The sequence below is a fragment of the Pigmentiphaga litoralis genome (assembly GCF_014651835.1).
Lineage (GTDB): Bacteria > Pseudomonadota > Gammaproteobacteria > Burkholderiales > Burkholderiaceae_B > Pigmentiphaga > Pigmentiphaga litoralis.
In genome coordinates this window covers 2,330,963-2,388,633 of record NZ_BMXQ01000001.1, presented here as the reverse complement: position 1 = coordinate 2,388,633, position 57,671 = coordinate 2,330,963, and the positions used below count along the sequence as shown (strand labels likewise).

Genomic DNA, 57,671 nt, shown 5'->3' with positions numbered 1-57,671 from the left:
CGCTCCCCGCGAAGAGGCAGAACGCCGCCGCATGAAGCCCAGGAAATTCCTGCAAAACGCGTATGAATCGATGGAAAGCGACGTCAGCGTGCTCTATCAGACCGCCATGCGAGGGTTCTATCACGCTCAGCGCCGCCGGGATCGCGCGCAATCGTAATTTTGGACGGCGCATGTAATTTTTACGCCGGTCGCGGTAAGAAAGTTTTGCAGGACACGCTGGTCAGTCCGGACCCGAACCCCCGAAACCCCAGCAGTATCAACGTTTTAGCAAGTATTCGACAAGCTGGCACAGTAGTTGCATATAGGTCTGGGCAAGCCGGTTACGGCAATGAAATTCAGACGGTTCCAAGACCGTCATTGGCAAGACACTGCAAGAAGCAAGTCAAGTTGCTTCTTGGGTAGACAAGGAGAGAAACATGTTGCGCTGGGCTATTATCTTTTTCGCGATTCCCCTGCTCGTAGCCATCGTCGGCATGGGTGGAATTGCCGCGAGTGCTGCTGAGATCGCCATGGGCCTCTTTGTTGTTTCTCTCATCGCTTTTATCATGACGTTCTTTGTGACGACCCCGGACGAAGAAGAAGACCGCTACGAAGGCGAGTGGCAGAACTGAGGTTCCGGATTGAACGTGGTTTTGAAAGTGTGGCTACCTTGTGACCGACGTCAATGCAATGAGTGATGACCATGCGCCTTCATCACACCCCAATGATTTCGGCTTCCGTGACCTGGCTGACCAAGCGCCATGTGTCCTGTGGATGGCCGGGCTGGGTGGCGACTGGCAATACGTCAACCCTGCGTGGACGCGCCTGTCGGGTCAGGCAACGATGCGAGCCACCGGAAACGGGTGGATGGATGTCGTATCCGAAAAAAGCCGGGATGCCCTTGCCGCGGCTTTCGTGAAAGGCGCGGCCGACGCCGCTGCATTCGACGTTGAAGTGTGTCTGACCACGGCCGATGCGGCCGGCCGCAAGGTAACGCTTCGGGCGACGCCCGTGATGCAGAACGGCAAGGTCACCGGTTTTTCGGGCTCGATCGCCCCTGTCGATCACGCACCCAAGGCGGTGCTGTCGGACGACGAACAACGACAGCTTTTCCGCAACCGGCGTGAGCTGGAGACATTGGTCGAGAACTCTCCCGATGTCATCGCCCGCCTTGGCCGCGATCAGCGGCACCTGTATGTGAACCGCGCCACCCGCGATGCCTTTGGCATTGAAGCCAGTGATTTCATCGGCAAGAGCATCTCCGAGATGGGGTTTCCCGACTCGGTAGCGGCAGCTTACGACAAGGCTGCCCAGGAAGTCTTCCAGTGCGGCGAGGAACGCGCGTTCAACTTCACGTTGGAGGACAGCGAGTCCCGCACGCGCCACTTCACCACCCGCATCCTTCCCGAATTCGAACGTGATGGCAGCATCGATTCGGTACTGGCCGTCACTTATGACGTCACGCAGCGGACCGAAGCCCAGCTCGAGCGCGATGCACTGTTGATCCGTGAACAGGCGGCGCGCTTCCAGGCAGAAGCCGCTTCGCGCGCGCGCGACCAGTTCCTGGCGATTGTGTCGCACGAACTGCGCTCCCCGCTCAACGGCATTCAGAGCTGGACCCATGTGCTGGAAAACCGCGTGGATACCGGCACGCCGTCGGTCGCACGTGCGATTGCCGGCATCAAGACGGGTGTGCAGCAGCAAGTTCGCATGATCGAAGAGTTGCTCGACGCAACGCAGGTCATGACCGGACGCCTGCGCATGCCCAAACAACCCTTCACGCTTCAGCCCGCCATCGATGCCGCCATTTCTAGCGCGTCCAAGGCAGCGGCCGAACGCAATGTGTCGGTGACGACGGCGTACCCCGAATTGCCGGTCCGTATCGTGGGCAATGCCGAGCGGGTCGAGCAGATCATCTGGAACCTGTTGACCAACGCCATCAAGTTCAGCCCCCAGGGGTCGGACGTGAAGGTGACGATCGAAACCAGCGATATCGACGTGCGCATCTCGGTGGTCGACCAGGGCAAGGGGATCTCTGCCGAATTCATGCCTTTCCTGTTCGATCCTTTCCGCCAGGCCGACTCGTCCAACACGCGTCGCACCGAAGGCCTGGGTCTGGGCCTGACGCTCGTGCGCCAGCTGACCGAACTGCATGGCGGTCGTGCCGTTGCGTACAGCGATGGCGAAAACCAGGGATCGACCTTTTCGATCTACCTGCCGCTGCGCAATGAAGCGGATTCGGAAGATGAAGGCCCGCGCGCGGTGCAGACCGTGGCTGGAGACGACAAGCCGCTCAGTTCCCTGGAAAACGTGCGCGTGTTGCTGGTCGATGATCAGAAAGAAGCACGCGACTCGTTGTCGGAATTGCTGACCCATATCGGCGCGCAGGTTGCGCCAACCGCTTCCGGCCAGCACGCGCTCGATCACTTGCGCCAGTGCGGTCCCGACGATGCACCGCAGGTCATCATTTGCGATATTGCGATGCCGGACATGGACGGGTACGAGACCCTGAAGCAGGTGCGGCTGCTGGAGCGTCAGGTATCGACGCGGTTTCGCGGTCCGATTCCTGCCATTGCACTGACGGCGTTTGGTCAGCGTGAAGATCGTGTCAGGGCGTTGGCCAATGGTTTTCAGGTCTACCTGACCAAGCCCGCCAATCCGGCTGAGTTGATTGCCGTGATCACGTCGCTGACGCGTCCTGCCGCGCAGGCGACGCCGGGCCAGCGAGTGGCGAGCAGCGTGCACTGAACGTCGCTGCCCACTGAACGTCGCCATCAACGGTCAGGCCAATAAAAAGCGCCTCGATATTCTCGAGGCGCTTTTCTTTTGCCGCCACGCCAGAGGCATCAGCCTCTGGCGTCGATCAGGTCAGACCTGATCAGCTGGTGGCGCGCATCCGGTCACGCAGATCGCGGATCTGGTCGTGATTGCGCACGACGCCTTCGTACTGGGTCTGGACCAGTGCCAGGATTTCGGCAGGCAGATCCTGCTTCAGGGCGTCCTGATAGCGGGCCTTGGCGACGTCTTCGCCACGCTCGCACTCTTCCAGAATGGCGAGGTCGGTACGGCCGGCAACCGCTGCCTTCAGGCTGACCCAGCCGCGATGAACGGCGCCGCCCGCGGTGCCGCCTTCTTCAGGCTTGCCACCCAGGGCCGACACCTGTTGGCGCAGTTGCGCAGCACCCGACGCGCAGTCCGACGCACGGCGCAGCAGCAGGGCTTTCAGTTCGGGATTCTTTGCGTCTTCGGCGGCCTGGCGGAAGCCCTTGTCGCCGTCGTTGCTGATTTCAATCAGTTCATTGAGCACAGAGGTAATTTTCGTCATGGCTAGTCCTTTGATCGGTACGTCACAGGGACCGGATGGCACTGCAGGGCAGCGTTCCAGTTTCTGGAAGCTACTCAGCAGGAATCGCTCCTGCCGGTCGGCAGGCACTTGTGGCGATCGTCGGTGCCACCGATGCCGCCTCGAAGCATTGATCGGTGTGCTGAAAGTCCATAACGCCACCGTGTAAAAATGGGCATGGATATTGCATTCCGGGGATGACCCTTTTGTGATTGTGCCCCCATGCCGATGTTGAGCGCAGTACCGCAAGCCCCCGACCACGCTGCCGTCTGCGCCGAACGTGGCCGCTGGGCACTGGCTGGACTTCCTTCCATCGCACCCGCGTTGATGGTGCCCGAAGGGCGTCGTGCCGTTGTCGTGACGCCAGATCCCGATGACGAAGTCGTGTCCCTGGGCGGGCTTATCCACGGGCTGCATTTCCTTGGGCGGCCGCTTACCATCATTGCCGCGACCGGTGAACCGGGCGCGGCGTCAATTCATAACCCACCGGAATACCATGGCGAAGCCCAGGTGCAATACGCGCCTTATTCTGGGGCGCTGCATCGTCTTGGGGTGACTGGCCGTGCAGACAGCGACATGGCGCCGTGCCGGGTGATGCATGCAGGTTTGGAAAAAGGCACGCTCCATCGCAACGAAACGGCGCTGGCAGCCTTTCTGGCATGGCGGCTGCAGCCTGGGGACGTCATGTTTGCAAGCTGGCGCTTCGATGGCGATCCGGATCACGAAGCCGTCGGGCGTGCCGCGTTGGCCGCCGCTGCCATTGTCGGCGCCAAGTGCATTCCCGTTCCGGTGCATGCCTGGGCCTGGGCCGCGCCTGGGGATACTCGGATTCCGTGGCACCGCGCCCGCCGTATCGAGGTCGATCAATATGGCCTGTATGCCAAGCGCAAGGCATTGTCGGGCGACGGCGTGCCAGGCGATGCGCCACTGCGAGGCGCAACGGCGCACCAGCCCTGCGAGATCGTGCTGCTCTGATTCGGGACAGTCCTGGGCGTTGTCCCGACCGAGACGACAAAAAGGCTGGCGCGTGCCAGCCTTTCTTCATTCCGCGGAGTCACGCTCCGCGTGCCCCTTATTTGTTCGGGGCCTTTTGCGGTTTGAGTTCCCAATCCGCTTCGTTCTTTTCGGATTCGATCCGCTTTTCGGCATTTACCGCGGCGCCTGGGGAAATCGGGTCGCTTGCAGGAAATGTCTGGTCCAGGGACTCGTCCAGCAGTTCCTGATAGGTCGGGACTTTCTTGTCCTTATCGGCCGTGCCATCCAGACGCTTGTCTTCTTCGGTTTTCTTTTTGTCGGTGGTCATCGTTCACCTCCATGTGTCAACGGCAACAGTGCTCTGCGAGTGTTACAGCAAGCGGTGTGCCCGACAGGAGTATGGGACCATCGCAGCTTGCTCAACACACTCAACACTAAGCACTTCTGCTAAGGCGGCATGCATGGAAACGCTGAACGTAGGCAAGACGGTCGCTGCGGACGCACCGTTCTTTATCGTTCTGAACAGTGGCTCGGGTCGCAACGACGCCGACGAAACCAGCGGGATCGTGCGCCGGGTTATGGAAGACGCGGGTCGCCGGGTCGAAATCTTCAAGGTGGGGGATGCGTCGGACCTGGCAAATACCGCGCGTCGCGCGGTAGAACTTGCAAAGGCCCAGGGCGGGGTCGTGGTCGCGGCGGGCGGCGACGGCACCATCAATGCCGTTGCTCAAGTGGTGCTTGGACAGGGCTGCCCCTTCGGCGTGCTGCCGCAGGGCACTTTCAATTACTTTGGCCGTACGTGGGGCATTTCGCAGGACACGGAAGAGGCGGCACGCGCATTGCTCGATGCCACCATCTCTCCTGTACAGGTCGGCATGCTCAACGAACGCCTTTTTCTGGTCAACGCCAGCCTGGGTCTCTATCCCCAGTTGCTGGAGGATCGCGAGACCTACAAGCAGCAATATGGCCGCAGCCGCTTCGTGGCGTTGCTGTCGGGCATCATGACCGTGATGCGTTCGCATCGCCGCCTGCACATCGACATGGAGCAGGACGGGCAGACCCGCAGACTGCGCACGGTCACGCTGTTTGTCGGGAATAATCGGCTACAGCTGAAGCGCGTCGGGATCGAGGAGTCCGATGAGGTGCATGCCGGCCGCCTGGTCGCGATTGCATTGCGCGACATGAGCGGCCTGGCCATGCTGGGACTTTTGTTCCGCGGCGCGATGCGCAAGCTGGGCGGCGCCGACGACGTGATCGATTTTTCGTTCACCCGGCTGGTGGTCAAGCCGCGTTCCGGCAGCCGCTCGCGCCGCTTCAAAGTAGCGACCGATGGCGAGATCCTGTGGATGGAAGCCCCGCTGGTATTCAAGGTCGCGGCCGAGCGCCTCCCGCTGCTGGTTCCCGCGCCCGATCAACGCAAGGAGGAGGCGTGACGGTAGTTCTGCAAGTCTCGGATCCCCATTTTGGCACCGAAAGGCCGGACGTCGTGGAAGCACTGTTGCGCCTGGCGCGCACCCTTGACCCGGATGTGTTGCTGATGTCGGGCGACATCACGCAGCGCGCCAAACCATCGGAGTTCGCGGCCGCCAAGGCCTTCGTGGACCGGGTTGGGGCGCGGCAGGTTGTGGTGATACCGGGCAACCACGACATTCCCCTGTTCAATCTGTTTGCCCGCGCCGTGTCGCCTTACGGGCATTACCAGGAAGTATTTCCCGGGACGCTCGAGCCCGTGCTGTCGTCCCCCGACCTGCTGCTGATCGGCGTCAATTCGACGCGCAACTACCGTCACAAAGACGGCACGGTGTCGGCCGAGCAGATTGCGCGCGTGTCCGCTGCGTTGATGAAACGGCGGCCGGGTCAGCTGGGGATCGTGGTGGCGCATCACCCGGTGCATGTGCTGTCGCCGCAGGAAAGCAAGAACCTGCTGCATGGACATCGCGCGGCCCTGGGCACCTGGGTGCTGGCCGGCGCCGACCTGGTGCTGGGCGGTCATATCCACTTGCCGTTCGTGCGGCCGGTCAACGATGCATTGCCGGGACTGGGCAGAGATGCCTGGGTGGTGCAGGCCGGAACGGCCGTATCGACGCGCACGCGTGCCAACGCGCCGAACTCGGTGAATGTCATCCGGTATTCGTCATCGGTCGACGCGGGCCGTTGCGCCATCGAACGCTGGGATTGCGCCGATCCCGCGGAGGGCTTCACGCGGGTCGACCAGATCCTGGTCACGCCCAGCCGAGGAAGCCGTTCTTCATGACGCTGGAGTCCACTGCGCAATGGATAGGCACGCATCCGGTCGCATCCTATGTCGCCACCACGATCGGCACCTGGATGCTGGCCGGTCTGCTGGCCTGGGTGCTGCACTGGACGGTCCGGCGCGGGCGTGACCGATGGCGCGATCGCCTGCCACCACGCGCCTGGCTGGGCATTTATGCCGGCGCGGGCGCGGCGGGCTTGCTGGTGGCCATGGCGGCGTTCGCCGAACTGGCCGAGGCCCTGGAGGCCGACGAGACCCTGGGCCGGTTCGACGGCCTGCTGGCCGATGCGCTGCGCACCGATCCGTCGACCCGCATGCTGGAAATGCTGGCCTGGGTGACTCGGGCCGGCAATCTGGAAGCGCTGGTGATCGTTGGCCTGCTGGTCGGCATCGCGTTATTGATCGCGCGCCGCCGCCTGTTCTTCTGCGCCTGGGTCATCGCGGTGGCGGGCAACGGCGTATTGATCCGTGTACTGAAAGCCATCTTCCAGCGCGTGCGGCCGCTGCATGAACATGGCTTTGTCATCGAGCACGGCTGGAGCTTTCCCAGCGGTCACGCCTCCGGGTCGCTCGTGACCTACGGCATGCTGGCCTACCTGGCGCTGCGGCTGGCGCGCCCCCCGCTGTCGCTGGTGCTGGCGGGCGCTCTGGTGGCCTTGTTCCTGGCGATCGGCTTCAGCCGGGTGTTCCTGTATGTGCATTACTTCAGCGACGTGCTGGCGGGATTCGTCTCGGGCGGCGCGTGGCTGGTGCTCTGCATTGCCGCGTGTGAAGTGGTGCTGCGAACGACGCCCGCGCGCGATGTGGACCGGGCGGCGGGCGAGCCGGCGGGGCAGACGCGGTCGCTCTGAAGTTGGTCGGGCCTTGCGGGACCTGAATGTCCAGCCGCGCGGCCAGTTCACGCGCCACGTCGGTGGCGCGGATGCCGGCCATGCCGGCGCTGGCCGGCGATGCCTGTACGGGAATCAGGGCTTGCCCGGCACAGTGCCTTGCGGCGGCTGCGCCTCGCCCGCGGTGCCCTGCACCGAGTCAGGGGCCGACCCACCCCGTACCTCTGACACACCGTCTCCATTGGCCGGAGCCATGGGGTTGATGACAACCGTTTCCTGCGGGTTGGTCAATTGGATGCCCAGTTCACGGAACCGCCGCCAGATCCGTTGGTTGAAACTGCGTTGGACTGGCCAGCGACCGCGGTCGACCGTCCGGATGACGCCCGACAGTGCCACCGTCGCGCCGTCGACCTGATCGACACCCCACAGGTCGAGATCGGCGAGGATGAGATCTTTGAGCTTGGGGTCTTCTCGCATTTCCGCACCGACTTCCTTGATGGCGGCAATGACTTGATCGAGGTCGGAATCCGCCCGGACGCTGAGCTTGATCGACGCATTGCCGATGCCGCGATTGGTATTGGTGACGGTCGATACGGAACTGAATGGAATCACATGCAAGGCGCCGTCGCCCGCTCGAAGTCGGACGGTACGGATGGACAACGTTTCCACTGAACCGGATACGCCGGCAACCGTCACCCAGTCGCCGACCTGCATAGCGTTTTCCACCAGCAAGAAAATCCCGGTAATGAAGTCCTGCACCAATTTTTGCGAGCCGAAGCCCAGCGCGACGCCCACGATGCTTGCGCCGGCCAGCAAGGGCGCGATGTTGATGCCCAGCTGATTGAGGGCGGTCAGCACGACCACCAGCGCAATCACGATGAACAAGGTGGTGCGCATGATCGGCACCAGGGTGCGCAGGCGGGTGGCCCGGCCCACGTCGCCCGCCCCCGTCCACAGCGCAATGCGCCGGTTGATCCAGAAATTGCTGCCTTCCCATGCCACGATGGCCAGGATGCATGCGACGGCGATGGTGCTGACCGCCGACAACAGGCTGCGGCCGATGGTGCCGGGGGCGAACCAGTTCAGGACGCTGAAGCCCCACACCTGCAGCAGCGTAAGCAGGGCGACAATGACCACGATCGCAATCACCGCGCGTTGCGTGAAGCGTTGGTAGTGCTGGATGACGTGCACCGACTTGCCCTCTTCAATGGCGCTGCCAAAGAAGGTCTTGTCGAGCGCGCCAAGCGCCAGGTAGCCGGTCACCACGGCCGCGAACAACACCCCCGCGGTCAGCGCGAAGTAGTGAAGCAGCTGCTGGAAACCGTTATTGACGCCAAGGGCCCACACCACCCAAAGGCCGACCACGAACAGGGCCAGGGCAGGCGCCCAGATATCGGCCAGCAGGGCACGCAGCGCGACGATGCTGTCGCGGCCCTGGCCCGACCCGCGGATCCAGTGGCCGACACGCTGGCGGGATTGGAAAATCACGGTGATGACCATCAGATGCACGGCTAGCGCGATCAGCTTGGACATCGCGTTTTGCGCATCGGCTGTCGCGCCGACCGCCAGGGCCACGTCGGTCAAGGCAGCTCCGAACACGGCCACCACCACGATCCGGCGGAACCAGCGGCGCAGGTACCGCGCGGTGTCATTCGTGACAGGCGCCAGTCGCAGGCCGGCGCCGGCGGGGGTGATCAGCACGCCGATGGCGCTCATGGTGACCCGGGTCGCGGCGTAGGCGCCGACCAGCGGCAATATCGCGCGATAGAACGCCGAGTTGGGCCCGCCCGACAGCGCGATCAGCAGGCTGGTGGTGCCCAGGAATCCGAGCAGCGGCAGCCATTTGAGGATGCCGTAGGCGACCGCGTAAGGAATGCGCCGAAGAACGCCCCAGTGGCGGTCGTAGCGCTGGCGCGGTGGCGCGGCGGGCTCGGTCGCGGCATCGGCGGCGGTGGCCGCGGCCAGGGTGATCGGAGAGACCGGCGCGCCAGTGGGCGAGACCACGGGCGTCGTGGCGGATGTGGCCGCGGGGGTGGCGGTTGAAGCCGTCGGTCCGGACGGTGACGTCACTGCACCGGATGCTTCTGCTGCCGCCGCTGCCGGATCGACTGCCTGCGCTTCAACGACTACCGACTGCGCCGCCGTACGTTTCGCCTCTTCCGCCGCGAACCGCCGCGCGGCATGCGCGGCGACGATGTCGCGCGGGCGTTGCAACACCCGCCTGAGCAACCATTCCACCGCCAGGCCGGCTGCCAGGATCACCAGCACGGCGCCGATGGCGCGCAAGGCGTTGGCGCGGGCTTCATCGGTGCCGAAGCGGCTTTCCCACCAGACGCCAATGGTCCGGACTTCCAGAAAGGTGCGCACGGTGACCTTCAGTTCATTGCCGATGGCATCGAACCAGTTGCCCACCCGATCGAAGATCTGCGCCACCACCCCGGTTTCGACCAGGGCAATCGGCGCCGCTTCGGCTGGCGCTTCTTCAGTCGGCGCGTCGGCGCCGGGCGCGGCTGCCGTGGCTTGCGAAATCACCCGCAGCGTTTCTTCCAGCTCGGCCCGCCTTTTGTCGTCCTGGAGCGTGCCCAGCACGCGTTTGGCCTGCGACGCCGTGACAGGCGCATCGGCCGATGACGCCGCCGGCGCCGGGTCGGCAGCCACGGCAAGGTGCATCCACAGGCTGCTGAAACACAGCAGGACGATCAGAACAAGACGGGAAGGGGATAGCTGCATGGGACTCGTGGAACAAAAATGACTCCCAATTCTAACGATGCCGCCCTGCACTGGGGCAGGCAGGGGTGGGCGAAAGCGTCCTGGCCGGGCGTGGTTTTGTAAGAGGTTGCCACGAGATCGCCGGAAGTGGGGCGTGGATCGGTAAGTGTGCGCACGCACTCCTACCGATCCAGATCCCGAATTACCGCGGTGTTTCGGGCGCAGGCGCAGCCGCAGCCGCAGCCGGTTCAGGGTCGCGTATTCCCCGCAACCGCCGCACTGTCCGGCCTATCCAGTGCTCCACGTCGTCTACATACGTAAACACCGCCGGCACCACCAGCAGGCTCAGCACCGTCGAGGTGATCAGCCCGCCAATGACGGCAATGGCCATCGGCGACCGGAAGCTCGCGTCCGCTGCCCCGAACCCCACCGCGATCGGCAGCATGCCGGCGCCCATGGCGATGGTGGTCATGATGATGGGGCGCGCGCGCTTGTGGCAGGCGTCCCGAAGGGCATCCCACCGGCTCATGCCATGGTCCCGGCGCGCGACGATGGCGTACTCGACCAGCAGGATCGAGTTCTTGGTGGCGATGCCCATCAGCATGATCAGGCCGATCAGCGACGGCATCGACAATGCCTTCTGCCCGATGAGCAGACCCACGAACGCGCCGCCCAGCGCCAGCGGCAGGGCACACAGGATCGTGACCGGGTGCAGGAAGTCCTTGAACAGCAGCACCAGCACGACGTAAATGCACAGCACGCCTGTCAGCATGGCCAGCCCGAAGCTGGCGAAAAGTTCGGTCATGACTTCGGCGTCGCCCACTTCGGCGACCCGTACGCCCGGCGGCAAATTGCGGATCGATGGGAGTTCCATCACGGCCGTCTTGGCATCCCCCAGGCCGGTGCCCGACAGTTCGATCTCGAAGTTGATGTTGCGGGACCGGTCATAGCGGTCGATCACGGCCGGACCGCCTTCCATGGTCAGCGTGGCGACCTGGCCCAGCATGACCGGACCCCGCGCGCCCGGCACCGACAGGCGTTCGAGCAAGGACAGATCCTTGCGCGCCGAGTCTTCGAGCTTGACCACGATGGGCACCTGCCGCTGCGCCAGGTTCAGCTTAGGCAGCGACTGGTCGTAGTCGCCCAGCGTCGCCACCCGCAGCGTCTCGGCAATGGCAAAGCTGGTCACACCCAGGTCAGCCGCGCGTGCAAAGTCCGGGCGCACCGCGATTTCAGGCCGCACCAGGCTGGCCGTCGACGTGATGTTGCCCAGGCCGCGCACCGTGCGCAGATCGCGTTCCACCGCGCGTGCCGCCGTCGTCAGCGCCGCAGGATCTTCGCCGCTCAACACCAGAATGTACTTTTCGCCCGAGCCGCCCAGGCCCACCGTGCTGCGTATGCCCGGCAGGCTTTCCAGCGCCGCGCGAATCTGGTTTTCCACCACCTGTTTGCGTGGCCGTTCGCCGCGGGGGTCCAGCTTGACCGTCAGGGTAGCCTTGCGCGTTTCGGCCACGCCGAAGCCGGCAAACGGGTCGCCGCCCGCGCTGCCGCCGCCCACCGTCGTGTAGACGCTGCGCACGTGATCGATCTTCATCAGGCGCTGCCGGGTTTCTTCAGCGGTTGCCAGGGTCTGCTGCAGCGTGGCGCCCGGCGCCAGCGACAGGTAGACCTGCGTTTGCGAGTTGTCGTCGGGCGGAATGAAGCCGGTCTTGAGCAGCGGGATCATGGCGATCGACCCGATGAAGAACAGCGTGGCCAGCAGCATCGTGGTCAGCCGATGGGTCATGCACCATTCGGCCGCGCGCATGTACATCCTGAGCCAGCCAGGTTCCTTTTCCTCGGTCACGATGGGCTTGAGCATGTAGGCCGCCATCATCGGCGTCAGCACCCGCGCCACGACCAGCGACGCAAACACCGCCAGTGACGCCGTCCACCCGAACTGCTTGAAGAACTTGCCGGCCACGCCGCTCATGAAGGCAGTCGGCAGGAATACCGCGATCAATGTGAAGGTGGTCGCGATCACGGCCAGCCCGATCTCGTCAGCCGCCTCCATGGCGGCGTCGTAGGGGCTTTTGCCCATGCGCAGGTGGCGCACGATGTTTTCGACCTCGACGATCGCATCGTCCACCAAAATGCCGACCACCAATGACAGCGCCAGCAGCGAAATCACGTTGATGGAAAAACCCAGCACATACATGCCGATGAAGGCGGGAATCACCGACATCGGCAGTGCAATGGCCGACACGAAGGTTGCGCGCCAGTCGCGCAGGAACAGCCAAACCACCAGCACGGCCAGCAGCGCGCCTTCATACAACAGGTGCAGCGACCCGTCGTATTCCTCTTGCACCGGCTGCACGAAGTTGAAGGCCTCGGTCAGCGTGATGTCCGGGTGCTGCTCGCGCAGTTCGACCAGGGCTTTCTGGATCGCGGCGCCAACCGCGACCTCGCTCTGGCCGCGGCTGCGCGCCACCTCGAACCCGACCACCGGCTTGCCATCGAGCAAGGCCGCGGCGCGTGGCTGCGCGATGGTGTCGATCACATTGGCCACCTGATCGAGCCGGATACGCCGGCCATCGGACAGCGGAATCTGCATGTCGCGCAACTGGTCGGCCGATTGCACCGTGGCCAAGGTACGCACGGGTTGCTCGCTGCCACCCAGGTCGGTGCGTCCGCCGGCACTTTCCACCTGCACCTGCCGCAGCTGGCGCGAGATGTCAGCCGCCGTGGCGCCCAGGGCCTGCAGCTTGGCGGGGTCGAGGTCGACGTGCACCTGCCGGGTCACGCCGCCCACCCGGTTGACGGCGCCGATGCCGGGCAGGGCCAGCAGCTTCTTGGTGACGTCGTTGTCGACGAACCAGGACAGCGACGGCGCATCCAGCTTCGTGGACGCAATCGTGAACGCCAGGACCGGCTGGGCGGCCAGGTCCAGCTTGGTCACGACCGGGTCGCGCACGTCAGCGGGCAAATCGGCCCGCACGCGCTGGATGGCCGACCGCACGTCGTCCACGGCTTCCTGCACCGGTTTTTCCAGCCGGAATTCGACGATGAGGGTGGCGGTGCCGTCCTGGACCTTGGTGGTGATGTGCTTGAGGCCCTGGACCGTGGCGATGGAGTTTTCAAGCTTGCGCGCCACGTCGGTTTCGAGCTGCGACGGGGCAGCTCCCGGCAGCGATGCCGTCACGGTCACCGTGGGCAGGTCGATATCGGGAAAGTTCTGGATCTTCATGGCGTTGAACGCCAGCAGACCGCCAAAGGTCAGCAGGACGAACAACATGACCGCCGGAATCGGATTCCGGATGGACCAGGCGGAAACGTTCATGGCGTCACCCGGACGAGGTCGCCGTCATTCAGGAAACCCGCGCCCTGCACGACCACCTTGGCATCGGCGGGCAGCGGGGTGACCACTTCGACACGATCGCCCACGCGGCGGCCGGTTTCGATCTTGAGCTGGGCCACCCGGTTGTCGGGCTGCAGCAGCAGGACGTGATTGAACCCGTCACGCGGCACGATGGACGCCTGCGGCACCGTCACGGCCCGCGCCTGCCCAAGTTCGAAGTCGCCCCGCGCAAACATGCCGGCCTTCAGGCTGGTGGTCTGCGCCATGTTGACCGGCGACGCCTTGAGCTTGGCGACCGGCAGGCTGGCTGCGGCCGGCTTGGCCGACGTGGTGTTGGCCGCGCCCGGGCTGGCGGGTACCGACCCGGTCGCGGCGGCCGGTGCGACCGGCGTGGCGGGTGCCGGGGTATCGGGAGGCAAGACGCCCAGCACATCGACGTAGATCAACGCCGCGCGCGTTTGCGGATCGACCGTCGGAGCGATGCTGCGCACCTTGCCGTGGACCCGCGCGCCGCTGGCGCCGACGATGACCGCGGGCATGCCGACATTGATACGGCCCAGTTCGGCCGACGTAACCTCGGCCCGCCATTCGAGGCGGCCCTGGCGGATCAGCTTGAACAGTTCGGTGCCTGCACCCACCACGCTGCCGACGGTAGCGGTACGGGCCGAGATGACGCCGTCATCGGGCGCCAGCACCTGCGTATTGCGGCCACGCACCTGCTGGGCGGCCAGCACGGCTTCGGCCGCTTCGACCCGCGCCCGCGCTGTCTCGGCGCTGGTCGCGTACTGGTTGATCTGCTGCTGGCTGAGCGCGCCGGTCTCCTCCAGCGTGCGAGCGCGGGATGCGTTATTGGCCGCATCGGCCGCGTTCGCCTTGGCTTCGGCCAGCGACGCCCGGGCCTGGGCCACGTCGGCCTGCACCGTCTCGCCCGAGAAGGTCGCGAGCACCTGGCCTTTCCTGACGGTGTCGCCCACGTTCACGCGCACCTCGGACAGCTTGAGCCCGGCCGATTCCGATCCCACGCTGGCTTCCTGCCAGGCCGCGATATTGCCGTTCGCGGACAGGGTATTCGTCAACTGGGTGGACTGCGGCGCTTCGACCGAAACGGTGAGCGAGGGACGCGGCGCGGCCGCGGCTTGCTTGTCGACCGCGGCTGCGCCATCGGGCGAGGCAGGGCGCCGCGCCACGAACACGGCAATGCCGACGATGACCAGCAGGACGACAAGCGTCAGGACGAGGGTAGAGCGCTTCATGGTTTTCATGGCGACGGGGCCGAGGAAGAGGAGGTCAGCGAGGCGGCGCGGGTCCAGCCGCCGCCAGTGGTGCGATAGAGGGCCACCCAGGCATTGGCGCGTTCGCGCTGCAGGGCGACTCGCGCGGTCTGGGCGGCGTACAGGGTGCGGCGCACGTCTTCGAGTTCGATCAGGCTGGCCAGCCCGCTCTTGTAACGCGCCTGCATGGCGTCGAAGGCGGCCTGGTAATTCTTGACGGCGCTGTCGGCGTCGGACGCGCGCGCATCGGTGCTTTGCAGGTTGACCAGGGCTTCTTCGACTTCGCGCACGGCCTGGCGCACGCTGCCGCGGTATGCCGACACGGCTTCGGCGTACCGCGCCTTGGCCGATTCGACATTGGCGCGGCGGGTGCCGCCATCGAACAGCGGCACCGTCAGTGTGACCGGGCCAATGCTCCAGGTGTCGAGGGATTGCGCCTGGCCAGCAAGCCGGAACGTCGTGCGGCCGACCGAGCCCTGCAGGGTCAGGCGCGGGTAGCGGGCGGCTTCGGCCGACCCGACTTCGGCGCTGGCTGCAGCCACGCCCAGTTCGTTGGCGTAGACGTCAGGCCGCTGCACCAGCATCTCGGCCGGCACGCTTGCCACGGCCTGCACGTTGGGCAGGGCCTGTTGCACGGGCGACGCGGCCAGTTGGACGGCCAGTTCCGGTTCGTCGATGCCGGTCAGCGCGACCAGCGCCTTGCGCTGCACATCGCACTGCGCACGCTGCTGGCTGAGGCGGCCGGAGGCATCGGACGCGCTGGCGCGCGCCAGGGCCGCATCGGCAGGCGCCGTGAAACCGGCCTGAGACGACAGGTCGGACAGGCGCGCCGTCTCGCTGCGCGATCGGGTATCCGATTCGGATACCGTCAATTGCTGGATGCAGGCGCGCTCGGCGAAATAGGCATTGGCTGTCTCGGCCGCGACCGACACCCGCGCGTCATGCCACTTGGCGTCGGCGCTGACCAGCCGCGTCTGCGCGGCTTCGCGATCGGAGCGCAGGCGGCCGAACAGGTCGGCTTCCCAGCTCGATTGCAACGTGGCTTGCGTCGTCGTGATGGGCACGGCGATCAGGCCGCCCGTGGGCGACGCGCCAAACCGGGAGCCGGAATTGCCACGTGTCCCGGTCAGCGACGCATCCAGGCTGGGCAGCAGGGCCGCGCCGCTTTGCACCCGCGTTGCGCGGGCTTCGGCAATGCGCGCCGCGGCGCTGGCAATGGTGGGGCTTTCGGTCTGCGCCGCCGCGATCAGGCGGTCGAGCAGGGGATCGTTCAGCTGCCGCCACCAGTCGGTCAATGCCGGGATCGACCCGACCGGCAACGGCGGCGCGGCCGGTCCGGGTGGCGGTAGCGGCGCATTCCACTGGGCGGGAACAGGCGGGGGCACCGCGGCCGGCGGACGGGTCAGGCTGCAGCCGGCCAGCACAAGGCACAGGGGCAGCGTTACCGCCCCGGATAATCGGGAAAGTCTCATGGTCCTCGTCTTATTGCGGCGGGAGTCGAGCGCTCCGTCGACGACGGCGGCGCACCCCGGCAGGATCGCGGGCGAGGGTAGAGCATAGTCGAGGTGACGGGCCGAAAGGTTTAAGCAGGATGAATCTTTGGGCGACGCCCCTGCGCATGCGCCATGCCCGCTCAACCAAGGGAAAGTATGTAATAGCGGTTTATATCAAGCGGACTTATATTTTGCCCCGGCATCCGCGCAACGCCGCTCACGCTGGGTCAACACCCGCGTTCTGACCCCGTTGCCGCCCTTGCCGATCAAGGGACGTCTCGATCCCGAAGGAGGAGGCATGAAACAGGTTCGCCCGGCAATGTCGGACGCGGGCAGGGCGCGCCGTCGCGTCGGCGTGGCAGTCGCCGCAGCGGGGGCCGCGATAGCGTTGGGGTCGTTGTCCTTCACCGCCACCGCGCAGACCAGTGCCGGCCAGTCCCCTGGCCAGTCCCCTGGCCCCTATCCGGAACGCCTCATCAAGATCATCGTGCCCTATACACCGGGCGGCCTGGTCGACACGTTCACGCGCACGTTGGCGGACGACCTGGCGGCCCGCCTCAAGCAGCCGGTCGTGGTCGAGAACCGGTCGGGCGCCAACCAGGCCATCGGCATGGATGCCGCCGCGCGCGCCGCACCGGACGGCTACACGCTGCTGGTCACGTCCCAGACCGGGATGATCCTGAATCCCCTCACCACCAAGGATCTGCGCACGGATCCGACGCGCGACCTGACGCCGATCGCCACCTTGTTTTCCACCCCGTTCTACCTGGTGGTGAACAGCGCCGTGCCGGTCAAGTCCGTGCAGGACCTGGTCGCGCTGGCCAAGTCCAAGCCCGGCACGCTGACCTACGGCAGCCTGGGCCGCGGTGGCACGCACCATCTGGCGGGCGAACTCTTCAAGCTGCGCACCGGCACCGACCTGCTGCATGTGCCCTACAAGGGCAGCGCGCCCGCCATGAACGACCTGCTGGGCGGGCAGATCGACATCATGTTCGAAGGCGGCACGTCCACGCTTCCCTACGTGCAGTCCGGCCGCCTGCGCGCACTGGCGTCCACCGGTGAGACGCGCACCGAAATCATGCCCGACCTGCCGGCGCTGAACGAGATCGTGCCGGGCTTTTCGATGACGGTGTGGTTCGGCCTGGCGGCGCCCAAGGGCATTCCTCAAGCGGTGGCCGACACCCTCAATGCCGCCGTGCAAGCCATGCTGAAACGCCCGTCCACCCATGAAAAGTTCATGGCGGTGGGCATCGAAATGATGCCTGGCTCGCAGGCCGACTTTGCCGGACTGATCCAGTCCGATGTTCCCAAGTGGACCCGCATCGTGCGTGACGCCGGTGTCGGCGTCGAGTAAGCGCCACGGTCCTGCCGTTCGTTGTCCCCGCCATACCTTGCCCCGCCGTTCCCTGTTTCCCCTTCACGTTGGAAGTCGCCATGAGTCGCCATGACATCGCAAGAAAAGGATTGAGTCTGTCGGTCGTCCTTGCCGCCACGCTGGCGGTCGCTGCCTGTGGCGGCGATGACGATCCGGCGCCACCCGGTGCAGGGCAGGGACCGGGCGCGAGCGTCCCGACCGCCGCCTCGTGCGCCGCGCTTGCCAGCGCCACAGGCTTTCCCAACGCCACGACCCGCATCACCGGCGCGACCTTTACGCCCGCCACGGCCACCGTCGCCGAACACTGCCTGGTCAACGGCATGATCAACGAACGCACCGGCGTCGACGGCCAGCCCTACGCCATCAAGTTCCGCGTGCGGATGCCCACCACCTGGAGCGGCCGGCTGTACATGGGCGGCGGCGGGGGCATCAACGGCACCGTCGTCGATCCGGTCAATGCCACGGCGCAGGACGGCAAGACCCTGCTGTCGCTGGGCTATGTCACGCTGGGCACCGACAGCGGTCACGATAACGCCGTCAACACCGTGGCCGCGGCGGGCGGCACGGCGGCCTTCGGCCTGGACCCGCAGGCACGCATCGACTTCGGCTTCAACTCGCTGGACGAAACCGCGCGGGTCGGCAAGGCGCTGGTGTCGAAGTACTTTGGCAAGGGGCCCGACAAGTCCTACTTCATGGGCTGCTCGGAAGGCGGGCGCGAAGCCATGATCCTGTCGCAGCGCTTTCCCACCTATTTCGATGGCATCGTCGCGGGGGACCCGGGATATCACCTGCCCCTGGCAAGCGTCGACGGCATCAACGTGTCGCAGACCTTTGCTGCGCTGGCACGGTCGCAGAACCTGTTCGACACCACCGGCGCGCCCGCCATCAACAAGACCTTCACCGATCCCGACCTGATGCTGGTGCGCAATGGCGTGCTGGCCGCGTGTGACGGCCTGGATGGCTTGAAGGATGGCATCGTCGACAACATGCCGGCATGCACCAACGCCGTGGTCAAACCCGAAATGGACAAGTTGCAATGCACGGGCGCAAAAACCGACGCCTGCCTGTTGCCGGCGCAACTGACTGCCCTGAACAAGGCGCTGGCCGGCGCGCGCAACTCCCAAGGCCAGGTGCTGTACAACACATGGCCGTGGGACGCCGGCATCAGCGGCCAGTCCGGCACCACCTACAACCAGGGATGGCGTTCCTGGTGGCTGGGCTCGTATGCGTCGGCCGTCAACAACTCGACCAAGCTGGTGTTCGCGGTGTCCAACCCCTTGCTGTTCACGACCCCGCCCGTGCCGGTACCCACGTCCGGCGTCGTCAACTACGCGCTCAACTACAACTTCGATGTGGATGCGCCCAAGGTGTATGCACGTTCGGGCATCTACTCCCAGTCGGCGGCGCAATACATGTTCGCCGAATCGACTGCCTTGTCGCCTTTCAGCGAGCGCGGCGGCAAGCTGATCCTGTACCACGGCGGCAGCGACACATCGTTCTCGGTGCAGGACACGATCGACTACTACAACGCCCTGGGCGCCTCGAACCGTGACGTATCCAGCTTTGCGCGTCTGTTTGTCGTGCCCGGCATGAACCATTGTTCGGGCGGGCCGGCCACGGATGCGTTCGACGCGTTGACGCCGCTGGTCAACTGGGTGGAAAAGGGCACGGCGCCTGACAGCATCGTCGCAGCCGCCTCCAACCCGGGCTACTTCAACGTGGCGTCGCGCACCCGGCCGCTGTGCCCGTACCCAAAGCAGACCCGCTACAAGGGCACGGGCGACATCAATGATGCGGCGAGCTTCACGTGCCAGTGAGACTGCGCCAGGCAAGCGCCGCCGCGCCCAATTGTCTGCATCGGCAACGGTTCTTGTGAAGTGTGGATGAGCAGCCTACAGTGGGCCTACCGAATGGCCCTCAAACTCCGCTTCCCGCTGGTCACTCCCAGCGTCTGGTAGATCCTTTCTCGGCAAGTCTGCCGCGCCTCGCGCCCGGCAGACCCAGCATTCTTCGCATGCAAACGCACGTCGAGTCCAACCAGCAGGAACGCATCATGGCAGCCAAAGAACAAAAGCGCGGCAATAAAGAAACCAAGAAACCGAAGAAAGCACCGGCGCCCAAGCCGTCCGGGACGCCCCTGAAGCCGGGCGCCACCCCCATCAAGGTGCCAAAGAAAGACTGACGCGGCGCCGGCCCCGTCGTCCTGAACGAAACGGGCCGGGCCACGTTTGCGTGGTCTGCCTGCGCCTTGGCGCGGCAGACGAGTTGCCTCTGCCATCTCTAGACGTGTCCTGCCTGTCCGCACTTCCTATTTAACGGGTCGTTCGCAAGGCACGTGCGTGCGCTGAGCGTCCCGAAAGGCGCCCATGCACCCGGTCCTCCAATTCATTACCGGCCGCAAGGCCTCGAGTCCCTGGTCGGACGCAGCCCCTGTGCGCGACGAACTGTTCGGCGTCGAACGCCTCGAGCAGCACGCGCGCAGTCTGGCGGCCGCCCAGCAGGTCACCGCCCGGCCACCGGCCGTGGCATCGTTGCACAAACGGTTGCGTGGCAATGCCGGGCAATTGCTGTCTGCCTATCGCGCCAGCGCCGCTGAACTGGCCGCCGGACACCGCGTCGTGCCCGCGGCGGAATGGCTCCTCGACAACTACCATGTGGTCGAAGAGCAGATACGCGAGATCCACGTCGATCTGCCACCGGGTTATTACCGCCTTCTGCCCAAGCTTGCCGACGGCCCGTTCGCCGGTTACCCACGGGTGTTCGGCCTGGCCTGGGCGTACATTGCGCACACCGACAGCCATGTCGATCCGGTCGTGCTGCGCCGCTTCATCGCGGCGTACCAGGAAGTGCAGCCGCTCGACATCAGTGAACTGTGGGCCGTGGCCATCACGCTGCGCATCGTGCTGGTCGAAAACCTGCGCCGCCTGGCTGACCAGATCACCCACGGGCGCGCTGTGCGCGCCGACGCGCAGCGGCTCGCGCATGACCTGCTGGCGCCCGGGGGCGCGCAGACCGCCCTGGACAAGGACATTGCCACGCGGGCCAGCGGGCCGCTGTCGGAAGTCTTCGCAGCGGAGCTTGCCAAGCGGCTGCGCGACCAGGATCCCCGCACCACACCGACCCTGCAATGGCTGGACGATCGGTTGCGCGGGCAGGGCACGGACACCACGCAGGTGATTCAGCACGTGCAGCAGCGGCAGGGCGCATCCAACGTGTCGGTGCGCAATGTCATCACCAGCATGCGGCTGATGTCGGATATCGACTGGGCCGACCTGTTCGAAAGCGTCAGCCTGGTGGATGCGCGCTTGCGCGCGGGCAGCGATTTCGCGGCCATGGATTTTCCGACCCGCAATGTCTATCGCAGCGCCATCGAGCAACTCGCGCGCGGATCTTCGTGGTCTGAACTGGCCATTGCCGAACAGGCGCTGACGCTGACGTCTTCCCAGGCTGCGGACGCCGGCAACGCACGTGATCCCGGGTTCTACCTGATCGCCGGCGGCCGTGCCCTGCTCGAATCCACGATTGCCTTCAAGGCGCCCTTCAGGGTGCGCATCAACCGGTTCATTGTCCGCGTCGACGTGGGCGGCTACGCCACGGCGATCCTTGCGCTGTCGGCGCTTGTCGTCGCGGCCGCATTCTGGGCGCTTGCCGGCCCAGGGCTGGGGTCGGTGTCATTCGCCTTCCTGGCCGTGCTGGCGTTGGCGGCCTTCTTCCCGGCGTCCGAGTTGATCACCGGACTGGTCCACCGGGGCGTCACGTCCCGCTTCGGCGCCGTGGGCCTGCCTGCGCTCGCCCTGGCGGACGGCGTGCCGGAAAGCCTGCGCACCCTCGTTGTCATCCCGACCCTGCTGTCCACCGAAGAAGACCTGCTGGCCTGCATCGAGCAGCTTGAAGTGCACCACCTGGCCGGCGCGGGCGGCGATCTGTCGTTCGCCTTGCTGTCCGACGGGCTGGATGCCGATCGGGAAGTGGTCGAGGCAGACACGCCCTTGATCACGCTGGCACGCACGGCGATTGCTGCCTTGAACGCGCGGCATGGCCCGGCGCCCGGCGGCAAACGTTTCTACCTGCTGCACCGCCGCCGCCAGTTCAACGCCAGCGAAAACCGCTGGATGGGATGGGAAAGAAAACGCGGCAAGCTGCACGAACTGAACCGTCTGCTTCGGGGCGCGACCGACACCAGCTTCCTGCCGCTGGATACCGCGCCGGACGGCTCGGGACAGCCGGACATCCTGCCTGGCGTGCGCTACGTGATCACGCTCGACGCCGATACGCGGCTGCCCCGCGATGCCGCACTGCGCCTGATCGGCAAGATCGCCCATCCCTTGAACCAGGTGCGGTACAGCGAGGACGAACGCCGTGTCGTGGGCGGATACGCGATCCTGCAGCCGCGGGTCACACCGGCCCTGCCGCTGGGCCGCGAAGGATCGCTCTACCAGACCTTGTCATCCGGCCCCGGCGGGATGGATCCCTACGCGGCTGCCGTGTCCGACGTGTACCAGGACCTGTTTGGCGAAGGCTCGTACACGGGCAAAGGCATTTACGACGTCGATGCGTTCGAGAAGACCCTGGCCGGACGTATCCCCGACAACACGCTGCTCAGTCATGACCTGTTTGAAGGCGTTTTTGCGCGCGCCGGGCTGGCGTCCGATGTCGAAGTGGTGGAAGAGTTTCCGGCCCGTTACGACGTGGCCGCGCGGCGCCAGCATCGGTGGACCCGAGGCGATTGGCAGCTGCTGCCGTGGGTGATCGCGCGCCGCCATGCCGGCTCGGTCCTGCCCTCGTTGGGCCGCTGGAAAATGATCGACAACCTGCGGCGCTCGTTGCTGGCCCCGGCCAGTCTGCTCGCGCTGACCCTGTGCGCGTGGCTGCCGTGGCCGCATTCCCTCAAGGCCATGCTGCTGGTCGTATTGGCCATGGCCTTGCCGGCCTTCCTGCCTGGCCTGTCGATCCGCCTGCTGCCCAGTCCCAACATCCGCCCCGGCAGCCACTTCCGGCTGCTGGCCAGCGGCCTGCGCATGGCCGTCCTGCAAACGCTGTGGGTCGTGGCGCTGCTGCCCGACCAGGCTTTCCGCGCGCTGGATGCCATCGCCCGCACGCTGTCGCGGCTGTACGTCACGCACCGTCATCTGCTGGAATGGACCACGGCGGCGCAAGCGGCGGCGCGCCCGCGTCCGGGCATTGTCGGCTTCTATGCGCAGATGGCAGGCGGGGTCGTCCTGGCCCTGGCGGTTACGGGCGTGGTGGCCCTGGTGTCACCACGCGAAGGGCTCGCCATGCTGCCGCTGTTGCTGCTCTGGCTGGCTGCGCCCGCGATTGCATGGCGTGCCAGCCGAGCGCCGTCGGTGGCGCCGTTGGGCGCGATGGACACCGCCGAAGCCATCTCCTTGCGTCGCACGGCGCGCCGCACCTGGCGCTTTTTTGAAACCTTCGTCACCCCGGCAGACAACATGCTGCCGCCCGACAATTTCCAGGAAGATCCGAAACCCGTCGTGGCCCGCCGGACCTCGCCCACCAACATGGGGCTGTATCTGCTGTCGACCATTGCGGCACGCGATTTCGGCTGGGCCGGCGCCGCGCAGACCTGCGACCGGCTGGAAGCCACGCTGGGCAGCATGCAGAAGCTCGACCGGTTCCGTGGCCACTTCTACAACTGGTATGACACCGGAACCACGCAGGTATTGCTGCCTGCGTACGTGTCGGCGGTGGACAGCGGCAATCTGGCCGGGCACCTGATCGCCATGGCCAATGCCTGCGACGAATGGATAGGCGCGCCCGTCACGGACAACTGGACCGATGGCGCCGATGACATCCTCGCCCTGGCGCAGGATGCCGCCCGGTTGCTGCCTGCCGTGCAAAGCGGCCAGGGCAAACGGCTGCTGGCCGTGCTGGAAGACATCGACGTATCGCTGCAGGGCAATGCCGACACGGCCATGCCCGTGCTGCAACGGCTGGCCGACAAGGCGGTGACCGAAGCGCGCGCGGTGATTTCGGCCCCGTCGGCCCACGGCGCGGACCTGATTTTCTGGCTTGAAGCCTTGTGCCAGCGGCTGGCCGAGCAGCGGCGCGATGCGTCGGCGAACGGCGTGGCCGCGGTCATCGTTTCCTCGGCGCTGGACGCGCGCTGGCGCGCCCTGGCGCACGACGCCCGCGCCATGGCGTTGGGCATGGATTTCGCCTTCTTGCTGGACCCCGAACGCAAGCTGCTGTCGATCGGCTACAACGCGAGCGACAACACCCTCGACGCCAATTGTTATGACCTGCTGGCGTCCGAAGCGCGGCTGGCCAGCCTGTTCGCCATCGCCAAGGGCGACGTCGAAACCCGGCACTGGTTCCGCCTGGGCCGTACCGCCACTCCGGTCGGGCAGGGCGCTGCACTGGTGTCCTGGTCCGGCTCGATGTTCGAATACCTGATGCCGTCGTTGGTCATGCGCGCGCCGGCAGGCAGCCTCCTCGAGCAGACCAATCGCCTGGTCGTCCAGCATCAGATTGCGTATGGCGATCTGCTCGGCATCCCGTGGGGAATTTCGGAGTCGGCCTACAACGCCCGCGATCTGGCCTTCACGTATCAGTATTCGAACTTCGGCGTGCCGGGGCTGGGCCTGAAACGCGGCCTGGCTGAAAACACCGTGATCGCGCCGTATGCCAGCGGCCTGGCCACCATGGTCGATCCGGCCGCCGCGCAGCGCAATTTCGAGCGCATGCGCCAGATGGGCGCGCTCGGCCACTATGGCTTTTACGAGGCGCTCGACTTTACACGCTCGCGCCTGCCAGCCGACGCCACAGTGGCCATCGTGCGCAACTACATGGCGCATCACCAGGGCATGACGATCGTCGCCATCGCCAACACGCTGCAGGGCGCGCGCATGCGCGAGCGTTTCCACCGCGAACCCATGATCCAGGCCTGCGAACTGCTGCTGCAGGAACGTCTGCCGCGTCTGGTTGCGGTGGCGCAGGTGCGCGCCGACGACGTGCCATCGGGGCCGGTCAACATGCGGGGCGACCTGCAGTCCGTGCGCTACCTGGGCTCGGCCACCACCGCCGAACCCGCCGTGCACTTGCTGTCCAACGGACGGTACGCGGTCATGCTGACGGCCGCCGGTGGCGGGTACAGCCGCTGGCGCGACCGCGCAGTGACACGCTGGCGTGAAGACGTCACCTGCGATCACTGGGGCAGCTATGTGTACCTGCGCGAGATGCAGAGCGGCCGCGTCTGGTCCGCATCGTCGCAGCCCCTTGGCGAACCGGCAGAGGGCAGCGAAGTGGTGTTTGCCGAAGACCACGCCACCTTCACGTGCCGCGACGGCAACCTGACCACGACCATGGAAGTCATGGTGTCGGCCGAAGCCGATGGTGAAGTGCGCCGGGTCACGGTGGCCAACGTCGGCCGCCGGGTGAGCGATGTCGAGCTCACGTCCTACGCCGAGGTCGTGCTGGCGACGCCCAGCACCGATGATGCCCATCCGGCCTTCGCCAAGATGTTCGTGCAGACAGAATTCCTGCAGGAGTTTGGCGCGCTGATCGCCACCCGCCGTCCACGCACGCCCGACGAAGCGCCCATCTGGGCCGCGCATTTCGCGGTCGTCGAAGGGGTGGCCGTGGGGGATGTGCAATACGAGTCCGACCGCGGCGCCTTCCTGGGCCGGGGGCGCAACGCCAGTACGGCCGTGGCCATGACGGCAGGCAAGGCGCTGTCCGGCACCATGGGCACCGTGCTGGACCCGGTCTTTTCGGTGCGGCGCCGGGTGCGCATCGCGCCGGGCCAGGTCGCGCGGCTGGCCTTCTGGACCCTGGTAGCCCCGACGCGCGAAGCGCTGCTGGATCTGGTCGATCAACACCATGATCGCAGCGCCTTCGAGCGCGCGCGGACCCTGGCGTGGACACAGGCCCAGGTGCAGTTGCGCCACATCGGCATCGAGGCCGACGAGGCTGCGGACTTCCAGCGGCTGGCCGCTCCCATCCTCTTTGCCGAATCGCGCTTCCGTTCACCGGCGGATGTCATTGCACGCGGTGCGGGCCAGCAGTCCGGCCTGTGGCCGCTGTCGGTGTCGGGCGACCTGCCCATCGTGCTGCTGCGCATCGACGATATCGATGACATCGGTCAAGTGCGCCAGCTGTTGCGTGCGCATGAATACTGGCGCATGAAAGGCCTGAGCGTCGATCTGGTCATCGTCAATGAACGTGCATCTTCCTATGTGCAGGATCTGCAGGTGGCGATCGACACGGCGGTGCGCAGCAGCCAGTCGCGGCCCCGTCTCGACGGCGAAGCATTGGCGCGCGGCGTCGTGCATACCCTGCGTGTCGATCTGATGGGTATCGAAGCGCGGGCCTTGCTGCACTCGGTTGCCCGCGTGGTCCTGACCGCGCGGCTCGGCCCGATCGCGCAGCAGATGGCAGGCTTGCCGGCGGCAACGCTTGCGTCGCCGCCGCCGGTCGCCGCGCCCGCATCGGTGGCGCCGGCCGTGCCCGCGGCAGCAAAGGCCGCGGCGGCTGCCCAGACCGCGCTGACCACCGACCTGGAATGTTTCAACGGCCTTGGCGGCTTTGCCGACGATGGCCGCGAATACGTGACTGTGCTGTCCGACGGCCGCACCACCCCCGCGCCATGGATCAACGTCGTCAGCAATCCTGGCTTCGGCTTCCAGGTCTCGGCCGACGGCAGCAGCAGCACCTGGGCGGGTAACAGCCGCGAAAACCAGCTGACGCCGTGGTCCAACGATCCTGTCACCGATCCTTCGGGCGAAGCCTTCTATGTGCGCGATGATGCCAGCGGACAGGTATGGAGTCCGACCGCGCAACCCCTGCGTGGCAACGGCACCTACGTGGCGCGGCATGGCCATGGCTACAGCCGCTTCACGCATGAGTCGGACGGTATCGCGCTGGACCTGCTGCAGTTCGTCCCGCTCGATGATCCCATCAAGATCTCGCGCCTGACGATCCGCAACAGCGGCCGGCAAGCCCGCCGGCTGTCAGTCACGTCCTATGTCGAATGGGTGCTGGGCACGGCGCGCGGCGCATCGGCGCCCTTCATCCTGACGTCAGTGGATGAACCCACCGGTGTGCTGCTCGCCCGCAATCCCTGGAGCATGGCTTTTGCAGGCCGCGTGGCGTTTGCGGACCTTGGTGGACGCCCGACCACCCGCACCGCGGACCGCACCGAATTCCTTGGCCGGCATGGCCGCCTGTCGTCGCCCGCAGCCTTGCGTTCGCAAACGCCGCTGTCGGGCGCTGCAGGTGCGGGACTGGACCCCTGCGCCGCGCTGCAATGCAGCCTGGTGCTGCAACCCGGCGAAGCGGTCACGCTGTGCGCGCTGCTTGGTCAATGCCATTCCGAAGCCGACAGCCTGGCATTGGTCGCCCGCTACCGCACCGCCGATCTCGACGCCGTGCTGCAAACGGTCAAGGACCATTGGCGCGGCGTACTCGGCGCCGTCGTCGTGCATACACCCGACCGCGCCATGGACATCATGCTCAATGGCTGGCTGCTGTATCAGACGCTGGCCTGCCGGATCTGGGCGCGTTCCGCGTTCTACCAGTCCAGCGGCGCCTACGGCTTTCGCGACCAGTTGCAGGACGGCATGGCGCTGACCTTTGCGCGACCCGAAGAAACGCGCCGCCATCTGCTCAGGGCCGCCGGCCGGCAATTCGCCGAAGGCGATGTGCAGCACTGGTGGCTGCCGGACACGGGCCAGGGCGTGCGCACGCACATTTCCGACGACCGGGTGTGGCTGGCCTTTGCCACCGCGCGGTATGTGTCCGTGTCAGGTGACGCGGCGGTGCTGGAAGAAAGCATCCCCTTCCTGGAAGGCCCGCTGCTCAAGCCCGAGGAGCACGACGCCTTCTTCCAGCCCATGCAGGCCAGTCTGTCGGCCACCTTGTTCGAACATTGCGCCCGCGCCCTGGACCAAAGCATCGCGCTCACTGGCGACCTGGACTTGCCGCTGATGGGAACCGGCGACTGGAACGACGGCATGAACCGCGTCGGACAGCACGGCAAGGGCCAGAGCGTCTGGCTGGGCTGGCTGTTGATCCGCACGCTCGACATGTTCATGCCACTGGCCGAAGCCCGTGATCCCGAACGGGTCACACGCTGGCGCGCCCATCGCGAAGTCGTGCGCGCGGCACTGGAACACGAAGCGTGGGACGGCGCCTGGTATCGCCGCGCCACCTTCGACGACGGCAGCTGGCTGGGCAGCCGCGGCAGCGACGAATGCCGTATCGACTCGATTGCCCAGTCGTGGGCCGTGCTGTCCGGCGCCGCCGACCCCAGTCGTGCCGTCCTGGCAATGAACTCGCTCGACGACCACCTGATCCGCCGTGACGACGGCCTGGCGCTGCTGTTCACGCCACCCTTCGACCACCCGGTCCGCGATCCCGGCTACATCAAGGGCTACCCGCCCGGCCTGCGCGAAAACGGCGGCCAGTACAGCCATGCCGCCATGTGGGCCATCATGGCCTACGCCCAGTTGCGCGGCGACAGCGACAGCGGCCGCGCCCATGCATTGTTCGCATTGATCAACCCGATCAACCATGCCCGTACGCTGGAGGAGGCCGCGCAGTATCGGGTCGAACCCTATGTGGTCGCGGCGGATGTCTATTCCGTCGCCCCGAACGCTGGTCGCGGCGGGTGGACCTGGTACACCGGCGCGGCAGGGTGGATGCACCGTGCGGGTGTCGAAGGCATCCTTGGGATTCGTCGAGAGGGAAATGTGCTGATCGTCGATCCGTGCATTCCGTCGGACTGGCCGGGGTTCCGTGCAGACGTGACCTTGGGCGATGCGACGTATGCGATTCGGGTGGAGACCAATGGCAGCACAGGGTCGGGCGTGTCGGCGGCGGTGCTTGATGGTACCGGGCTGGCGTGCGATGGCACGGTGCTTCGGGTAACGGTCACGCCGGGGAACCATCAGCTGGTGGTCACGCTGTAAGCGGAGCACGTTAGCACCAGAAGCCCTGCATTGGCCTATGGCAATGCAGGGCTTCTTTTTTGCCCGGCGTCCCCTTGACACTGGCCGCGCGCTGCCCCGTTCCGACAGACCCCTCACCAAGCCTCACGGCGCGTGAAACCGGTTGACCCCGCCCCGGCCCGATGGCATCTTGAGCGCAGCCGCAGCCTTCCGGTATTCGCTGCGCGCCGTGTCGGCAATGATCGCTACAAGCGAAGTCCGCAAGACGTCCTGCACGACACGAATGCACGCAGCAGACTATGGAAAACCATAGCTCGCTCTTTGCATTTCATAAAACTAAAATGCAATCTGAAGACGCTGCGCCCGGCGCATGCAACCCCTGGAGACCAAACCGTGAACTTCATCAAGAAACCCTGCGCCGCCATCCTTACGGCGCTGGCATGTTTCGCTGTCGCCCCGACCACCCACGCGGCTGACGCGTCCGTACCTCGTCAAATCAAGCTGACCGCGCCGGCGGCGCCAGGGGGCGGATGGGACGGCGCATCGCGTGCGCTCCAGCAGGTCCTGATGTCCGAAAAGATCGTGCCGTCGGTCCAGGTCGTCAATGTGCCCGGCGCAGGCGGCACCATCGGCCTTGCCCAGTTTGCCGGCGCGGCGCAGAAGGACGGCAACCAGGCGTTGATGATGGGGATCACCCTGGTCGGCGCGGTGTTGATGAACAAGGCGCCGGTGGGCCTGGACGCCGTGACCCCGATCGCACGGATCACGGCCGATCCGCTGGTGGTGGTCGTGCCCGCGCAGTCGCCTTACCGCAACATGGCCGACCTGGCCAAGGCCATCAAGGCCGACTCGTCGAAAGTCGTCTGGGCAGGCGGCTCGGCCGGCGGCGCCGACCACATCCTGGCGGGCCTCGTGACCAAGGCCGCGGGCGGCGACACCAGCAAGCTGAACTACGTGCCGTTCTCGGGCGGCGGCGAAGCCTTGGCGGAAATGCTGGGCGGGCGCGTGACGGCCGGCGTGTCGGGCTACAACGAATTCGAAAGCCAGATCAAGGCCGGCAAGCTGCGCGCCCTGGCCGTGTCCGGTGATCGCAAGGTCGAAGGCGAGGCGGCTGGCACCCTCAAAGAGCAGGGCCTCGATGTCGTACTGACCAACTGGCGGGGTGTCGTGGCCGGCAGCAACATCACCGCCGCGCAACGTCAGGCACTGGGCGCCGCCATTCAGCGCGCCGTCGCAACGCCCGCGTGGAAGAATGTCCTGAAGACCCGCGGCTGGGAAGATGCGTATCTGGATGGCCCGGCCTTCGGCGCTTTCCTGAAAGCCGAGCAGGAGCGCGTGTCGGCAGCGCTGACGTCCATCGGACTGGTGAAATGAACGACACACGGCCCGAATCGGTATTCGGATCCTGGCGCGCGCCGTTCTTCATTGGCCTAGGCCTGTTCGCACTGGCCGCCACCCTGTATATCAACGCCGGCGGCTTGCGGTCCGCCGGCACCATGGGGGTCGGTCCGTCGGCGGCGCTGCGGCTGGTGTCCGTGGCGCTGGTCGCCCTGGGCGTGGCGCATTGGGTGCAGGCGTTTACGCTGCGCCGGTTCGCGCCCCGCCCGACGGCGCCCGTCAACGTGCCGGCCCTGGCATGGTGTACGGGCGGCTGGGTGGCCGCCATTGCCTGCGTCGCCTTCAATGGCGGCTTCATCCTGGCGGCGACCCTCATGTTCGTCGCCGCGGCGCGTGCCTTCGGCAAGCCGGTAGGCGTTGCGTCGATCGCCCTCGGACTGGTGCTGTCCACGGTGGCCTCGCTGTTCTTCACACAACTGCTGTCGCTGAGCTTGCCTGAAGGCCTGGTCGAAGCGGTCCTGTATCGCGCGGCGGACTGACCATGGATACCTTGTCATTGTTGTTGAATGGCCTGGCGGTCGCCGCAACGCCGTCGAACCTGCTGTTCGCAGGCATTGGCGTGCTGCTCGGTACCCTGGTCGGCATTCTTCCCGGCATCAGTCCGTCCCTGACGGTTGCGTTGCTCCTGCCTGTCACCTTCCAGCTCGATCCCACGGGCTCGCTCATCATGTTTGCCGGTATCTACTTCGGCGGCATGTATGGCAGTTCGACCACCGCCATCCTGCTCAATACGCCCGGAGAGGCGGCATCGATCGCCACCGCCATCGAAGGGCACAAGATGGCACGCGCCGGCCGGGGTGGGCCGGCGCTTGCCACGGCCGCCATCGGTTCGTTCTTTGCCGGCACGTTGGCAACGATCGGCCTGGCCCTGGTTGCTCCGTGGCTGGTCGAGCTTGCCGTCCACTTCGGTCCATGGGACTACTTTGCGTTGATGATGCTGGCGTTCGTCACCGTGGCCGCGACCTTCGGGACGTCCGTCATGCGTGGCCTCACCAGCCTGGTGTTGGGCCTGACGCTGGGCCTGGTCGGCATCGACAAGCTGACGGGTCAGTCGCGCCTGGACTTCAGCGTGCCCGTGCTGCTCGATGGCATCTCGATCACGACGCTTGCCGTGGGCCTGTTTGCCGTGGGTGAAACGCTGTTCGTGCTGTCCCGCTTCAACGGTCAGGCCGAAAAGCTGATCCCGGTCAAAGGCTCCTTGTGGATGACGCGCGAAGACTGGTCCCGTTCGTGGAAGGGCTGGCTGCGCGGCTTTGCCATCGGCTTTCCGATTGGCGCGTTGCCGGCAGGCGGGGCCGAAGTGCCGACCCTGCTGTCCTACACCGTCGAACGCAAGCTGGCGCGCCATCCGGAAGAGTTCGGCCATGGCGCCATTGAAGGCGTGGCAGGGCCCGAAGCGGCCAATAACGCTGCAGCCACCGGCACGCTGGTGCCGCTGCTGTCGCTGGGCTTGCCCACGTCCGCCACCGCCGCCATGTTGCTGGCCGGCTTCCAGCAATACGGACTGGTGCCCGGACCGCTGCTTTTCACCACCAATCCCGAACTGGTGTGGGGCCTGATCGCCAGCTTCTTGATCGGCAATGCGATGCTGTTGCTGCTGAACCTGCCGCTGGTAGGACTGTGGGTCAAGCTGCTCGCCATTCCGCAGCACTGGCTGTATGCGGGCATCCTGCTCTTTGCGCTCTTGGGAACGCTTGCCGCCAACCCGTCTGCCGTCGAGCTGGGCATGCTGTTGATCTTCGGCCTCGTTGGCTACGCCATGCGTTACTGGGACTATCCGGTTGCGCCCATGATCGTTGGCCTGATCCTGGGTCCCATGGCCGAGATGCAGTTCCGTCGCGCCTTGCAGATCAGCCTGGGCGACCCACTGGTGTTCTTCACCAATCCGGGATCGGCCGTGCTGTTGCTGCTGGCAGTCGTTGCGTTGTTTGCACCGCTGGTATTCAAGGGCCTCCGGAAGTTCCAGGGAGCGGACGAGTAGGCCGGGCGGGGAAGAGTGAAGGGTGCCCGCCCTTCACTCGGACCGCAGTGCACCTTCCGACGTTACACACAGCAAAACGCCTGGCCACCTGCTGATGAGTTGCCCGCGGCAACCGATGGTAAGTGCTCCGTGAGTATTCTCTCCGAAAGCAGATACTCAGCATGCAGCAGTGCAGCTGCGTACTCACGCAAATACGAGGAAACCCATGTCTGAACGTTTGGTTGACGTGCTTGATAGCCACGGTAATGTCATTCATACCTTCCCGATCTCGCTCGGGGCGTCCGGCGAGCCTACGTCCGACGACGACTATCTGACCAAGGCACTGGAAGCCGCCGGACATGCCCAGCTGGTACCGGACGACGAGTTGGCCGGCCTGACGGCGCGAATGCATGTCAGTCGCAGCGGACAGATGGCACCCTACGGTGATGAGAATGATCCGAGCTCGCAAACGAACGCCAGTCTGGAGCAGGCCGTGCGAGAACGTGCCTACAAACTGTGGGAGGACGAGGGTCGCCAGGAAGGACGCTCGGAAGACTATTGGCACCTTGCGGTCGATCAGCACCTGCGCGAACGTGCTTACGTCATGTGGGAGCAGAAGGGCGGTGGCAAGGGGGATGCCGACAAGGATTGGACTCAGACCGAAAAGTTCGAGGAAGAATAAAAGCGCAAGGAAGTGGTCTTGCGCTTTCGCTTCTGCTTGGCGATGATCCCGGCGTTGTTCACCAGCACGTCAATCCGGCCGAACGTCTGGTCGATCTTCCATGTCGTGATCCTTCGCGTGATGGCTGTCGAGCGAGCAGGCTGATTATCCACCTGTCGACGTGGCAGACCTGGTGGTCAGGTCTGCGCGCTGCTGCTCCCAATTATTGAACCACCGCGCCTGCCTCAACCAGCGCCTTCAGAAACCCCTCAGGCTCCCACAGCAATTCAGGCATATACAGTCCGGGCGGCGGTGGCACTTGTCCGCTCAGTCCCAGAAGGGCGTCGAGCAACAGCACGACGCTGGCGCCGGTCAGCGCCGCCGTGCCTTCATCAAAGACAAGTGTGGAGCGCAGGTGCGAAGCACGTCCGGCCATATCGCCTTCGACCTCCACCATGATTTCGGTTGCGGCCTTGCCGCCGCAGCGCCGGCTTGACGACTCCGCGGTCACCAGGTCGAAACGGATATTTGGCGCACCCGTCCTGGCCTGCAGGCTGACCACATCGAACGAAGAGAATGCGCTGCCTGTCAGCCGTCGCCCGTCCACCGTCTCGATCTCGCGATGAACGGCATCCCCGGTCAACCAGACCCGCTTTCCCGCTTCAAGCGCCAGCGCGGCGGGGGCGGCTTCGTGCAGCCGCTCCATGTCTTCCAGCGCGGTGGGCCCCACGGAATCCTGATCGTCGACAAGCGCCCCCAGCGCGATCGAACGCACCTGATCGAAACCTTGCGCTGCCTTGGCCGCGAGGTGCACGGCTGCCCCGGCCATCCAGTGCGACGCCAGCACGACAGGGGCGCGAGGGCGGTGCGCAAACAAGGCCAGCTCGGACGCGACCTCAATCAGGCCGCTGCCGATGCTGGTGTACGGCACACCGCAGTCCTGGGCAAACCGCAGCCCGTTCAAGGCGGGATCGGGCACCAGCATGACGACCGCACCGACAGCCATATCGCGATCAAGTCCAAGCCGTGGCTGGTCGAGATCGATGGCAACGGCGCGGGCCAGGCCGGTGGACTCGGCAAGTTCGCCAGCCGTCTTCAGGTTGCGACCGCCAATGAGCACGGGTGCGTCGGGATACTGTGTGCGGAACCTGGCGATCGTTTGGCGTCCCACGCTACCGGAACCGCCTGCGAAAAGTACGGGTGCTGTCTGCATCGTTGCCATCCTTGATGTGAGTTCGAAGGAAAGGGTCCGCCATCTCGACGTGCGCGCGTGGCGATGTTGAGCAGGGCATCAACGTAGACCCAATAGAACCTACCATTGGTAATCAAGTTAAACTACCAATAGTAGGTTGGCAAGCAGAAGTTGCTACTCACTGCGACACACCGGAGACCGCGGCGGCAGCTGTGCCCGACATCGGCGCATGCCTGGACCGGCTAGACCAGGCCGAGCCGGTTGGCGTTGAACACCGCTTCGGCCCGGTTGTGCGCATGCAGCTTGCGATACAGCTTGTTGGCATGGCTTCTGACCGTTGCGACCGACACGCCCATCTTTTCGCCCACGGCCCGGGCATCCTTGCCAGCGGCAAGCATGCCGAGCAGTTGTCGCTGGCGCCCGGTCAGTGTTGGCCCGATCGGTTTGGAAAAAGACAAACCGCCATCCCCCAGCAGGGTCGTTGCGCTGCGCATTCCGGTCGGACGCGCGCTCGTCAGTGGGGGATAACAGCTGCCACCCACACGCAACAGGTTCATCGACGCGCGCATCACTGTAGGGGTTGCTGCCTTGGACACATAGCCTGCAACCCCCAGCTGCACCGCGCAGCGCGCGAACTCGGGCTCTTCCTGTTCATAAAGCGCCAGACTGCGGAGGGGCGCGTAGCGTTGCATGGTCTCGGCCAACACCGACAGGTCGTCCACAGCATTTTCCGAGCAGCCAAAGACAAGGAGCGTGGCGTGCGCGGCGTCCACGCCTTCCGGTGCGGCATCCCGACCCACCATGGTCAGCTTTCTGAATTCGGGAATCCCTTCCACCACGCGGCTGATGGCGTGCTGGACGCTTTGCCGCTGTTCGATTACGAGTACGTTCATTCACTTTGTCCTTATGAGCGCTCATGTCGGTCCATTCGGACCGGGCGCCAAGGGCAAACACACGATGCGCAATGACGCTCGTGGAAAGACCCGATTAAGGGGGCTCGTTGGGCGCATGTGCACGCCTGCATCGTTGACAAATCAACATCAACGCAACGGTGAGAATGGTATGAGGAATGTGACCGGCCGTAACTCGGGATTGCGGATGAGCCAGGAATGTTCCATGGACGAGATGAGAAGGGTTCAGTACACCTTGAGTAAGCCTGGTTAGCGCTGGGTGGGAGTCAGCCTGCCAATATCTCGCGAATCTGCTCACGTATCCATCGGTTCAACGGTGATGTGTGCTGACGTTTGGACCAGATCATGAAGCATTCGATATCGCGTAACGGCGCGGGAAGTTCGATCGTCGTCAACGGAAAGTGCCGGGCGTGCACCTGGGCCACGCGCCACGGCATTGTCGTGGCGTAATCGGTGTCGAGAAGCACATACGGCGTGATGCCGAAGCCGGACAGGTACGCGGAAAACGCAAGACGGTGCGGGGCGCCGAGAAGGCGATCGAAATTGGTTTCGCGGCCGTACATGCGCGCGAAAGCAAACCACTGGAAAGCCGAGAGGTCCTCGAGCAACAGACGCTTGCGATGCGCCATCGGATGGCGCGATGCGACGACGCACACCCGCCGGTCCCGGAACAACGACAGACTGTGGAACCGGGGCGGCACGTTCGCAAACAAGCCGATGGCGATGTCCATCCGTTCGCTGTCGAGATCATCGGGTTCGACATCTCCATGCACGGACTGGAATCGCACCACGAGGTTCGGCGCGGCGCGTCGCAGCCGTTCAAGAAAGGGGGCCACCAGCAGCAATTCGATGTGGGCGCCAGTACCGATGTTGACGACGCCCTCGGCACGCGCAGGCTCGAACGCCTCGGGCGGCGCCAGGGCGCTTTCGATGCGGTCCAGTGCTTCACGCACCGTGGCATGCAGCTCGAGTGCGCGCTCGGTCGGCACGAAGCGGCCTTTGGTCACGACCAGCAGCGGATCCTCAAGCAAATGCCGCAGGCGGGCGAGTTCGCGACTGATCGTCGGCTGTGTCTTGTGCAATTGCGCCGCTGCCGCCGTTGCGCTGCGTGTCTTCATCAACGCATCAAAGGTCAACAGCAGATTCATGTCGATGCGCCGCAGATGCGGGAGCTTCGACGTATCCCTGGGGTATGTGTCGGATTCATGGTTTCGGGAATCTATACCAAATCTGGTATGAACGCATTGCAATCCCGGCATTGGGCGCCTTGCCGCGTGGTCGGTATAGTCCGCCGGACCCGGCCGCGCTGTGACGAGCCGGGAATACCGGAGACCGATCATGTCCGCTTTGCTGCGTTTCCCCCCGCTGCGCGGGGTCGCCCTGGCCGTTGCCGCACTTGCCGTCACCCTGTCCACAGTGGCTCCGGCAGCAAACGCCGCGTCCTTCCCGGACAAGCCCGTCACCCTTGTCGTGCCGTATCCCGCAGGGGGGACGCCAGACATCCTGGCACGCGTGCTGAGCGAAGATTTGTCCAAGCGCTTCGGTCAGACGCTGGTGGTAGAAAACCGCGTCGGGGCAAGCGGCAACATCGGGGCGCAAGCCGTCGCGCGTTCCGAGCCCACCGGCTACACCTTGCTCATGTGCGCCTTTGGCTGCGCAGTGGCGCCGTCGCTGTACAAGCCCGCGCCCTACGACGTCGTCAAGGATTTTGCGCCCATCGTGATGGTCGGCACCGTTCCCAGCGTGCTGGTCGTCAATCCTTCAGTACCTGCAAAGACGGTCAAGGAATTGCTCGCCTATGCCAAAGCCAATCCGGGCAAGCTCAACTCTGCCTCGTCGGGCATCGGGACCTCGGCGCATCTTGCCACCGAATTGCTGAACACCAAGGCCGGCGTCAAGCTGACGCACATTCCCTACAAGGGTGCCGGGCAGGTTGCGGCCGATCTGCTGGGAGGCCAGGTCGACATGTACTTTGACAACCTGCCGGCGTCGCTGGCCAGCATCCGCTCAGGCAAGTTGCGCGCACTGGCGGTCGCGAGTGAACGACGGTCACCCTCCATCCCTGATGTACCGACCTTCGCTGAAGCAGGTGTGCCGGATTTCCTGATCACGCCGTGGTTCGGCGTCATGGCGCCAGCGGGCACCCCCAAGGCAGTGGTCCAGACGCTGAATGAGGCCTTCGTTGCCGCGTTGCGCACCCCTGCGGTCAGCGAGCGCATGCAACAGCTCGGCGTGGAGGTCGGACCCGGCACGCCCGAGGCGTTGGGTGCCTTCATTGCGGGCGAGGACAAGAAATGGAAAACGATCATCCAGAACAACGGCATCCGCGTCGAATGATCGAACCCGGCGCCTTTCCCCTGCGTTTGCGCGGCATGGGTGCATTCCATGTCGGCGGTCGCGAAGTCGAATTGTCGGGCTTGCCGGTGCGCGAACTGCTGATGGCGGAAGGCGGGCAGCCGGTCCGCATCGATCCGAACGGGCGCTACCTGGTCGAGCAGATGTACGCCCAGTACTTCCTGGCCGACCCGGACGCTGGCCGTCTTCCGCTGCTGCTCTGGCACGGTGGGGGCATGACGGGGGCAACCTGGGAAACCACGCCGGACGGGCGGCCGGGATGGCTGCACGAATTTCTTGGCTGGGGCCGTGACGTCTATCTGTGTGACGCGGTGGAGCGTGGTCGTTCGGGCTTTGCACCTGTGCCGCATGTCTGGCCCGAGGCACCGGTTATCCAGACCCCGTCCGATATCTACACGCGGTTTCGCATCGGCACCAAGGATCCGGACACCGGGCGGCTGCATCCATTCGCCGATACGCAATTTCCGGTAGCGTGCTTCGATGCGCTGGCGCGGCAGATGGTGCCACGCTGGACCACCACCGACGCCGCCGTGCTCGCGGGCTATCTGGCCTTGCTGGAGCGCACCGGACCCGCCGTTATCGTGTGTCACTCGCAGGCAGGCGTTTTTGCCTTGCGCGCAGCACACGCCCGGCCCGACCTCGTGCGCGCCGTGATTGCGCTCGAACCCGCCAGCATCCCAGCGCTCGACACCTCGGTCGCGAGCTACAACGTGCCCACCCTGGTGGTGCTGGGCGACCACATCGATACCGACGCGCGCTGGTCACGCATGGCGAAACGCATCCGTGACTTTGCCAAGGCCCATGTCGGCGTTGAGATCCTGTCGCTCCCCGATGTCGGCATGCGCGGCAACTCGCACATGTTGATGATGGATCGCAACAGTCTAGCCATCGCTTCGCGTGTGTCTGAGTGGCTGTTGCGACAGGGGGTATGACAGGGCGGCGGTGCTCGCTCGCAGGCCATGAAGCACGAAACCACCCTTACCTGTCGAAGTATCCCTGCTCGATCGCGCGCAACCACACTGGACCGATCACGCGGACCTGGCGATCGACAATGCTGTGATTGAACCCTTCGATCCGGGTCAGCACGTGCTTGCCAATGTACGGCGCCATCATCGTTCGCGCGGCCTCCATCGACTTGACGGGGTAGACCTCGTCCAGCGTGCCGTTCATGTCCCACACCGGCAGGCCCTTCAGCGCGGGTCCGGGCTTGCTGGTTGCCAGAATGTCGTCGAGGATCTTGTTGAAGCCCTGTGCCTTTGTCTCCGCCGGCACGAAGCTGGCTTTGTACAGACGCATCGCAAGCTCGGACAGCGCACCGACGTTGTAGAACATGATCGGGTCTTCCACGCCTTTGAAGCGCGGCTCCTTCAGGTTGCGTGCCCAGCGTGCTTCCTTCTGGTCGGGATCCGCGCGCTTGTTGTAGAACTCGAAATCCGCACGACCGCGGCCGCGTACACGCAGCGCCGACTTTTCATACGGCCAGTCCCAGCGGCCGCCCTCGACCGACCCGTAGTAATAGGCGACGCCTGGCGGCGATGAGCCCCAGTTGAGGTAGCCGTCGGGGCGGACGCGCTCGGCAAGCGGCCACATCAAGGCGCCGCCAGTCGAGAAGCCCCAGTACAGCACCATGGACTTTCTGCGCTCCGCCGCGGGCAGCGCGTGACGCAGGCCGGCTTCCAGGCCGTCAACCATCGCAACGGGCGTGGCCGCGACCATTTCGTTGAAGAGCTGCGTGCCTTCATTGGGGAAGCGCACGTATTCGCTTCCGCTGGAACTGGCCGTCGTCCCGGCGGGCTTGACCGTGTAATCCGACTTGGCCCAGTACGCCTTCTGGTGCTGCGAAAAGATAGGCATACGATCGTCGAGGGGAATCGTCTCCCACGATCCGCTTTTGTCGGGTGCAAAGAAATTCCAGCGACCGACGCGTGTCAGTGCGACGAACGTGACCCCGCGCTTGGCCAGCCATACACCGATGCCTTCCTTGCCTTCGTCGGTTTCAAGAAAGCCATTTGCGCTCGAGCTGCCTTCTTCCGTGGCGACCAGCACGACTTTGCGGCCCTTGTGCATCAAGGGTCGGGCCGGCTCCAGGCGCACGATCACCTGCGTGAACTGCATGCCGTTGGCGGTGAAGTCGACGTAGTCCACGGTCTTCTTGAACGGGGTTGATTCAGCATAGTCCTTGCCTTGCAGGATCTCGTTGACGTCGGCTTCGGGTAGCGTTCCCTTGTCGGAAGGCAAGGTCCAGGCACCTGCCATGCCCATGTAAACAGCGGATAGCACGGCGGCAAGCGCGCCGGCCACAACCTTCGATGTCATTGCGGTCGTTCCTTTGAAGTCAGTGGATCCCATAGTTGACAACTCAACGTTGAGATATCAACAATCTACACTTCTCCTGCATGTCATTGCCAGATGCCAGCCAAAAAAAACATTTCCGCAGCCTTGCGGACACCGCAACCGCTACCGCTTCGCACGCGCAAAGCGGCGCCGTCCGGCGGCAACCATGTCGACCCCGTGGTAGAGCGGCCGCTTCCGGCGCTCGCCGATGACTTCATGGGTTGGCTGATCACCAGCCTGTCGGTCCGCCTGAGCCAATGCGCGTCGACGTATTACATGCAGCGATGGGACATCGGAATGACGGAGTACCGGCTCATGATGGCCTTGGGCGTAGAGCATGAGTGCAGCGCCGCGTTCGTCGCGGCCGCCGCCGATGTCGACAAGGCTGCGGCCAGCCGCAGCTTGCAAGTCTTGAGTCAGCAAGGCCTCGTCACGCTGGCGCGTCACGGGCGCGAAATGACTATCAGCCTGACAAAAGCCGGCCAGTCACTTGCCGAAGATCTCCACACCGCCGCAAGGCAACGCGATGCGCAACTGACGCAAGGCATGAGCGCCGCGCAGGTCAAACGCTTGCGGGCCGACTTGCGCAGGCTGATCGAGAATCTGCCGAATCTGGGCGACGACCACGTCGACGCCGACCGCGTGGATTGACATCCTTCACCTAGACGAACGACCGGAATCATGCTCAGCAAAGAAAACAACGACCTGCTTACCCGCACCAACGCCGATACGCCGATGGGCCAGTTGATGCGCTGCTTCTGGACGCCGGCAATGACGGAAGCCGAAGTGCCGGGTGTCGACGAGCCCCCCGTCCGGCTGCAGTTGCTCGGCGAAGCGCTCGTTGTCTTTCGCGATACGCAAGGTCGTGTCGGCGTGCTCGACCAGCATTGCCCCCATCGCGGGGCCAGCCTGTTCTTCGGCCGCAACGAGGAGGGCGGTGTGCGTTGCGTGTATCACGGCTGGAAGTTCGGGGTGGATGGCGAGTGCCTGGACATGCCGACGGAAAGCGCGGACAGCCCCATGCGCTGCAAGGTGCGTGCTCGCGCCTATCCGGCGCGCCTGGCGGGGGGCGTGCTCTGGGTGTACCTGGGCGAGCCGGACAGGGTGCCTCCGTTGCCTGACCTTGAGTGGCTTGGGCTGCCGGCCTCGCATGTCTACGTGTCGCGTTGGGAACAGGATTGCAACTATGCCCAGGCCATGGAAGGCGAACTGGACAGCGCGCATGTGGGCTTCCTGCATAGCCTGGTGGACAAGACCCACGACGACGACCGCGCCCTGACGGGCCGATTCTTTCGGGACGACAAGGCGCCGCTCTGGAAAATCGTGCCGAGCCCGTCCGGCTTCATCGCCTGCAATGGACGCCGCGTCGAAGGAAGCCAGCGCTACTGGCGGTTGAATCAGTTCCTGCTGCCGTTCTACACGATGATTCCCCCTCATCCTGCGGAAGCCAGGCTGGTGCGCATGTGGGTGCCCATGAATGATGAACGTTGCTGGGTGCTCTGTGCCACCTTCCGTCCCGACCGGCCGCTGGACGAGAAGGAACTGAGCGCCTGGCGCAACGGCGAGTACGCCCATCGGAAGGTCATTGCTGGAACGACGCGCCCGGTGGAACGCCTCGACAACGATTACCTCATCGACCGGCATCTGCAAAAGACCGCCACCTTTACGGGCATCGCAGGCATCCGCGCACAGGATGCAATGGTCACCGAGTCTGCCGGACCCATTGTCGACAGGACACGTGAACATCTGGGGAGCAGTGACCGCGCGGTAGTTGCCATGCGCCGCCTGCTCATCGACGCCGCGCTCGACCATCAGGACGGCCGGCGCCCGGTCGGCCCCGCCATGCCGCAGCTGTACAGCGTCCGCGCCACGCAGGCGGTACTGCCCGACAGCATCGACCCCACGGATTCCGACGAACTGATGCGCACGGCACAGTGGCAGGACCTTCCGACTGCATAACCGTGGTCCGCCTGTCCGCATCTCTCTAATCAAAAAGACCACGAGACCCATGAGAATATTCCCGCGCATTCTGCACGGCGCTCCGGTGCCAGCCCGCGTTCTGTTGATTGTCGGCACCATTGCCCTCGGGGTGAGCACGGCACGCGCTGCCGATTCACCTTTTCCCGCGCAGCCCGTAAGCATCGTTGTTCCTTTTGCGCCAGGCGGAAGCCTGGATACGACAGCCCGCGTCATCGCGGAAAAACTGCGTGCGCAATTAGGCCAGCCGGTGCTGATCGTGAACCGCCCGGGGGCAGGCAGCGCCGTAGGTGCGCGCTACGTTGCGCAAGCCAAGCCCGACGGATACACCCTGTTCATTGCGTCGGGGTCTGCGTTCGGCTTCTTGAACCTGATCGTGCCGAACTTCAAATACACGCTGAAGGACTTCACGCCACTCGGGGGCGTTGCGATATACACCTCGCTGTTCGCAGTCACCGCGAGTTCGCCCGCAAAGACGCTGCCTGAACTTGCCAAGCTGGCGCAGGACAAACCCGGAAGCCTGAGTTTTTGTACGACGGGGGTGAGCGGCCTGAACCATCTGCAGCTGGAAATGTTCAAGGACCTGGTGAAGTCCAGGACAGGCAAGCCCTTGGACGTCATTCACGTTCCGTACAACGGCGTGGCGCCCGCGCTGACCGGCCTGCGCACGGGAGAGGTGCAGGCCTGCGCGCTGCCCTACAGTTCCATCGTGCGCAACTATGAGGGAAATGGCATCCACAACATCGCTGTGCAGCGACCCGAGCGAATCAAGGCGATGCCGAAAGTCTTGACCACCGGCGAGCAGGGCTTTCCGGAAATGGACAGCAACGAGCAGCTCGTGACGCTGTCCGCACCCGCCCGGACGCCAGCAAGCGTGATCGCCAGACTCGAAGATGCGTTGAGAACCGCAATGAGGGATGCGGACATCGTCAGGAAGTTGAATGAGCTCGATGTCCAGCCCACCTTCATTGGCGCAGCCGATGCCGGCAAATGGCTCGAAAAGGACGTGGCCAAGTTCAGCAAGGTGATCAAGGCTGCGGGACTCGCGGTCCAGGAGTAGCCGCGCAGCGCCGGTTCGTCCTTACCGAGAAGCCAGGCGTTGCCGCGTCAATGCGGCGACGTCTTTCAGCCACGGCTGTTGCTGCCAATGGGTCCTGGCAAAGCGATCGATCTCGTCGCGATAGGTCATCGACAAACCGATGTTGTCGAGACCTTCCAGGAACATCCGGCGATGCCGAGGCACCAGGTCGAAGCTTGCCTGCACGCTGCGGCTGCGCACCTGTTGCGATTCGATATCGATGATGATTCCGTTGTTGTCCGGATCGTCCGCATCGGCCATGAGTCGTTCGATCGTTTCCGGTGGAAGCGACACGAGCAACAGACGATTGTTCATCGCGTTCGAGTGAAAGATCTCGGCATAGCTTGACGCAACGATGGCCTTGATCCCGAACTGTTGCAGTCCCCAGACCGCGTGTTCGCGGCTGGACCCGCAGCCAAAGTTCGAGCCGGCGATGAGCACGGAGGCGTCGGCGTAGGCGTCCTGATTCAGGACGAAGCCGGGGCGTAGCTTGCCTTGCGTATCGAAGCGCAGATCGTGGAGCAGTCCTTCCTTCAGTCCCGCTTTGTCGATGCCGCGCAGAAACTGCTTCGGCATGATCTGGTCGGTATCCAGGTTCTCGATGCGAAGGGCTGCGGCGCGCCCCTCGATCCGCGTCGGGTGGGTCATTGCAGTTCCTTCAGTTCGCGAACGTCGGTGATGTAGCCGGTAACGGCGGCAGCGGCAGACATGGCAGGGCTCATCAGATGAGTAATGGCACCGCGGCCTTGCCGTCCCTCGAAATTGCGGTTGGTGGTCGACGCGCAGCGCACCCCTTCTTTGAGCACGTCATCGTTCATGGCCAGGCACATCGAACAGCCCGCGTTGCGCCACTCGAAACCGGCGTCCTTGAAGACGCGATCCAGGCCTTCGGCCTCTGCAGCGGTTTTCACGGCGCCAGATCCTGGCACGACCATCGCACGCACGCCGGCTGCCACGTTGCGGCCGCGTACGACCGCGGCTGCGGCGCGCAGGTCTTCGATCCGCCCGTTGGTGCAGGACCCGATGAACACATGTTGGATGGCCGTGCCTGCGATCGCATCGCCGGCTGTTAGCCCCGTGTATGCCATCGCCCGCTCCGCACTGGAACGCAGCGCACCGTCGCTCAGTTCGTGCAGTGCGGGTATCCGGCCGTCCACCGCGATGACCTGGTCCGGACTGGTTCCCCAGGTGACTTGAGGTCCGACCCTGGCGGCGTCGATATCCACCTGCGCATCAAAGGAAGCGCCGTCATCGGAATCCAGTGCTTGCCATGCTGCCAGGGCCGCGTCGCGGTAGGCGCCCGAAAGATCCGGCGCGCGTGACAGCACGTAGTCGATCGCCTTCTGGTCCGGGCTGATCAGTGCGCCGCGCGCGCCGGCTTCGACGATCATGTTGCAGAGCGTGAACCGCGCTTCGATCGACAGCGCATCGATTGCAGCGCCTGTGTATTCCACCACGTACCCTCTGGCACCTTGCGCTCCGATGTGACCAATGATTGCCAACACCAGGTCTTTTGCGGTGACGCCGGATCCCAGCGCGCCTTCGACATGAATGCGCATTGTTTTCGCGACGCGATAGACAAGCGTCTGCGTCGCCAGGACGTGCTCGACTTCTGTCGTGCCGATCCCGAAGCCCAGCGCGCCCAGCGCGCCGTAGGTCGTCGTATGGCTGTCACCGCAAATGACGACCATGCCGGGGCGGATCATGCCATGCTCGGGAGCCACCACATGCTCGATGCCCTGAAGCGCATCGTTCGTGTCAAACAGCGGAATGTTGAAGGTGTCGCAGTTCTTCTTCAGGTTGGTCGCCTGCAGTGCCGACGCCGGGTCGGCAATCACCCGGATCGTCCCGGGGTGGGTGGGGATGATGTGGCTGACCACGGCCACGTTCTGACCCGGCATCGCAACCCCTCTGCCTTCCTCGTACAGTCCTGCAAACGCCTGGGGACTGGTGTACTCGTTCATCAAATGCAGGTCGCAAAAGAGCAGGATGTTCTGTTCATCAAGGGTCGCGACCGTGTGGCCTTCGATAAGCTTCTGATAGAGGGTGCGTAGCTGCATGGGATGTCAGGTGAAGTGGGAAGGTGGATGGTCAGGCGCGTTGGGCAAGGCCCGTCACTCCATGGTGATGCCGCGGTCCTTCACAAGCTTGGACCACTGGGGCATTTCCTTCTGGAGACGGCTGCGGGCCTCGGCGGCCGAGGTTGGCAAGGCTTCAAACCCTTCCCTGGTCATACGTTCGCGGGTCGCGGACGCGGTCAGCACGGCGTTGAGCGTCTGGTTGAGTTTGTCCATGACCGGCTGCGGCGTGTTTGCCGGAGCGAACACCATGAACCATGTTTCGAACGAGTAATTGGGAAGGCCGGCTTCCGCGATGGTTGGCACGTCGGGCATCAGCGGCGAGCGAGCGGGACCGGTGACTCCCAAGGCACGCAGCTTCCCTGCCTGCACCTGGCCGCGCGCGGCGGACAGCACGGGGAAAGACATCTGCACCTGCCCACTGATCGTATCGATCAGCGCGGGGCCACCTCCGCGATAGGGCACGTGGACGATGTTGGTGGCGCTGACCGCCCGGAACAACTCGGCCGCCATATGGAACGTGCTGCCCGGACCGGCAGACGCGTAGCTCAATTCGCCCGGCTTGCTCCTGGCCAACTCAATCAGTTCCTTCACGTTTTTTGCGGGGATTTTGTCGTTCACCACGAGAACGTGCTGCGAGCTTGCGACCATGCCGATCGGTGCGAGGTCCTTCAAGGTGTCATACGGCATCTTGGACACGAGCGCGGGATTGATGGCGAGCGAGACGGTCTGCAGACCAATGGTGTACCCATCCGCCGCGGACTTGGCGACGGCGTCGACGCCAATGTTGCCGCCCGCGCCACCCTTGTTTTCGATCACCATCGGCCGCCCAAGCGCTTTGCCCCATTCATCGCTGATCATCCGCGCCACGATATCGGCACTGCCCCCGGGCGCGTACGGAACGATCATCTTGACCGGCCGATCCGGGTAGGCCTGCGCCGCAGCGGTGGACGACGCAAGCAAGGCGCACAGAGCAAGCAGAATTTTTCGTTGGAACATGACGGTCTCCTGTTGTTATCGATTATGTGTAGCCATCATAATAGTTAATAGTTATTGAATAATTCATTATTAATTTGTTCTTTGTTTCTTTGGATTCAACAATGGACGCCATATCCGACCTGGAGTTTTTCGCTGTGGTGGCGAAGGCGGAAAGCCTCCGCGAAGCCGCGCAGCACCTGGGTGTCACGCCACCTGCCGTCAGCAAACGGCTGGTGGTCATTGAACGCCGGCTAGGCGTGCGGCTGATGCAACGGACCACGCGACGCGCGAGCCTGACTCCTGAAGGCGAGCTGTATCTAGTGGAGGGTGCAAAGGTCCTGGAAGACCTGGAAATCCTCGAGCGCAAAGTGGCAGGCGCCCAGGCGGTTCCGCGCGGCATCTTGCGAGTGGTGGCAACGCTGGGTTTTGGCCGCAAGCACATTGCGCCGGCGTTGTCTGCCTTTGCAAGAACCTATCGCGACGTGGAATTGCAGCTGACCTTGACCGACAGGCCGGTCAATCTGGTCGATCAGGGATTCGATCTGCAGATCCGCTTCGGTGATCTGCCCGATTCAACGTTGACCGCGCGACTGCTCGCCCACAACCGGCGAATACTGTGCGCGGCCGACGCCTATCTTGCAGCGCGAGGCGAACCCCAGACCCCGCGCGAGCTGGCACAGCACGCCTGCATCTTCATTCAAGAGAATGACGAAACCTTCGGCACGTGGCATCTGCGCTCCGGCGCGGCATCAGAGAAGGTCAAGGTGCGTGGGCCACTGGCCTCGAACGATGGCGAGTGCGCCGTCAGCTGGGCATTGGATGCCCACGGCATCCTGATCCGTTCACTGTGGGAAGTGGCGCCTATGCTGCAAGCGGGCACCCTCAGACCGGTGCTGCCCAAGTGGCAGCTGCCCGCCGCGGACATCTATGCCGTATTCCCGACAAGAAGCAACCTGTCGGCAAAGACGCGTGCACTGCTCGACCATCTGCTCGGTGTGTTCGAGAAGCATCGAAGGAGCCTTGACGGAAACTGGCATGCTTAGGCGGTTGCCTGTAAGCGTTTTTTTCCTGCGCAGCCCTAGCGCACGCTAGGTAAAACGCTTACGGATAATCACCAATACGGGTGATATATTCACTGACTTGCGAACCTTTGTGGTCGAACTTGATGAAATCTTTCTACTCGCCGTTCCCGCTTTCCGCGCTTTCATTGACCCTTGCCTGCGTCGCCTTGGCGGCCAGCGCAGCACACGCCCAGACTGCCGATCCCGCCGCGCAGGTGCAGCGGGTTCTGGCCAGTCCGGTCTTCAAAAGCGCCGCTGCAACGCTCGACAAGGAGCATGGACGGATCGTTGAAGAAGCCATCAAGCTGACCGAAATTCCGGCTCCGCCCTTTGCGGAAAAGGAACGTGCCGAGGAGTTCGCCAGGATGCTCAAGGCGGTTGGCCTGAGCGACGTGCAGATCGATCCGGAAGGCAACGTGCTGGGCCTGCGCAAGGGCACGCGCAGTGACGGCAAGGTGGTGGTGGTCTCGGCCCATCTGGACACCGTGTTCCCCGCCGGCACCGACGTCAAGGTCAAGCGTCAAGGCACCAAGCTGTACGCGCCAGGCATCGGTGACGACAGCACGAGCCTGGCGGTGTTGCTCGGTTTTGTGCGTGCCATGAAGGCCGCCGGCGTCAACACGCGCGACGACATCCTGTTCGTCGGTACTGTGGGTGAAGAAGGCCCGGGCGACCTGCGCGGCGTGCGCTATCTGTTCACCAAGGGTGCCTACAAGGACAAGATCAAGTCATTCTTCTCGGTAGAGTCCGGCGACATCAACCGGGTGACGCACGGCGGCGTGGGCTCAAAGCGTTACCGCATCACGTTCAACGGTCCGGGCGGCCACAGCTACAGTGCCTTTGGCGCCGTCAATCCGATGTTCGCGCAGGCGCAGGCTGCAGCGGAGTTTTCGCGCATCCAGGTGCCCGCCACGCCCAAGACCACCTACAGCATTGGCTTGATCGGTGGCGGCACGTCCGTCAACTCGATCCCGGTAAGCAGCTGGATGGAAGTCGACATGCGCTCCGAATCGGTGGACGAGCTCAAGCGTGTGGAAGATCGTCTGCTGAAGATCGTGCAAGACGCCGCCGATGGCGAGAATTTTGCCCGGTCCACGAAAGACGCAAAGATCACGGTGGAGGCAAAGCTTATTGGTGACCGCCCCGCCGGGAGCACCGACATGAACGCCGAGATCGTGCAGATCGCCAAGACGGCCATCGAAGCGGCCGGCTACAAGCCCAACTTCAACTGGAGTTCCACCGACTCCAACATGCCGATGAACCTTGGCATTCCCGCCCTGACCATCGGCCGTGGCGACATCGGCAAGAGCGGCCGCAGCCATTCGCTGGACGAGTGGACGGACGTCGAGAAGGGCCCCATGGTCAAGGCCATGACGACCTCGCTCAGCATCGTGCTCACCGCCACCGGAATGGAATAAGGAAGACACCATCATGCAGCGGCGCCAATTGCTTCTCGGCTTAGCCGCCCTTGTGCCGCTGGCGTCGTGGGCCGAGGCGGCGCCGCGCATCCGGATGTTCGAGCTATACCAGCCGGACCTGAGTTTTTCCGATCTCGCCAAACGCCTCAAGGGCAAGCCCATCACGATCCAGGGCTTCATGGCCCCGCATCTGAAGGTGGAGTCCGATTTCTTTGTGCTGTCGAACTCGCCAGTGGAGACCTGCCCGTTCTGCGAATCCGAAGACCAGTGGATCGACTCCATCATCTTCGTGCGCATGAAAAAGCGACAGGAAGCGGTGAACCCAGGTGCGCTGATCGAGGTCGCCGGGGTGCTCGAGATCGGTCCGCAAACCGATAGTGCCACCGGGTTCGTCAGCCGCGTGCGTCTGGCCGACGCGACCTTCCGGCGCCTGTGAACCCCACCCTCGAGGCGGTTGCGCTCCGTACCACCTTCGCCGATGCCGGCGGCGCCCGCATCGCCGCGCTGGACCGGGTTGACGCCCGGTTCCTGCCGGGGCAACTGAGCGTCATTGTCGGCCCGTCAGGTTCCGGTAAAAGTACCTTGCTGCATGCGCTGGCGGGCATCGTGGTGCCGGAAGAGGGGCGCGTCCTGTTTGGTGACGACGACCTGAGCGCGCTCGACGAAGGCCGACGCGACGCCTGGCGGTTGACCCATTGCGGCATGGTGTTCCAGGACTTTCGCCTGATCGATGAACTGGACGCGCTCGCCAACACCTTGCTGCCGGCGCAGTTCACCCATCTGCGGATGCCGGCGGTGCTGCGTCAGCGCGCGCAGTCGCTGCTGGCCGAGTTCGGTGTGCCGGCGCGCTCCGGCCCCGTCGCGCGGCTGTCGCGCGGCGAACAGCAGCGGGTGGCCTTGGCGCGCGCCTTGCTGCTCGATCCGCCGGTGCTGCTGGCGGACGAGGCCACGGCCAGCCTGGACGCCGACAATGGCCAGCGCATCGCCAACGCACTGCTCGCGGTCGCCCGCGCCGGCAAGACGGTGATTGCGGTCACGCATGATGACAGGGTGTCGGCACTGGCCGACCAGCGCCTCACCTTGAAGACCGGCCGGGTGGTCGTGCCTGAAGAGGTGCAACCATGAATCCCTGGCCGTTGATCCGCGCGGCCCTGGCCCGCTATCGCTGGAGTGCCCTGGCGTTCATCCTGCTGGTGGCAGCCGGTGTGGCGCTGTCCGTCGCCCTCGTGTCGCAAGAGCGGGCCTTGCGCAGCGGCAGCGCCCGTGCGGCCGATCGGTTCGACCTGATCGTCGCTGCTCCGGGCAGCCGGACCGACAGTCTGCTTTCCACCGTGTTCCTGCGACCCGGAAGCACCCAACTGCTTGGCCCGGCGTTTAGCGCTGGTTTGCTCAACGACACCCGCGGCAGCTTTGTATCGCCGCTGGCATTTGGCGACAGCCATCGCGGCCTGCCGGTGGTCGGGGTGACCGCAGCGCTCGTGGAGCATCTGTCTGGGGGACTTGCCGAGGGGCGAGGCTTCTCCAGCCGCACCGAGGCCGTCGTCGGGTCGGCTTCGCGGCTCAAGGTAGGGGAGCGATTCCGTCCCGCGCACGGTGTGCATCACAACGGCGAGGCACACGGCGGCAACGATGACCTGGATGCGCATGAGGTGGAGATCGCCGTAGTCGGCCGCATGAAGCCGACCGGCTCGCCATGGGATCGCGCGATCCTGGTCCCTGTCGAACTGGTGTGGGGAATGCACCATCTGCCGGCAGGCCACGCGCCGGATTCCACGCAGCTGGGACCTCCCTTTGACGAAGCGTTCACGCCCGGCATCCCCGCCGCGGTGGTGCGGACCGCGAACCTGGCGGAAGCCTACAAGTTGCGGCGCGCCTACACCGGACGCGAGTCCATGGCGTTCTTTCCTGCGGAAGCGCTGATACAGCTCTACGCCGTGCTCGGCGACATTCGGCAGCTGATGAGCCTGTTGGCGGTGGTCACGCAGGCTCTGGTGTTGCTCTCGATCATCGCCAGCGTATTCATTCTGTTCCGCCTGCTGACGCCCCAGTTCGTGACCCTGCGCGCCCTCGGCGCCCCGCGGCGATTCGTATTTGTCGTCGCGTGGGGGTTCACCGCCGCGCTGATGCTTGCGGGCATCGCCGTGGGGCTGATGGGCGGCTATGCCTTGTCCTTTGGCATTTCCTGGTGGCTCGCGAAAGCCACCGGCGTCAGCCTTCAGCCAGCGCTGGGTGTGCAAGAAATCGTGATGGCGTCGGTCTTGCTTGTCGTAGGCCTGACGTTGGCGGTGTTGCCGGCGTGGCGGTTGCAACGCCTGTCGCTGGCCGGGGCCTTGAAGGATTACTGAGTCACCTCATCACGCGAGACACGGTTCAGCTTTTACTCAGGACGCTGTCCAGACCGCCAGTTCGTAACCGTCTGGATCGACGAAGTGGAAGCGGCGTCCGCCAGGAAAGGAAAATTCGGCGCGTGAAAGGGTGGCGCCTGCGGCGATGACTCGTTCAAACGGCTTTCGCGATCCTGGCAGTGAGGGCTGGTGCTGCCAATGGCAACGTTCAATCACGGAACCGCGCGCCTGTCTGGCGCGGCCCTTTCAAGATAAATCCGGGTGCCGCTCGCCGAGCCGAACATGACATCAAGAACAACACAGCCCACTCAGACGCCCGCACTCGTCATTTATGACGGAGATTGTTTTTTCTGCCAGAACTACGCCGCGCTGGTTCGCCTGAAAGCGTCGGTCGGGACGGTCGAATTGCTCGATGCCCGCTCGAACGATCCGCGCGTGGCCGCCTATTGGCAGCAGGGCTACGACCTGAACGAAGGCATGCTGTTCGTTTATGGCGGCCGGGTTTTTCATGGGCACGAAGCGACGCGCATGCTGGCCACGCTATCGAGCAGCGACACCCTGTTCAGCGCACTCAATCGACTTGCGCTGTCCAGCCCGATCGCGGCGCGCCTGTCGTACCCGTTGTTGAAACTGGGCAGGCTTGCATCGCTGACGCTTCGCGGGAAACGCCTTCTGAACGATCCGCGGGGCAAGCGCCGGTAGGGCAGGCGCTTGGAGCACGACACCCTGATCGCATAGAATGGCCTGCTTCATCCGCCCGGCCGCCTCGCTTCGATCATGACCACTCGCACTCATAGCCTGGGCTTTGTCGTTGCATCCCTGCATCGGCGCATCGTTGCCCGCCTGTCGGCGCTCACCGAACCCCAGAACGTCATGCCAGGTCACTTTCCGGTGCTGCGCTGTCTTCGCGATCTGAAGGTGTCGACGCAGGTCGAACTCGCGCGCATCGTGGGCGTCGAACAGCCGTCCATGGCCGCGACGCTCATGCGGATGGAAAAAGCAGGTCTGATCCAGCGCGTGTCTGACGAGACCGATGGGCGCAAAAAGCTGGTGTCCCTGACCCCTCAAGGTCGGGACATGCTGGTGGTCATGACGGCTTCCGCACTGTCGGTCTACCGCGAAGCCAAGGCAGGACTGACGGAAGCCGAAGTGGGAGAATTCCTGCGCATTGCGCGCAAGATGACCGCCAATCTCGAAGTGGAGCGGGACGACGGTCCGTAGAGCAGGTCAGAGCTTGATATCGGCAGCCGTAATGACAGCTTTCCACTTCCGTGTTTCGTCCCTCACATAGTGCTGCAACGCCTCGGGCGTGCTGCCTTCCACACTCAAGCCGAATCCTTCGCCTTGCTTGCGAAGGCCAGGTTCGCGAAGCGCTTCGTTGATGGCCAGACTGAGCTTGCTGACGACGGGTGCGGGCGTACCCTTGGGCGCAAACAGGCCAACCCAGGTGTCGGCCGCGAATCCCGGCGCTGCGGCTTCAGACACCGTAGGGACGTCTGGAAGCGCGGTGGATCGCTCCGTGCCCGTCGTCGCGAGCGCCTTGAGTCGTCCGCTGGCGATCAGGGGCAACGAGGCGGTCAGATCCATGAAACCGATTGGCACGCGTCCGCCGATGATGTCCTGCAACGCCTCGGGCGTGCCCTTGTAGGGAATGTTGCGCATGTCCAGACCCAGGCGCTGCTTGAACAGCTCGGCGGCCAGGTGGTGGCTGGTTCCGACGCCGTTGGTTGCGAAGGTGTACTTGCTGGGGTCCGCTTTGACGCGTGTGATCATGTCGTTCAACGTAGCAATGCCCGAGTCAGGGCTGGCAACGATGACAACCGGACCGCGGGCGACCATCGAGATGGCCACCAGATCGCGCTGGGGGTCGTAATCGAGATTCCCGTAAAGGGTCGGGTTGATAGTCATCGCCCCCGTGACGCCGACCAACAAGAAATAACCGTCGGCCTGGGCCTTGACCACATACCGCGTCGCGACGTTACCGGCGGCGCCTGGCCGGTTTTCGATCAGGAATGGCTGACCGAAGCGGGACTGCAAACGTTCCGCCAACGCCCGCGAGATCGAGTCGGCCGATCCGCCTGGGGGAAAGGGCAGGGCCATACGCACGGGATGCGCTGGATAGTGCGCCGCATCGGCGGCCAGCGCACAAAGCGATGGGGCGGCCACCAGGATCCCGGCAACAAGGCAACGTAAAGACCTGAACATCATGGGTATCTCCTCCACGATTGGATTGGCAGGCGTGGCGCATTGCAATGCGCTCTGGCGCCTATGTCGTTTAGCGTTTCTGGAAGTGAGGCAGTATTTCCTCGGAAATGGCCTGCATGTTCGCCCGGGTCATGTCGTCCGGCAAGGTTCCGAATTGCGTCTTCGTCAGTGACGTTCCAAAGCCCGCCATGGCTTCGTACTCGGCCAGCCGTTGACGCACCGTTTCGGGTCCGCCCACGATCACCACACCCGCTTTAACAAGATCGTCCACCGACTGGACCTTGCCCGATGCATTGGCCCGCGTCATCTTGATGCGCTTCATCGCCTCCATGTTGGTGTACCCGGGAGGCAGCAGCATTTCGATCGGCATCTTCAAAAGGCGAGTCATGAGCGCTTCCAGATGCGGACGCGCCTCGCGCATCGCTTTCTCGTCGGTGTCGCCTACATAGATGCAGTTGGACCAGGCAAGTTGTTCGGCAGTCGCTTCGTAACCCGCTTTGAGCGCCTCCTCGCGATACATGTCGAAGAACTTCTTGACGGTCGCAATCGGGCTCAAGGTCTGGCAGTAGGTGTAGCGCAGCCCCGCTGCCCACTTGATGGTGCTGCTCGATCCTTGCGACGGCACCCAGATGGGCGGACCCGGTTGACGGTACGGACGTGGCCACGGATTCACATACTGGAATTGATAGTGCTTCCCGTGATAGGAGAAGGGACCGGGTTCGCTCCAGGCCTTGACGATCATGTCGTGCGCCTCGGCGAACCGTTCCTGCGACTCTGCCGGATTGATGCCCATGGCATGGTATTCGGCGCCAATTCCGCGCACGAACCCCGCGATGAAGCGCCCGCGCGTCAGGTTGTCCAGCATCGCGAATTCCTCGGCCACCATCAGCGGATTGCTGAGCAGCGGAAGCGCCCGTCCCAAAATGGCGATCTGCGCCTTCTTGATGCTTCGGGCCAGGGCACCGGCCAGCACACCGGGAATCGGCATCATGCCGTAAGCAGTCTGGTGGTGCTCGTTCAGGCAGACGCCATCGAAGCCCAGCTGCTCGGCATACTCCATCTGATCAAGATACTCGTGATACAGATCGGCGCCCAACACCGGATCGTAGTGCCGATTCGAGTAGGTGACCCAGGCGCCGCCGTTTTGCTCCACGGCATCGAGATCGGCGTGGCGGTAAGGCATCAGATGAAAGTTGAAGAATTTCATGCGGCACTCCCGGAGGCATTCGTGAATCGGGTCAGCGCGCCTATCGTGGCGCCAGTCTGTTCGACGTGCGGCGCATGTCCGCAACGAGGAATGACGACCAGCTGCGCATCTTTGACGCTGGCCTCCCACGCCCTGCCATACGCCACTGGCAGCACCTTGTCGTCCTGGCCCCAGACCACGAGCGTCGGCACCTTGATACGGTGCAGCCATTTCTGCAGGAAGGGATCGTGACCCCGGGGCTGCCAGGTCAGGCGTGCAGTCATCTCTTTGTCCTGAATCGCGATGTCCAGTTCTTCGCTCACACGTTCCTGGGCAAGAAGTCTGTCGACGATCGCTGCATCGAAGTAGGTGTCCCGCAGCAACTGCTCATCGGACCGCAGGAACACATCGACCGTCTCGACGTCCGGTACGTAGATTCCCTGGGACGCGATAAGGCTCAGCGTTGCCAAGGACGTGCCGCTGCGCACCGCCATGTCCGCGCCGATCCAACCCCCCAGGTCGTGGCCCACGACGTGGGGCCTGACAAGCCCGGACTGATCGATGAAGTCCAGATAGAAGTTGGCGAGATCCGACACACGGTCCAGCCAGTCGGGGCGCACGCTGCCACCGAATCCTGGGTGTTCGGGAGCAATGCAAGTGAAGTGCTGCGCCAGTTCTTGCAGCAGGGGCTCGGCCTCCTTCAGGCCGCCTGCGCCATGAAGGAATAGCAAAGGAGGGCCGTCGCCGTGCCTGACGACGTTCAGCGCGGTGCCATGCACATCTTCAACGGATGGCTTGATTGCATTCATGGGGGTGTCTCCTGGGAACGCAGAGGAAATGTGATGTCAGGCGGCCGCGCGCTGCGCGTCGCGTGCCGCATCTTGACGAAAGCGGTGAGCGAAGCTCATGAGGTCGTCACAGAGGAGTTGCATCTGCGCATCGACGCGCGCATCGACGCATGTCCCGTCTTCGGCAAACGCCGGGTCGCCGCCAATACACACGCCGAGCGGCGTGGGCCAGCCACGAAGGGCGTGGACGGTGTCGCGCAAGGCGCCAAGCGTGGTGACAGCAGCCTGCCAGCCCGCCGCCGTCACGATGCACCCGACGGCGCGGCCCGACAGATAGGCGCGCGTGTCGCCCCGCATGTCCTCGGTGTAGTCGAGCGCATTTTTGACAAGGCCCGACATGCTGCCGTGGTACCCCGGTGACGCGATCAGGACGGCATCGGCCAACCGCAGCTCGGCGACCATCCTGTGTGCCTTCGGCGACCGCGACGCCTCGTGCGGCGCATACATGGGTAAGACGAGATCGTCGCCAGCCAGGAGGACACTATCGGCGCCTCGCATCTCGCAGAGCCGCAGTGCATGACGCAGGGCCCGTTCGGTCGACGAACCCGGACGGGACGTGCCACCCAGGGCAACGATACGTGGACGAAAAGCTGACATGTCGGCTCCTAATTGCATAGCTAGCTATGTTTATATTAGGCTCGCCGTTGGTGAGAATTGTCAATATGGGTAGTTACGCGGAGCGGGATGCCTGTCCGGCTATCTGCGACCGCTTCGGGTTACGCGCCCGCCGTCAAAGGGCGAGCTCGCATCCCTGCATCCGTCTCGATCGCGTTGGCGAAATACGGTACTGGCCAGGCATCGTTTGACCTGCTCAAAAACGCTCCCATAACACACCTGAAAAGAAGCCCAAGGCGCCTGGTTTGGTAACCCGGCCCCGCCCGAGGGCTTTTCCAGTACAGGGCGTTCCTAGATCGGCGCGGGCCTGTGCAATGCGAAACCTTGCGCATAGTCGACGTTCAACGACCTGAGAAACGCAATCAAATCGTCGGACTCGACAGACTCAGCAATAGTCTGCATGTTCATTGTTTTGACGGCGTAAGTCCGCGTCAAGTCAGTGCTCGACGCCAGATGCGGGGTGATTCGAACGGATGATTGACGCCTTTCTGTGAAAGCGTATTAATCGCAATTCGGCGGCAATTTAAAGTGGCGTGAGTTCGCGACGGGGATCGTCGCGCTCCGCTTCATAGCCGCCGCAGTGGACGCGCCCCGCGATCGACACCAAAGCAGCGCGGTTGGAGGCAGACGATGAAGAACTCGGTCCAAAGCATGGTGCTTGCGCTACTTCTTCACTTTGTATGGCCTGGCGAGCCGTCGTTTGCTGCAAGCTTCGATTGCGCGCAGGCGAGAACGGTCACTGAGAAGACCATTTGCCTCTCTCCTGAACTGTCAGCACTAGATGCGCAGATGGCCGATGCGTACAGAGCGGCTATAGCTACAGGCGATGCGGACCAACTGCGCGCGGATCAGCGCGCCTGGATCCGACAGCGTAATCGGTGTCAGACCGCGATGTGCTTAGTCGAAGCCCATCGCGCACGCATTGCTGCCTTGGCGACTGTGCGTCGTCCGGCAGGTACCCCGTCAAGCGTTCCCGCAACCTCCCTGGCACAGGCGCCGGCCGCCTCTGTGCCACGCCAGGGCTCGAAGCCCATCGGAACCCTACAGGGGATCCAAGCCTGCGACAGGCTTGCTGCGCACCCTGACGATCCAGAAGCGTTTACCCAGGGCGTTACTGACGCCCAACTGGACGCTGCGGCGAGCGCCAACGCCTGTCAGCGGGCGGTGCTTGAAGACCCTCTGGCTCCTCGCCTTCGCTTCCAGCTGGCGCGGGCCTACCTCAAGTCTGGAAAATTCGAGCCAGCGATCGATGAACTCATCGCCGCAAGCGAAATGGGGCATGGTGCGGCACTAGCGACCCTTGCAGACCTGCACCTTACCGGCGTCCAAGGAATTGAAGTTGATCCCGTGCTCGCGCATAGTCTCTACGAAAAGGCTGTGGCTTCGGGGTTCACACCAGCGGCCAGGGTATTGAGTGACTTCGCTGATATGACTGATGCGTTCGCGAAGGCCGAGGCAAGCGATGCGAATACATCGTCGGTTTTGCCCAGCCTGGTCGCACTTAAGCCCTACGCGATGCCGAACATCGTGGAAAACATCCAAAGCAAAAAACTAGACGCCATCGTTTTCGATGAGCTGTGGGTCAAAGATTACTTGGTCAATATCGCCGATAACATCAGGGCAGTGTGCGAAGGGCATTTCACCCAGCAAGACGTTGAGAGGCTGAAAGCCCAGTCTGGCGCTGATCATTTCGGTCTCGGTCAAGCTACCGTTGGCGCCAGCCTTTTGGGCGCGATGGCCGCACTATCCCAAGCGATGAAAGATCCAGGTGCATTCGCTGCGGCGCATGCTTCCGCTGGAGATGTGCTCAACGAAGACGCCTTTGACGTTGCGATGAAGGACACCGAAGCGCTTTTCCAAAGGCATTCTTGCCATACCCCTGGTCTAGAACAGTTCTCGAAGAACTTGCGTGCTTTTGTCGGAAACGAGCAGGCACCTTTGCCCCCGGAGGGGGCCCTTATGAACGCTTGCATGCGCGATCCGCCGCAAAGCAAGTACGGGCCTCGCGACTTCTGTCTTTGTTTTGGCGGAGGGCTCGGTAAAGCTCGTGTTTCGCAAGCAAATCGCAACTTGCTCGCCAAGGACTTCAAGTCTGCCGCGGTCGCGATCATGACCATAGACCGCAACGTTCCGCAGTTCCAGAGTTGTCGATCAGGTTTCTAATTCCGACTCGCCGATGAGCGAAGGAGAACGAGATGCGCAAAATCAAGCTAACACAGGCAGTTTTTCTGGGTAGCGTGGGGATACTCGTTCTGGGGATGATGCGATCGGAGACGTCGCAAGCACAGTCCAATTGGCAGCGCCAGCAACAACAGCAACAACAGCAGCAACAACAGCAGCAGCAGCGCCAATATGAGATGCAACGCCAACAACAGCAAGCACAGCAACGACAGCAGATGCAGGATCAACAGCGCCAGCAGATGCAAGCGCAGCAGCGTCAACAAATGCAGCAACAGCAGCGGCAGCAAATGCAACAACAGCAGCAAGCACAACAGCGTCAAATGATGCAGCAACAAGCGACAGCGCAGCAGCGGCGGCAGATGCAGCAGCGCGGCGTTAGCCAGCCGACGGCACCGGTCGGCTCGAACGGCCTCTCGA

Annotated in this window: 46 protein-coding genes and 1 pseudogene (2 of these 47 running past the window's edge); 29 read left to right on the top strand and 18 right to left on the bottom strand. The window is 64.2% G+C overall.

Annotated features, from left to right (window positions below; translation table 11 throughout):
- From IE116_RS10775 to IE116_RS10765, 3 genes are all read left to right on the top strand, one after another.
- Positions 1–157: the 3' portion of a hypothetical protein gene (locus IE116_RS10775; protein WP_189612302.1), read on the top strand. Its footprint begins 62 nt before the window's first position; only the last 157 of its 219 coding nucleotides appear in the window; its start codon lies off the left edge, out of view; it ends in the stop codon at positions 155–157.
- Positions 158–416: 259 nt separating this feature from the next.
- The gene (locus tag IE116_RS10770) at positions 417–611 is read left to right on the top strand and encodes a DUF1328 domain-containing protein (protein ID WP_189612300.1); all 195 of its coding nucleotides are present in this window, start codon (positions 417–419) and stop codon (positions 609–611) included.
- 58 nt (positions 612–669) lie between these two features.
- Positions 670–2,727: a hybrid sensor histidine kinase/response regulator gene (locus tag IE116_RS10765; RefSeq protein ID WP_268249243.1), complete on the top strand. Its 2,058-nt coding sequence runs from the start codon at positions 670–672 to the stop codon at positions 2,725–2,727.
- Between the two features lie 130 nt (positions 2,728–2,857).
- Here IE116_RS10765 and IE116_RS10760 read toward each other — a convergent pair whose 3' ends face one another.
- Positions 2,858–3,304 carry a ferritin-like domain-containing protein gene (locus IE116_RS10760; protein ID WP_179585297.1) on the bottom strand — a complete coding sequence of 149 codons (447 nt, stop codon included), beginning with the start codon at positions 3,302–3,304 and terminating at the stop codon, positions 2,858–2,860.
- A gap of 240 nt (positions 3,305–3,544) precedes the next feature.
- On the opposite strand from IE116_RS10760, the gene IE116_RS10755 reads away from it, so the two are divergent.
- Positions 3,545–4,297 carry a PIG-L family deacetylase gene (locus tag IE116_RS10755; RefSeq protein ID WP_189612296.1) on the top strand — a complete coding sequence of 251 codons (753 nt, stop codon included), beginning with the start codon at positions 3,545–3,547 and terminating at the stop codon, positions 4,295–4,297.
- A 97-nt stretch (positions 4,298–4,394) separates the two neighbouring features.
- Here IE116_RS10755 and IE116_RS10750 read toward each other — a convergent pair whose 3' ends face one another.
- Complete coding sequence (locus IE116_RS10750; protein WP_189612294.1) at positions 4,395–4,625, bottom strand: hypothetical protein; 231 nt, start codon at positions 4,623–4,625, stop codon at positions 4,395–4,397.
- A gap of 133 nt (positions 4,626–4,758) precedes the next feature.
- On the opposite strand from IE116_RS10750, the gene IE116_RS10745 reads away from it, so the two are divergent.
- The 3 genes from IE116_RS10745 to IE116_RS10735 are packed head-to-tail and all read left to right on the top strand — an operon-like array spanning position 4,759 to position 7,402.
- Positions 4,759–5,730: a diacylglycerol/lipid kinase family protein gene (locus IE116_RS10745; RefSeq protein ID WP_189612293.1), complete on the top strand. Its 972-nt coding sequence runs from the start codon at positions 4,759–4,761 to the stop codon at positions 5,728–5,730.
- The gene (locus tag IE116_RS10740) at positions 5,727–6,551 is read left to right on the top strand and encodes a metallophosphoesterase family protein (protein WP_189612291.1); all 825 of its coding nucleotides are present in this window, start codon (positions 5,727–5,729) and stop codon (positions 6,549–6,551) included. The genes IE116_RS10745 and IE116_RS10740 overlap by 4 nt, the downstream gene beginning before the upstream one ends.
- Complete coding sequence (locus IE116_RS10735; RefSeq protein WP_229828097.1) at positions 6,548–7,402, top strand: phosphatase PAP2 family protein; 855 nt, start codon at positions 6,548–6,550, stop codon at positions 7,400–7,402. Before IE116_RS10740 ends, IE116_RS10735 begins: the two co-directional genes overlap by 4 nt.
- 114 nt (positions 7,403–7,516) lie before the next feature.
- Here IE116_RS10735 and IE116_RS10730 read toward each other — a convergent pair whose 3' ends face one another.
- The 4 genes from IE116_RS10730 to IE116_RS10710 all read right to left on the bottom strand — a co-directional run bounded on the left by IE116_RS10730 (position 7,517) and on the right by IE116_RS10710 (position 16,170).
- The gene (locus tag IE116_RS10730) at positions 7,517–10,111 is read right to left on the bottom strand and encodes a mechanosensitive ion channel family protein (protein ID WP_189612289.1); all 2,595 of its coding nucleotides are present in this window, start codon (positions 10,109–10,111) and stop codon (positions 7,517–7,519) included.
- Between the two features lie 181 nt (positions 10,112–10,292).
- Positions 10,293–13,409: an efflux RND transporter permease subunit gene (locus IE116_RS10725; protein ID WP_189612287.1), complete on the bottom strand. Its 3,117-nt coding sequence runs from the start codon at positions 13,407–13,409 to the stop codon at positions 10,293–10,295.
- A complete protein-coding gene (locus IE116_RS25885) occupies positions 13,406–14,689 on the bottom strand; it encodes an efflux RND transporter periplasmic adaptor subunit (RefSeq protein ID WP_229828096.1) in 1,284 nt (427 codons plus the stop codon). The genes IE116_RS10725 and IE116_RS25885 overlap by 4 nt, the downstream gene beginning before the upstream one ends.
- Complete coding sequence (locus tag IE116_RS10710; protein ID WP_189612285.1) at positions 14,686–16,170, bottom strand: efflux transporter outer membrane subunit; 1,485 nt, start codon at positions 16,168–16,170, stop codon at positions 14,686–14,688. Before IE116_RS10710 ends, IE116_RS25885 begins: the two co-directional genes overlap by 4 nt.
- Before the next feature lie 319 nt (positions 16,171–16,489).
- Here IE116_RS10710 and IE116_RS10705 point away from each other — a divergent pair, with 319 nt between their 5' ends.
- From IE116_RS10705 to IE116_RS10670, 8 genes are all read left to right on the top strand, one after another.
- A complete protein-coding gene (locus IE116_RS10705) occupies positions 16,490–17,545 on the top strand; it encodes a Bug family tripartite tricarboxylate transporter substrate binding protein (protein ID WP_189612283.1) in 1,056 nt (351 codons plus the stop codon).
- An 80-nt stretch (positions 17,546–17,625) separates the two neighbouring features.
- Positions 17,626–19,383: a tannase/feruloyl esterase family alpha/beta hydrolase gene (locus IE116_RS10700; RefSeq protein WP_189612281.1), complete on the top strand. Its 1,758-nt coding sequence runs from the start codon at positions 17,626–17,628 to the stop codon at positions 19,381–19,383.
- A gap of 197 nt (positions 19,384–19,580) precedes the next feature.
- Positions 19,581–19,748, top strand: a complete 168-nt coding sequence (locus IE116_RS10695) for a hypothetical protein (RefSeq protein WP_189612279.1) — start codon at positions 19,581–19,583, stop codon at positions 19,746–19,748.
- 184 nt (positions 19,749–19,932) lie between these two features.
- Positions 19,933–28,494, top strand: a complete 8,562-nt coding sequence (locus IE116_RS10690; protein ID WP_189612276.1) for a glycoside hydrolase family 94 protein — start codon at positions 19,933–19,935, stop codon at positions 28,492–28,494.
- Positions 28,495–28,866: 372 nt separating this feature from the next.
- Positions 28,867–29,847: a Bug family tripartite tricarboxylate transporter substrate binding protein gene (locus tag IE116_RS10685; RefSeq protein ID WP_229828095.1), complete on the top strand. Its 981-nt coding sequence runs from the start codon at positions 28,867–28,869 to the stop codon at positions 29,845–29,847.
- The gene (locus IE116_RS10680) at positions 29,844–30,350 is read left to right on the top strand and encodes a tripartite tricarboxylate transporter TctB family protein (protein ID WP_189612275.1); all 507 of its coding nucleotides are present in this window, start codon (positions 29,844–29,846) and stop codon (positions 30,348–30,350) included. Before IE116_RS10685 ends, IE116_RS10680 begins: the two co-directional genes overlap by 4 nt.
- A 2-nt stretch (positions 30,351–30,352) precedes the next feature.
- Complete coding sequence (locus tag IE116_RS10675; protein ID WP_189612274.1) at positions 30,353–31,852, top strand: tripartite tricarboxylate transporter permease; 1,500 nt, start codon at positions 30,353–30,355, stop codon at positions 31,850–31,852.
- Positions 31,853–32,057: 205 nt separating this feature from the next.
- Positions 32,058–32,513: a DUF2934 domain-containing protein gene (locus IE116_RS10670; protein ID WP_189612272.1), complete on the top strand. Its 456-nt coding sequence runs from the start codon at positions 32,058–32,060 to the stop codon at positions 32,511–32,513.
- 202 nt (positions 32,514–32,715) lie between these two features.
- Here the strand turns inward: IE116_RS10670 and IE116_RS10665 are convergent, their stop codons facing one another.
- The 3 genes from IE116_RS10665 to IE116_RS10655 form a co-directional block, all read right to left on the bottom strand.
- Positions 32,716–33,663: a hypothetical protein gene (locus IE116_RS10665; RefSeq protein WP_189612271.1), complete on the bottom strand. Its 948-nt coding sequence runs from the start codon at positions 33,661–33,663 to the stop codon at positions 32,716–32,718.
- 263 nt (positions 33,664–33,926) lie between these two features.
- Entirely contained in the window at positions 33,927–34,577 is a 651-nt protein-coding gene (locus IE116_RS10660; RefSeq protein ID WP_189612269.1) for a response regulator transcription factor, read from the bottom strand.
- A gap of 284 nt (positions 34,578–34,861) precedes the next feature.
- Positions 34,862–35,935, bottom strand: coding sequence for a LysR family transcriptional regulator (locus IE116_RS10655; RefSeq protein ID WP_229828094.1), 1,074 nt, complete (start codon positions 35,933–35,935; stop codon positions 34,862–34,864).
- On the opposite strand from IE116_RS10655, the gene IE116_RS10650 reads away from it, so the two are divergent.
- Both IE116_RS10650 and IE116_RS10645 read left to right on the top strand, forming a co-directional pair.
- Positions 35,934–36,932, top strand: coding sequence for a Bug family tripartite tricarboxylate transporter substrate binding protein (locus IE116_RS10650; protein WP_189612268.1), 999 nt, complete (start codon positions 35,934–35,936; stop codon positions 36,930–36,932). The genes IE116_RS10655 and IE116_RS10650 overlap by 2 nt on opposite strands.
- Entirely contained in the window at positions 36,890–37,882 is a 993-nt protein-coding gene (locus IE116_RS10645; protein WP_189612266.1) for an alpha/beta hydrolase, read from the top strand. The genes IE116_RS10650 and IE116_RS10645 overlap by 43 nt, the downstream gene beginning before the upstream one ends.
- Before the next feature lie 46 nt (positions 37,883–37,928).
- Here the strand turns inward: IE116_RS10645 and IE116_RS10640 are convergent, their stop codons facing one another.
- Entirely contained in the window at positions 37,929–39,266 is a 1,338-nt protein-coding gene (locus IE116_RS10640; RefSeq protein ID WP_189612264.1) for a hypothetical protein, read from the bottom strand.
- A gap of 93 nt (positions 39,267–39,359) precedes the next feature.
- Here IE116_RS10640 and IE116_RS10635 point away from each other — a divergent pair, with 93 nt between their 5' ends.
- From IE116_RS10635 to IE116_RS10625, 3 genes are read left to right on the top strand one after another with little or no spacing between them, the layout of a single operon-like run.
- A complete protein-coding gene (locus IE116_RS10635; RefSeq protein WP_189612262.1) occupies positions 39,360–39,935 on the top strand; it encodes a MarR family winged helix-turn-helix transcriptional regulator in 576 nt (191 codons plus the stop codon).
- A 30-nt stretch (positions 39,936–39,965) separates the two neighbouring features.
- Positions 39,966–41,243, top strand: coding sequence for a Rieske 2Fe-2S domain-containing protein (locus IE116_RS10630; RefSeq protein ID WP_189612260.1), 1,278 nt, complete (start codon positions 39,966–39,968; stop codon positions 41,241–41,243).
- A 49-nt stretch (positions 41,244–41,292) separates the two neighbouring features.
- Positions 41,293–42,321 carry a Bug family tripartite tricarboxylate transporter substrate binding protein gene (locus tag IE116_RS10625; RefSeq protein WP_189612258.1) on the top strand — a complete coding sequence of 343 codons (1,029 nt, stop codon included), beginning with the start codon at positions 41,293–41,295 and terminating at the stop codon, positions 42,319–42,321.
- A gap of 21 nt (positions 42,322–42,342) precedes the next feature.
- Here the strand turns inward: IE116_RS10625 and leuD are convergent, their stop codons facing one another.
- The 3 genes from leuD to IE116_RS10610 are packed head-to-tail and all read right to left on the bottom strand — an operon-like array spanning position 42,343 to position 45,416.
- On the bottom strand, positions 42,343–42,987 hold the full coding sequence (gene leuD / locus IE116_RS10620) for a 3-isopropylmalate dehydratase small subunit (protein WP_189612256.1): 645 nt from the start codon (positions 42,985–42,987) through the stop codon (positions 42,343–42,345).
- On the bottom strand, positions 42,984–44,399 hold the full coding sequence (leuC, locus tag IE116_RS10615; protein ID WP_189612254.1) for a 3-isopropylmalate dehydratase large subunit: 1,416 nt from the start codon (positions 44,397–44,399) through the stop codon (positions 42,984–42,986). The genes leuD and leuC overlap by 4 nt, the downstream gene beginning before the upstream one ends.
- A 54-nt stretch (positions 44,400–44,453) precedes the next feature.
- Positions 44,454–45,416: a tripartite tricarboxylate transporter substrate binding protein gene (locus IE116_RS10610; RefSeq protein WP_189612252.1), complete on the bottom strand. Its 963-nt coding sequence runs from the start codon at positions 45,414–45,416 to the stop codon at positions 44,454–44,456.
- Positions 45,417–45,517: 101 nt separating this feature from the next.
- Between IE116_RS10610 and IE116_RS10605 the strand changes: the two genes are divergently transcribed.
- From IE116_RS10605 to IE116_RS10585, 5 genes are all read left to right on the top strand, one after another.
- Positions 45,518–46,438: a LysR family transcriptional regulator gene (locus IE116_RS10605; protein WP_189612249.1), complete on the top strand. Its 921-nt coding sequence runs from the start codon at positions 45,518–45,520 to the stop codon at positions 46,436–46,438.
- Between the two features lie 122 nt (positions 46,439–46,560).
- Positions 46,561–47,874 (top strand): M20/M25/M40 family metallo-hydrolase, encoded by a 1,314-nt coding sequence (locus tag IE116_RS10600; protein ID WP_189612247.1) that lies wholly within the window; start codon positions 46,561–46,563, stop codon positions 47,872–47,874.
- A gap of 13 nt (positions 47,875–47,887) precedes the next feature.
- Entirely contained in the window at positions 47,888–48,310 is a 423-nt protein-coding gene (locus tag IE116_RS10595) for a hypothetical protein (protein ID WP_189612245.1), read from the top strand.
- Positions 48,307–48,999 carry an ABC transporter ATP-binding protein gene (locus tag IE116_RS10590; protein WP_189612243.1) on the top strand — a complete coding sequence of 231 codons (693 nt, stop codon included), beginning with the start codon at positions 48,307–48,309 and terminating at the stop codon, positions 48,997–48,999. The genes IE116_RS10595 and IE116_RS10590 overlap by 4 nt, the downstream gene beginning before the upstream one ends.
- Positions 49,000–49,010: 11 nt before the next feature.
- Complete coding sequence (locus IE116_RS10585; RefSeq protein WP_189612240.1) at positions 49,011–50,219, top strand: ABC transporter permease family protein; 1,209 nt, start codon at positions 49,011–49,013, stop codon at positions 50,217–50,219.
- 36 nt (positions 50,220–50,255) lie between these two features.
- Here the strand turns inward: IE116_RS10585 and IE116_RS26155 are convergent.
- Positions 50,256–50,372 (bottom strand): annotated as a pseudogene (locus IE116_RS26155) (VOC family protein); the annotation flags it as partial.
- Between the two features lie 129 nt (positions 50,373–50,501).
- Here IE116_RS26155 and IE116_RS10580 point away from each other — a divergent pair.
- Together IE116_RS10580 and IE116_RS10575 are read left to right on the top strand one after the other, a co-directional pair.
- The gene (locus IE116_RS10580) at positions 50,502–50,921 is read left to right on the top strand and encodes a DCC1-like thiol-disulfide oxidoreductase family protein (RefSeq protein ID WP_189612238.1); all 420 of its coding nucleotides are present in this window, start codon (positions 50,502–50,504) and stop codon (positions 50,919–50,921) included.
- Between the two features lie 75 nt (positions 50,922–50,996).
- Positions 50,997–51,440, top strand: a complete 444-nt coding sequence (locus tag IE116_RS10575; RefSeq protein ID WP_189612236.1) for a MarR family winged helix-turn-helix transcriptional regulator — start codon at positions 50,997–50,999, stop codon at positions 51,438–51,440.
- Between the two features lie 6 nt (positions 51,441–51,446).
- On the opposite strand, the gene IE116_RS10570 is transcribed toward IE116_RS10575, so the two are convergent.
- The 4 genes from IE116_RS10570 to IE116_RS10555 all read right to left on the bottom strand — a co-directional run bounded on the left by IE116_RS10570 (position 51,447) and on the right by IE116_RS10555 (position 55,055).
- The gene (locus IE116_RS10570; protein WP_189612234.1) at positions 51,447–52,427 is read right to left on the bottom strand and encodes a Bug family tripartite tricarboxylate transporter substrate binding protein; all 981 of its coding nucleotides are present in this window, start codon (positions 52,425–52,427) and stop codon (positions 51,447–51,449) included.
- Positions 52,428–52,494: 67 nt separating this feature from the next.
- Positions 52,495–53,631 carry an LLM class flavin-dependent oxidoreductase gene (locus tag IE116_RS10565; RefSeq protein ID WP_189612232.1) on the bottom strand — a complete coding sequence of 379 codons (1,137 nt, stop codon included), beginning with the start codon at positions 53,629–53,631 and terminating at the stop codon, positions 52,495–52,497.
- Positions 53,628–54,419, bottom strand: coding sequence for an alpha/beta fold hydrolase (locus IE116_RS10560; protein ID WP_189612230.1), 792 nt, complete (start codon positions 54,417–54,419; stop codon positions 53,628–53,630). Before IE116_RS10560 ends, IE116_RS10565 begins: the two co-directional genes overlap by 4 nt.
- Positions 54,420–54,455: 36 nt before the next feature.
- Positions 54,456–55,055 (bottom strand): NADPH-dependent FMN reductase, encoded by a 600-nt coding sequence (locus tag IE116_RS10555; RefSeq protein WP_229828093.1) that lies wholly within the window; start codon positions 55,053–55,055, stop codon positions 54,456–54,458.
- A 648-nt stretch (positions 55,056–55,703) separates the two neighbouring features.
- On the opposite strand from IE116_RS10555, the gene IE116_RS10545 reads away from it, so the two are divergent.
- Positions 55,704–57,236 (top strand): lysozyme inhibitor LprI family protein, encoded by a 1,533-nt coding sequence (locus IE116_RS10545; RefSeq protein WP_189612223.1) that lies wholly within the window; start codon positions 55,704–55,706, stop codon positions 57,234–57,236.
- 32 nt (positions 57,237–57,268) lie between these two features.
- Positions 57,269–57,671: the 5' portion of a hypothetical protein gene (locus tag IE116_RS10540; RefSeq protein ID WP_189612221.1), read on the top strand. It continues 356 nt past the right edge of the window; the window shows 403 of its 759 coding nt (coding positions 1–403); the start codon lies at positions 57,269–57,271; its stop codon lies beyond the right edge, outside the window.

Bases quoted from the DNA above. Each gene is read 5' to 3' on its own strand.
- IE116_RS10770 (WP_189612300.1), top strand. From the start codon at position 417: ATGTTGCGCTGGGCTATTATCTTTTTCGCGATTCCCCTGCTCGTAGCC.
- IE116_RS10765 (WP_268249243.1), top strand. From the start codon at position 670: ATGAGTGATGACCATGCGCCTTCATCACACCCCAATGATTTCGGCTTC.
- IE116_RS10760 (WP_179585297.1), bottom strand. From the start codon at position 3,304: ATGACGAAAATTACCTCTGTGCTCAATGAACTGATTGAAATCAGCAAC.
- IE116_RS10755 (WP_189612296.1), top strand. From the start codon at position 3,545: ATGCCGATGTTGAGCGCAGTACCGCAAGCCCCCGACCACGCTGCCGTC.
- IE116_RS10750 (WP_189612294.1), bottom strand. From the start codon at position 4,625: ATGACCACCGACAAAAAGAAAACCGAAGAAGACAAGCGTCTGGATGGC.
- IE116_RS10745 (WP_189612293.1), top strand. From the start codon at position 4,759: ATGGAAACGCTGAACGTAGGCAAGACGGTCGCTGCGGACGCACCGTTC.
- IE116_RS10735 (WP_229828097.1), top strand. From the start codon at position 6,548: ATGACGCTGGAGTCCACTGCGCAATGGATAGGCACGCATCCGGTCGCA.
- IE116_RS10730 (WP_189612289.1), bottom strand. From the start codon at position 10,111: ATGCAGCTATCCCCTTCCCGTCTTGTTCTGATCGTCCTGCTGTGTTTC.
- IE116_RS10725 (WP_189612287.1), bottom strand. From the start codon at position 13,409: ATGAACGTTTCCGCCTGGTCCATCCGGAATCCGATTCCGGCGGTCATG.
- IE116_RS25885 (WP_229828096.1), bottom strand. From the start codon at position 14,689: ATGAAAACCATGAAGCGCTCTACCCTCGTCCTGACGCTTGTCGTCCTG.
- IE116_RS10710 (WP_189612285.1), bottom strand. From the start codon at position 16,170: ATGAGACTTTCCCGATTATCCGGGGCGGTAACGCTGCCCCTGTGCCTT.
- IE116_RS10705 (WP_189612283.1), top strand. From the start codon at position 16,490: ATGAAACAGGTTCGCCCGGCAATGTCGGACGCGGGCAGGGCGCGCCGT.
- IE116_RS10700 (WP_189612281.1), top strand. From the start codon at position 17,626: ATGAGTCGCCATGACATCGCAAGAAAAGGATTGAGTCTGTCGGTCGTC.
- IE116_RS10695 (WP_189612279.1), top strand. From the start codon at position 19,581: ATGCAAACGCACGTCGAGTCCAACCAGCAGGAACGCATCATGGCAGCC.
- IE116_RS10690 (WP_189612276.1), top strand. From the start codon at position 19,933: ATGCACCCGGTCCTCCAATTCATTACCGGCCGCAAGGCCTCGAGTCCC.
- IE116_RS10680 (WP_189612275.1), top strand. From the start codon at position 29,844: ATGAACGACACACGGCCCGAATCGGTATTCGGATCCTGGCGCGCGCCG.
- IE116_RS10675 (WP_189612274.1), top strand. From the start codon at position 30,353: ATGGATACCTTGTCATTGTTGTTGAATGGCCTGGCGGTCGCCGCAACG.
- IE116_RS10670 (WP_189612272.1), top strand. From the start codon at position 32,058: ATGTCTGAACGTTTGGTTGACGTGCTTGATAGCCACGGTAATGTCATT.
- IE116_RS10660 (WP_189612269.1), bottom strand. From the start codon at position 34,577: ATGAACGTACTCGTAATCGAACAGCGGCAAAGCGTCCAGCACGCCATC.
- IE116_RS10650 (WP_189612268.1), top strand. From the start codon at position 35,934: ATGTCCGCTTTGCTGCGTTTCCCCCCGCTGCGCGGGGTCGCCCTGGCC.
- IE116_RS10655 (WP_229828094.1), bottom strand. From the start codon at position 35,935: ATGATCGGTCTCCGGTATTCCCGGCTCGTCACAGCGCGGCCGGGTCCG.
- IE116_RS10645 (WP_189612266.1), top strand. From the start codon at position 36,890: ATGGAAAACGATCATCCAGAACAACGGCATCCGCGTCGAATGATCGAA.
- IE116_RS10640 (WP_189612264.1), bottom strand. From the start codon at position 39,266: ATGACATCGAAGGTTGTGGCCGGCGCGCTTGCCGCCGTGCTATCCGCT.
- IE116_RS10635 (WP_189612262.1), top strand. From the start codon at position 39,360: ATGCCAGCCAAAAAAAACATTTCCGCAGCCTTGCGGACACCGCAACCG.
- IE116_RS10630 (WP_189612260.1), top strand. From the start codon at position 39,966: ATGCTCAGCAAAGAAAACAACGACCTGCTTACCCGCACCAACGCCGAT.
- IE116_RS10625 (WP_189612258.1), top strand. From the start codon at position 41,293: ATGAGAATATTCCCGCGCATTCTGCACGGCGCTCCGGTGCCAGCCCGC.
- leuD (WP_189612256.1), bottom strand. From the start codon at position 42,987: ATGACCCACCCGACGCGGATCGAGGGGCGCGCCGCAGCCCTTCGCATC.
- leuC (WP_189612254.1), bottom strand. From the start codon at position 44,399: ATGCAGCTACGCACCCTCTATCAGAAGCTTATCGAAGGCCACACGGTC.
- IE116_RS10610 (WP_189612252.1), bottom strand. From the start codon at position 45,416: ATGTTCCAACGAAAAATTCTGCTTGCTCTGTGCGCCTTGCTTGCGTCG.
- IE116_RS10605 (WP_189612249.1), top strand. From the start codon at position 45,518: ATGGACGCCATATCCGACCTGGAGTTTTTCGCTGTGGTGGCGAAGGCG.
- IE116_RS10600 (WP_189612247.1), top strand. From the start codon at position 46,561: ATGAAATCTTTCTACTCGCCGTTCCCGCTTTCCGCGCTTTCATTGACC.
- IE116_RS10595 (WP_189612245.1), top strand. From the start codon at position 47,888: ATGCAGCGGCGCCAATTGCTTCTCGGCTTAGCCGCCCTTGTGCCGCTG.
- IE116_RS10580 (WP_189612238.1), top strand. From the start codon at position 50,502: ATGACATCAAGAACAACACAGCCCACTCAGACGCCCGCACTCGTCATT.
- IE116_RS10575 (WP_189612236.1), top strand. From the start codon at position 50,997: ATGACCACTCGCACTCATAGCCTGGGCTTTGTCGTTGCATCCCTGCAT.
- IE116_RS10570 (WP_189612234.1), bottom strand. From the start codon at position 52,427: ATGATGTTCAGGTCTTTACGTTGCCTTGTTGCCGGGATCCTGGTGGCC.
- IE116_RS10565 (WP_189612232.1), bottom strand. From the start codon at position 53,631: ATGAAATTCTTCAACTTTCATCTGATGCCTTACCGCCACGCCGATCTC.
- IE116_RS10560 (WP_189612230.1), bottom strand. From the start codon at position 54,419: ATGAATGCAATCAAGCCATCCGTTGAAGATGTGCATGGCACCGCGCTG.
- IE116_RS10555 (WP_229828093.1), bottom strand. From the start codon at position 55,055: ATGTCAGCTTTTCGTCCACGTATCGTTGCCCTGGGTGGCACGTCCCGT.
- IE116_RS10545 (WP_189612223.1), top strand. From the start codon at position 55,704: ATGAAGAACTCGGTCCAAAGCATGGTGCTTGCGCTACTTCTTCACTTT.